Source organism: Lentzea flaviverrucosa, from assembly GCF_003350445.1.
GTDB classification, from domain to species: Bacteria; Actinomycetota; Actinomycetes; order Mycobacteriales; family Pseudonocardiaceae; genus Lentzea; species Lentzea californiensis.
Window position 1 is genome coordinate 228,105 of record NZ_QQAU01000009.1, and the last position, 56,645, is coordinate 284,749.

Sequence of the window (56,645 nt, forward strand, 5' to 3'; positions counted from 1 at the left end):
CGAGGAGCAGAAGGCCATCGCCCGAGTGATCGGCGACGTGTGGCTGTCGAACCTGGTCGCCTGGGTCACCCGCCGCGCCACCGCGACGGACGTCGCGAACCGCCTCGAACTCACGGTCCGCCTGCTGCTGAAGTGAGTCGTCCCGCGGGATGACCCTGGGGTCACACCGCCGAACGATGCCGGCGCACGCGGCCACCACTACCGTCTGTCCTATGAAGACGCTCGTGGTCGTCCTCGCCGTGCTCGCCTTGGTGGGCGGCGGAACCGTGCTGCTGGTGCACCACCACGGCGGCTGGACGACGCTGACCGGCAAGGCCTGGGCCATCACCTACGAGGTCTCGGCGCAGCCCGCCGAGACGCTCGTGGAGGTGACGTACTCGGAGTCGGCCACGCGCTACCGCAAGGAGACACCGCGGCTCGTCACCACCGAGAAGCCGCTGCCGTGGACGTTCGAGGTCGTGATCAACGCCGGCGAGAGGGCCCAGGTCTCCGCCACGCCCAAGGCCCGCCAGGTGCTGACGTGCCGCATCCTGCTGGACGGGGTGGAGGAGCTCACGTCGGCGACCGGGCAGCCTGGTGAGACGGTCAGCTGCGACTCCGTGACCGGTACCTGATCACCGGCGGCACCACGATGATCGTGACGACCGCTATGACGACGTAGGTCCACGGCTCTTCGATCCCGAGCACGCCCATGGTGACACCCACCACGAGCCCGAGCACGATCAGACCGACCACGATCAGCGCCTGTTCTCCGCCTCGCGACACGAGAACCGCCCCTTTCCCCCGCGCCGGCACCCCCAGGCACCGGCGATCCCCCTCCGGATCGGCCGGTCGCGGTCCACCTCAAACCCGGGCTCAGTTGCGCGCGGTCGTCGTGGACAGGACGAGGTTGCCCGGGCACGGCGACGTCAGGTGCGGCCAACCGTCGAAGTACTCGTTCCACTGCTCCCGGGAGGCCCGGAGACCGACGGCGCCGTCGCACACGAGCTGGGCCGCACGCTGCGGATCGAAGTTCCACTGCCTCAGCAGGGTGCTCTCGCCCACGGTGAGCAACGTCAGGTCGCGGAACTCCATCTTCACGACCTTGCCGCCGGTGTACTCGGCGGTCTTGTCGAACAGGTCCCACACGACGATGCGCCCGTCGTCGCCCGTGCTGGCCCACCTGCGCTGCCCGCCGCCGGCGATGGCCGTGACGGGACCGGTGTGCGCGGCGACGACCTTCCGTTCTGTGCCGTCGCTGAGGCTCCAGACCCTCACCTCGCCGGTGGCCCCGCCCGTCAGGAGAAGACCGGGAGTGCCGGAAAGCTTCCCGAAGCTGGTCGGTGCCCCACCGGGATGCGTGATGTCCAGCCGCGGCACCGAGAGATTCGCCCTGTCCCAGACGTGGATCACCGCGCCTTCGACCGTGACCAGCAGGTCCGAAGTGGACAGAGTGCCGCGACCACCCGGCAACGTGCCCAGAAGCCGCGGCGCACGGGGATCCGTCAGGCTCCACAACGAGGTCGACGTGTCACCCGAGGTCAGCAGTGTCGTCCTGTCCTCGCCGAACTCGGTGCTGGAGAAACGTCCCGGCAGCGTCGCGAGCTCCCCGCCGGACGACCACAGCCGCACGACCTGCTCGCGGTCGACGGTCGCGTAGAACCTGCGATCCAGGTCCGCGCTCGCCTGGGCGCCGCCGCGCAGCGGTTCCGACAGGCCTGGCACCCGCGTGGTGTCCGCCGCCTGGTTCGTGAACACGGCGGACACGACGCCCGAAGTCATGTCCTGCCGGAGAAAAGCCGGGCCTGGGAGCACGGCGACCGTCTCGCCCTCCTCGCCGACGACACCTCCGGTCGCCATCGCCGTCGCCTGGACCAACGCGTCCCGCGTCGTCGGCGACCTGTCCAGCTGGTACCCGGCGAGTGCTACGTGCGCGGCCAGCTCAGGACTGGTTCCGGTGAGCTGCATGGCCTCCATCGCGGCCGCGTTCGCCCGCGACACGGTCCCCGCGCGTTCGTCGGAGTAGCTCCTGAAGGTGAGCATGCCCAGCAACACCACGATCAACAGCGCCAAAGCTCCTTGGAGCAGCAGGAACGTGCGCGACCGCCGAGCTGAGCGCTGCGTGCGCGCGTATTCCTCCGCGTCAGCGTCGACGCTCTCGTCGAGGAACGTCTGCTCGGTGGTGTTGAGCGGCGGCTTCGTCTCCCACGACCAGTCCGCCAGCACTTCGAGTCGTGCTCCGCGCAGCAGCGAACCTCGATCGCGCCCGTGCCGTTCCCACGTCGCCGCCGCGTCCGTCAGTTCGCGATGCAGCCGTTGGCCGTCACGGTCGTGCGCCAGCCAGTCGCGCAGCCGGGGCCACGAGCGGATCAACGCCTCGTGCGTGATCTCGACGCCTTCACGGGTGCGGGTCAGCAGCCGGGCCGCGGTCAGGCTTTCCAGGACGCTGGTCGTGGCGGCGGCGTCGTCGATCTCGGCCATGGTGACGCGGCGTTTGGTGTCCTCGGTGCCGTCGCCGAGGGCGGACAGCCGCAGGAACAACGCCCTGGCGATCTCCTGCTCCTCCTCGTCGAACCGGTCGAACACCGCGTCGGCGCTCTGCGCGAGAGCGCCCTGAAGGCCGCCGGCGTTCTGGAAGGCGGCCGTGGTCAGCGCGTTGCCCTGACGACGGCGCCACGTCTCCAGCAGCGCGTGGGACAGCAGCGGCAGCATGCCCGCGTGGCCGTGCACCTCGCTGATGAGCGTGGCGACCAGGGCGTTGTCGACCGTGCACTGCGCGGCGCGGGCGGGCTGGACGATGCAGCGCCGCAGTTCGTCCGGTGTCATCGGGCCGACCGTGACCATCGCGTCCTGCATGGCCTCGACCAGTCCGGCGTGGACGCCGCAGCGGGCGTAGAAGTCGGCTCGCACGCCGATCAGCACACGGGCGCTCGTCCGGGCGGCCAGGAGCACGGTGAGGAACCGTTCCCGCTCCTCCTGGTCCTGGCACAGGGTGAAGACCTCCTCGAACTGGTCGACGACCAGCACCGGTTCACCGTCGAGCTGCCGCACGAGCAACGCCACGTCGTCCGGGCGGGCGACGAGATCACCGTGGACGGACGGCGCGCTCAGGCCCGCGGCGCGGGCCAGCTGCACGGCCAGCTCTTCGAGGGGGTGCGCTCCCGGCGTGAAGAGCAGGACGAGGCCGGGCAGCCGGGGAACCAGGCCTGCGCGCAACACCGACGACTTGCCCGATCCGGACGGGCCGAACACAGCGAGGAACCGGTTCCTCGCCAACCGGAGTTCCAGGTCTGCCACCAGCTTCTCGCGTCCGAAGAAGCGATCCGCGTCCGCGACCCCGTAGGCCGGCAGACCGCGGTACGGCGGTTCTCCGCTCTCCTCGCAGAGCTCGGGAGTGGCTTTCCGCTCCTCGGCCGCCAGCGAGTGCCAGCGCTGCTCCCATTCACCCTCGTCACCGCCGCAGGCCTGCACGAACGCGCGCGTGACCGCGAGGCTGGGCAGCCTCTTCCCGCCGGCCGCGTCCGACAGGGCCGATGCCGAGTAGTGCGTCAGCCGGGCCAGTTCCCGATAGGTCGGGGCGTTCGCCTTGTCTCTGAGCAACCGCAAGTCGACCGCGAAGTCGACGAGAGCGGACCCATCACGTTCCAGCGGACTTTCCCGGCGCGGCACCGCACTCCTTCAAGAGGTGAACGGCGCCGATTGTCCGGAAATACTTGTCAGGTGTCCAGGACAGCGGCGGGCCCCGGGCAGGTGCGCCCGGGGCCCGCCGGTCGTCAGACGTTGTCGGTGTGCGTGACCCCCGCGTTGCGGTAGTCCTGCACCGCGGTCTTCACCTGGGCCGGGCTCAGCACCTGGTCCTTGGCGAAGTACACGTAGTCGACCTCCTGCTGGTAGGCCCGCTCGGCACTGCTGCCCTGCAGGCCGCCCGAGATGAACCACAGGTTGAAGTTGATCGACATCGGCGTCTCCGGGTAGTACTTGTCGCCGTGGTCGGCGACCAGGTTGCCGTCGATGTAGTACTTCACCCGGCCGTTCGCGACCTGGAAGACGAGGTCGTGCCAGCCGTTGTAGCTCTGCCGCTGTTCGTTGTGGATGTTGTCGGCGACCCACGGTTCGTTCTGGTAGGTCTCCCAGGTGGTCTCGTACATGACGTTGGCCGGCTCACCCCAGCCGCCGTTGGGCAGGTACTCGAAGTCGATCTCGCCGTAGTTCGGCGCCATCGGCGCGTCGAGCGGGGTGATGGTGAAGAACGTCTGCACGACGTGGTCGCCGTCCGGGCCGAAGACCGGCGCGTCGCTGAACTTCACGCGCGACGCGTAGGTGCCCTCGAAGAACTTGCGCTGGTGGTACAGCTCGGTCTGCTTCGCGGCGGAGCCGTTGTTCCACGAGTCGAGGCGCATGACCTTCTGGCCTTCGACGGTCGGGAACGTGATGCGCGAGGCGTCCCATTCGGCACCGGGGACACCGGGGCCGCCACCGCCCGAGCGGACGGTCCAGCCGCGCTGGCCGATCCGCGAGTCGCTCGAGTTGTTGTAGGCGAAGTCGTCGAACAGCTTGGGGCCGTTGGGGTTCGGCGCCGTCGTCGTGGTCGTCGTGGTGGTGGGCGGGCTGCCGCCGGGCGGGGTGCCCCACAGCAGCGTGCCGCCGCGGTGGACCGTGATGTTGTTCCACGCCGAGTAGGAGCTCTGGTTGCGGAACGAGTAGTCGTCGGTCTGCGTGATGGGGCCCCAGTTGGTGCGGTAGAAGCGGAGTTGCAGGTCACCGGAGTCGGCGCCGGCGTTGAGCGTGCCCGCACCGGAGGTGAAACCGACCTCCAGGTAGCGGTCGGCCGGGCCGCCGGTCAGGGTGCCGAACTGGCCGGTCACGTTGCCGCAGCCGCGCACGGCCCACGAGCAGGCGAACCGGTAGCCGACGTCGGGGGTGTCGCTCTTGAAGTAGTAGCGGATCTTCAGGTCGGACAGCGGCACGCTCGTGCTGCCCGAGTTGACCAGCTTGAACCACGGTTCGGCCTGGTCGGTCGTCGCACCGGACGCGCTGGTCCGGTACTGGGCGGTGATCGCGTCGGCGGCGAACGCGTTCGGTGCGACGGCCAGCGCGGCCACCGCCAGCGCCGCGCAGGACGCGGCTAGGAGTGCTCGCAACGTTCTCTCCTCATTTCGGCAGGGACGGACAGGGCGGCGAGCCTGGACGAGTGGAGGCGCATCCGGGTGGTGAAGCCCTCCCACTCGGGGCGCTGGGACCAGAGGGTGTCGGCCAGCGCGGCAAGACGGGGAAATGCCAGGTATTCCAGGTGGTCACGGGAACGGACGTGCTCGGTCCACAGCTGGCACTGGGCGCCGAGCACGCCGTCGGGCAGCGGCACGTGGTAGACGTCGCGGTCCGTCACGACGAACCCGGGCTGGCCGGGTGGTTCGTGCGGGCCGTCCGACTGCGGGTAGTCGAGGTAGGTGGAGGTGTGCGGGGCCATCACGACGGGCTGGCCCTGGTCCAGTGCCTTGGCGGCCTGGGTCTCGTCCTTCCACGGCATGAGGACGGAGCGGGGGTCGCCGGTCGGTTCCCACGCGGCCGGGACGCGGCCCCGGTCGAGCAGGTACCTGCTCGCCTGGCGGAGGAACTGGCCGTGCACGTCCTCCGGCAGCAGGCATTCGTCGCCGCCGACGTGGACGTGCTCACCGGGGAACACCTCCAGCACCTCGGCCAGCACCTCGCGGACGAAGCCGATCGCGTGCATGCCGAAGGCCGCGTCGCTGATGCCCCAGCGGGTCCAGACGGACAGCGGTTCCGGTGCGATGCCGAGATCGGGATAGGCGGCCAGTGCCGCGCGGGCGTGGCCGGGCATCTCGATCTCCGGCATGATCCGGATGCCGCGTTCGGCGGCGTGTGCGACCAGCCCTTCGAGCTCGGTGCGGGTGTAGGTGCCGCCGTGCGGGACGCCGTCGCCGTTGGTCTCGGTGCGCCAGCCGCCGACCGAGGTCAGCAGCGGGTGCGCGGGTACCGGCATCCGCCAGCCCTGGTCGTCGGTGAGGTGCAGGTGCAGGACGTTGAGCTTGTGGAACGCCATCAGGTCGATGAACCTGCGCACCACGTGCACCGGCTGGAAGTGCCTGGCCACGTCGAGCATGAACCCGCGCCACGGCAACCTGGGCAGGTCGCGGATGTCGACGCCGGGCAGCGTCCACTCCACATCGGACACCCTGCTCGGTCGCAGTGCCTGTGCCGGCAGGAGTTGCCGGATGGACTGCACGCCGTGCGCCAGGCCGTTCGGCGTGCCCGCGCGCAGCAGGACGCCGTGCTCGGTGACCGTGAGCGCGTAGCCCTCCGCGCCGAGTCCGACGAGCTTGGCGTCCAGGGCGAGGAAGATCTGGCCCTGGTCGGCGATCGGCAACGGGAGTCCGGTGGCGGGTCTGAGCAGTGCGCGCAGGAGTCTCGCGGCGGGTTCGGCGCCGGGTGTGACGCGCACGCTCGTGGCGTCGTCGAGCGTGAACCCCTTGCCGCGGCGCACGATCCTGGTCGGGAGTGGAACGATCACCCCTTCACCGCCCCTCCGACGATGCCGGTGGTGACCCGGCCCTGCAACACGATGAAGATCAGCAGCACGGGCAGCATGAACAGCGTCGACGCGGCCATGGTGGCCCCCCAGTCGGTGCCGAAGGTGTTGTTGAACGAGGACAGCCAGACCGGCAGCGTGCGGTCGTCCTGGTCCTTGATGATCAGCACGTTGGCGAAGGCGAACTCGTTCCACGCGGTGATGAACCCGAACAGCGAGGTCGCCAGCAGACCGGGTGCGAGCAGCGGGAACACGACCTTGCGGAACGCCTGGCCGCGCGTGCAGCCGTCGACCTGCGCCGCCTCCTCCAGGTCGGCCGGGATGGCGGCGAGGAACCCGCGCAGCGTCACGATGGTGAACGGCAGCGTCATCATGAAGTAGACGAGCGTGAGGATCCAGAGCGTGTCGAGCATGCCGGTGTCCCTGGCGATCACGTAGATCGGGATGAGCAGCGCCTCCCACGGCGTCATCTGCGCGACGAACACCATCAGCACGAACGCCCTGCGGCCCTTCCACTGCAGCCGCGCGATCGCGAACGCCGCCAGCAGGGCGACCAGCAGCGCCAGGAGCACCGCCCCGCCCGCCACCAGGAGGCTGTTGCGCCAGAACGAGAAGAACCCCTTCGCGGCGATCGCCGTGCCGAAGTGGTCGAACGTGATCGGGAGGGGCAGGAACGTCGGTGTCGCGCTCTGGATGTCCTTGGTGGGCTTGAACGCGGTGAGCACCATCCAGTAGACGGGGAACACCGACAGCACGAACACGACGAGCGCCGCCGTGGTGCGCGAGATCCGGCCGATCATGCTTCCCGCTCCTGCCGGTAGAGCTGGCGGAAGTACGCCAGCAGTGCGAGGACGAGCAGCACCACCATGAGCATCGACACGGCCGCGCCGAGGTCGTAGCGCTGCAACGACTGCGCGACCTGGAAGGCGTAGACCGGCAGCGTCGTGGTGGCCTGGCCGGGACCGCCCTGGCTGATCACCCAGATCTGCACGAAAGCCTTGACGACCCAGATCACCTCCAGGCACGTGATCAGTCCGAACATGGCGCGCAGCATGGGGAAGGTGATGGTCGAGAACACCCGCCACGCGCCGGCGCCGTCCATGCGCGCGGCCTCGTACAGCTCCTGCGGCACGGTGATCATCGCCGCGTACAGCGACAGCGCGGCGAACGGGACGGACTGCCAGACGATCAGCGTCACGAGGATGCCGAACGTCGCCTCGCCGTCCGCGAACCACGTGTAGTCGCGGTACTCCTCGAAGCCGAGTGCGACCAGCGCCCAGTTCACGACGCCGAGGCGGGACTGGAAGAGCCACTGGAACACCGTGGTCGCCGCGATGATCGGCGTCGCCCAGGTGAGCACGAGCCCGCCCATCACGAGGAACCTGAGCCCCTTGCCGAGGCGGACGAGCAGCAGCGCGACCAGCGTGGACAGCACCATGATCAGCACGACGTTGATCGCGGTGAACCAGAGCGTCCGCCTGACCACGGCCCAGAACTCGGGGTCCGACAGCACCTTCACGTAGTTCGCGAGACCGACGAACTTCGCGTCGCCGCGCACGAGCTGCGGCAGTCCGAACTCCTGCAGCGAGATGATCACGTTGCGGACCAGCGGGTACAGCAGCAGGTACGCGGTGGTGAGCAGGGTGGGCGCGATCAGGAGGTACGGCAGGACGGGTCGTTTGCGGCGCTTCGGCGGGGCCGATGCAGTCTCCTGCACCGGCCTCTCGGCGAGGAGCGTCATTTGCCGGAGTTGAGGGCTTGGGTGATCACTTCGTCGGCCTTCGCCGCGGCCGTCCGGGGATCGGCGCCGGTGAGGACCGCGGTCTGGAACTCCTTGATCGGGTTGCGGGCCTCGACCGCGGCCCAGTTCGGCGAGTTCGGCGTGGCGAACCCGTTGGCCGCACCGGCCGCCATCGCCGCGGTGCCGGGATCACCGCCCACCGAGGACGCGAGCGACTTGCGGTTCGGCACGTAGTTCATCGCCTTCGCGAGCTCCACCTGCCACTTCTCGCCGGCGAGCGCCTTGACGACCTCGTACGCGCCGTCCTGGCGAGAGGACGCCAGCGGGACGATGAGGTCGGAGCCACCGGTGAACACCGCACCGGGCTTGTCCGCCGCCTTGCCGGGGATCGGGAAGAAACCGATCTTGCCCTCCAGCGCCGGGTTGGCCTTCGTGACGAGCTTCGCCGCGCCGGGCACCGCGATGAACTGCGCGACCTTTCCGCCCGCCACGACGTTCGTCTGCTGGGGCTTGGCCTCGTCGGAGTCCTTCGGGCCGTCGCCGAGCGCCTGGAGCTGCTTGTAGAAGTCCATGCCCGCCAACGCCTCCGGCGTGTTGAGCGAGCCCTTCCACCGGTCGCCGTCCTGCCGCGCCAGGTCACCGCCCTCGTCCCAGACGAACCCGGACAGCGTGTACCAGTTCTGGCCGGGCAGGTAGATGCCCTGCTGATCGCCCTGGTCGAGCTTGGCGGTGGCGGCGAGCCACTCCTCGCGCGTCTTCGGGGGCGTGACCTGGGCCGCCTCGAACAGGTCCTTGCGGTAGATCACGACCCGGTTGGCCGCGTAGAACGGGATCCCGAACTGCTTGCCGTCCACCGAACCGGGCTCGCTCAGACCCGGGATCCAGTCGTCGCCCTGCAGCTCGGCCTTCTTGGCGGACAGGTCGGTGACACCCTTGCTGGCCACGTACTGGGCGACCTGGGTGTTGCCGACCTCGATCACGTCGGGCGGATCAGTGCTGGCCAGGGCGCTGGTCACCTTCTGCGTGATGCCGTTCCACTCCTGGATCTGGATCTTCAGGTCGAGGTTGGCGTGATCGCGTTCGAACTCGCTCTCGAACTTCGACACGAACTCCTCGGTGGCCGTGTCCTTCATGAGCCACACGGTGATCTCCTGCTTCTCACCGCCGCCCGCGGACGAACCGCAGGCGGACAACGTGAGCGCCAGGACGAGTAAGGCAGCGGAGCGCGACACGACTCACCTCTCGCTGGGATGTGACCAATTGGTCAGGTCCGATGGGAGCGGTTAGAAAGTGGCATAGACCACTTCTCAGGTCAATCCCCTGGTTGGATCCGTGAGAGCGCTCTCGATCTTCAACAGTCTGGTTACTTACCAGTGGTATGCCATACTGGCCGCCGACCGAGCGGAGGGGCATGGCCGAAGCGATCCTCAAGCGCGAGCAGGTCCGCGACTACCTGCTCGAGCTCATCGAGACCCACCCCGCGGGTGCCCCGATCCCCGCCGAACGCGTGCTGTGCCAGCGGCTCTCGGTCTCGCGCCCCACCGTCCGCTCGGCCGTCGAGGAACTGGTCAACACCGGCCTGCTCGTCCGCCAGCACGGCCGCGGCACCTTCGTGGCACGCGCCAAGATCACCCAGGAGATGGTCTCCGACACGGGATCCATGTCCCTGCCCCAGGCCGGCGGCACGTGGTCGTCCCGCGTGCTCGAACACGCCCGAATCCCGGCCGGCGCCAGGGTAGGCCGCCGCCTGCACCTCTCCCCCGCCGCCGACATCCACTACATCGCCCGCCTGCGCCTGGTCGACGGCGAGCCGATGGCGTTGGAGCACCTGCACGTGCCCGCACTGGTCGCGCCCGCGTTGACGTTGCACGACATGGAGTCCGGCGACTTCTACGACCGGCTGCGCGAGCACGGCGTCCACGTTTCCGAGGCCGTGCAGTCGATCGAGCCCACGGTGGTGAACGACTCCGAGGCCTCGCTGCTCGGAGTTCCCGTGCTGGCACCGGCCTTGCTGTTCGAGCGGCTGACCACGGACGCCGAGGGCCGGCAGGTCGAGTACGTGCACTCGATCTACCGCGGGGACCGGTACCGGATCGTCTCGCGGCTGACGCTCGGGGCCTCGCCGCGCAACAGCGTGGACGTGCAGGCGCGGGTCAGCGGCAACCCGTTCTGATCACATGAACCGGGTGCTCTGGCTGTCGACGAAGTTCTGCGCCTTCTCCAGGGCGTGCGACGCGTAGGTGCCGCTGGCGCGCGCGTCCAGCAGGGCGTTCTGCTGCGCGTCCGCCATCATCCGCTGCAGCTCGAAGCGTTGGTGCATGGACATGTCCGGGTCCTGCTCGGTAAGCTTCTTCTCGATGCCCTCGCTCATCGCGACGATCCGCTCGAGGGTCTGCTCCAGCAGGTGCTCGTCGAACGGCTCCCCGTTCTCGCGGCACAGCGTCGAGCTCTCCAGCAGTGTGCGGCTCGCCGTCACCAGTTCGCCCGCCAGCCTGGCGTACTCGCGGCGTTCGTGGTCCTCGTCGTTGCCGCGGATGCCCAGCCACCTGATGACCAGGGGCAACGTGCCGCCCTGCACGACGAGCGTGAGGATCGCGACGGTGAAGGCGATCAGGATCAGCTCGGAGCGGTACGGCAGGTCCTCGGGCAGCGTCTGCGCCGCCGCCACCGTGACGACGCCGCGCATGCCCGACCAGGCGAGCACCGCGCCGCCGCGCCAGCTGAGGCCTTCGCTCGCGTAGAACGCCACGTCGGCCTGTTTGCGTTGCAGCATGCGGATTCCGCGGTCGTACCGCTTCTCCTCGCCGGGCGTGGGCCCTCGCGCGGTGAAGCGGTCCACGAAGGACTCCAGCTTGCCGGTGAACGCGTCCGCGCGGCGTTGCTGGCGGCGCAGCAGGGCGATGACCGGGATGGTGAACGCCACGCGCAGCACGACCAGCGCCACCGTGGCCAGCGCGCCGAGCACGAGCGCCCGCGCCACCTCGTCGTCCGCCACGGCACCGATGACCGACGTGAGCTCGAAGCCCATCAGCAGGAAGACGCCGTTCTCCAGCAGCAGCTGGATGGTGCGCCAGTTGGTGCGTTCGGAGATGCGGTCGTGCGCGGTGAACCTGCGCGCGCTCTGGTGGCCGGTGATCAGCCCGGCCACGACGACGGCGATCACGCCGGACGCGTGCACCTCCTCGGCCGGGATGAACGCCAGGAACGGCACCACGTAGGAGATCGCGGTCGTGAGCACGGGCTGGCCCTGGATCCGCGCCCGCGCCCACACCGTCACGACGCCGACGGCGGCACCGATCGCGACACCCACCGACACGGCGTAGGCGAAGTCGCCCAGTGCGCTGCCGAACGACACGCTGGCGGTGATCGCGACGATGGCCGTGCGCAGCAGCACGAGCGCGGTCGCGTCGTTGACCAGCCCTTCGCCTTCGAGGATCGTGACGAGGCGGGGCGGCAGGCCGAGCTTCTTGCCGATCGACGTGGCGGCGACCGCGTCCGGCGGACTGATCACGGCGCCGAGCGCGAGCGCGGCGGCGAACCCGATCTCCGGCAGCAGCCACCAGATCAGCAGACCGGTGCCGAACGCCGATACGACCACGAGCAGGACCGACAGCGCGCCGATGGTCGCGAAGTTGCGCCTGAAGTCGACCACCGGCACGTTCACCGCCGCCGAGTACAGGATCGGCGGCAGCACGACCACCAGGATCCACTCCGGTTCGACGAACAGGTGCGGTGCGCCCGGCAGCTGGCTGCAGCCCATGCCGACGAGCACGAGCAGCACGGGCGCGGCCACGCCCAGTTTGGGCGCCACGTACGACACCACGACGATGATCAGCACGGCCGCGACGGCGAGCAAGGCCCATTCCTGCATGACGTGCAGTTTGTCTGATCGGAACGGACCTCGCCCGCGCAGCCACGCCGGTCAGGAGGCGGGGAGCACGTGGCGCCCCTCACGATCGGTGCTCAGGCACAGCGAGCAGATCTCACCGCCGAGAGCGCTGGCCGTCATGTCCGGCCGCTCGTACGACTCCCCGCACACCACGCAGTCGTACCGCGTCGCGCTCGGGTTGCCGTCCTCGTCGAGCATCGGCTCCGCGATGCCGTCGTCGGTGCGGCGCAGGTAGAACCGGCCGCGAGTGAGGACCGCGAGCAACGGCGTCAGCACGATCGGGATGCCGACCGCGACCAGCGGCGAGTACGGCTGGACCGCCGCGCCGAACAGTCCGAAGTAGACCGAGATGGACAGGATCGACGAGGCGAGGAACGACCCGACGCCCACCGGGTTCACCGCGAACAGCATGCCGCGGCGGAACTCCGGCTGCTTGGGCGACAGCTTCAGCAGGTACTTGTTGATCGCGATGTCCGCGGCGACCGTGACGACCCACGCCATCGCGCAGTTCGAGTAGAAGCTCAGCAGGTTGTTCAGGAAGCTGAACATGTCCGCTTCCATCAGCACCAGCGCGATCGCGAGGTTGACCAGCACGAACACCAGCCGCCCCGGGTAGTGCCTGGTGACGCGGGTGAAGGAGTTCGTCCACGCCAGCGACCCCGAGTAGGCGTTCGTGACGTTGATCTTCACCTGGCTCAGCACCACGAGCACCAGCGCCAGCGGCACCACCAGCCACGGCGGCATGAACTGCTTGAACACCCCGGTGAACTGTTCGATCGGCTCCACCGCGGCGACCTTGCCGACCGCGTCGAGCACGTAGATCGCCATGAACGCGCCGATCGCCTGCTTGAGCGCGCCGAACACCACCCAGCCGGGGCCGGCCATGATCATCGACGTCCACCACGCCCTGCGGTTCTCGGCGGTGCGCGGCGGCATGAACCGCAGGTAGTCGATCTGCTCGCCGATCTGCCCCATCAACGACAGGCAGACGCCCGCGCCGAGCATGACCGACGCGGTGTTCACGCCGGTGTCGCCGTACGCGAGCCAGCGGCCCACCGAGTCCGGGTCCGCGATCACCAGGTAGAGCAGCGGCGCCACCATCAGCAGCAGCCACAAGGGGTTCGTCCAGCTCTGCAGCTTCGCGAGCACCCTCATCCCGTAGATCACCAGCGGGATGATCACCAGTGTCGACGTGAGGTACCCCAGCCACAACGGCAGGCCCAGCGCGTACCGCAGGCCCTGCGCCATGATCGAGCCTTCGAGCGCGAAGAAGATGAACGTGAAGCTCGCGAAGATCACGCTGGTGATCACCGAGCCGTAGTAGCCGAAGCCGGAACCACGGGTGATCAGGTCGAGGTCGATGTTGTACCGCGCCGCGTAGTAGGCCAGCGGGAACCCGGTCACGAAGATGACGATCGCCGCGAAGCCGATGGCCAGCAACGCGTTGCCCGTACCGTGCGCGAGGCCGATGCCCGCGCCGATCGAGAAGTCCGCCATGTAGGCGATGCCGCCCAGCGCGGACGCCCCGACGACGGCGGGCGTCCAGCGGCGGTACGTCCTGGGCGCGAACCGAAGGGTGTAGTCCTCGAGCGTCTCTTTGGACGCCGCAGGAGCCGGAACGCGCTCCACAACCTCTTCAAGGGTCATGAACCTCGACGCTAGGAAACCAGCGTTTCCGGCGATCGCACCATCTGTGTCGGGACGATGACGCTATGTTCACCGATCATGGATGATCTCGTGACGTTCATGAAGCAACGCAAGCTCGACGACGAGGAAGCCGCGCAGACGTGGGCCGTGAGGTCCGCGACCATCTCCGAATGGGCGCACAAGGTCGTGCTCCTGCTGACGAACCACCAGATCCCCGCCGAGCACACGCTGCACGACACGGTCGCCGGCCAGAAGGTGCGGATCGCGTCCGGGTGGCTCGTGCTGGCCGCCAGGACCCCGAGCGCGACCCACCCCGGCGTGTTCAAGGAGGCCGGGATCTTCCTGACCCCGGCCGCGGAGCTGTGGCAGTACGACAACGAGTGGCCGACGGCCGCCCGCCTCACCGCGACCATCCCCGCGTTCAGGACGCCGGACGGCGCGGTCATGCGGGCCCGCTGCGAGTGGATGCTCGACAACGTCATCGAGGCGTTCGCGGACACGCTGGAACGGCACGGCATCGACGTGTTCGAACTGGAAGGCCTGTAGGCCGTGGCGCTCGAGGAAGCCGGTGAGCCGTGCGCGACCGACCTGAGATCGTCTGCATCTGCGGCTCCACCCGGTTCGGGGCCGAGATGCGTGCGGCGAACCGTGAGCTGACCTTGGCAGGTGTCATCGTGATCGCGCCGGGCGAGGCAGACGGGTCGATCACCGGCGAGCAGAGGGCCGCGCTGGGCGCCCTCCACCTGCGCAAGATCGACCTGGCCGACCGGGTCCTGGTCGTCAACCCCGGCGGGTACGTCGGCGAGTCCACGAGCAGGGAGATCGCCTACGCCCGCGCCACCGGCAAGCCGGTCTCGTTCACCGATCCCGGCTGACCACCTAGATCTTCCAGATCCGGACGGACTTGTCGTCACCACCGGCCGCGATCCGCTTGCCGTCGGACGAGAACGCCACCGTCTGGATCTGGCCTCCCGCACCGATGACCGTGGCGCGGACCTTCTTGGACGCCACGTCCCACAGCTGGACGAAGTTGCCCTGCCCCCAGGTCGCGACCGTCCTGCCGTTGGGGTGGAACAGCGCGCTCGAGATGGTGAGACCGTCGTCGGCGCGCGGGAACACCGCCGTGCTCTGGCCGGACGCCACGTCCCAGAGCTGCATGCTGTTCCTGCCGTCGCCGTCGACGACCGCGAGGCTCTTGCCGTCGGGCGAGAACGAGCCACCGTCGCCGGTCGAGTCGTTGATGGTCTTCACCGTCTTGCCCGTGGCGGGGTCGACGATCTTGATCTCCTGGTACTTGGTGCCCGCGTACGCCAGCAGCTTGCCGTCCGGGCTGAACGACAGGTCGCTGCTGCCCCGCGCCTCGGTCAGGCCGATCTTGACCTTGCGCGTCGCCACGTCCCAGACCAGCAGGCGGCCGGTGTGGGTGACGCCGACGAGCGTCTTGCCGTCCGGGTGGAAGCGCAGGGTCTTCATGATGGAACGGCTGTCGTCCAGGCCGCCGATCATCGAGCGGTCGGCGATGTTCCACAGGTACGTGGTGAAGTCGCCGGTGCGGTTGCCGCCCGCCGCGAGCACCTTGCCGTCCGGGCTGATCGCGACCGCGCACGCCGACGCGCCGCCGGGGCCGTCCGGGTTCTGGACCGTGCCGATGAGCTTGTTCGTCGTGGTGTCCCAGATGCGGACGAGGGCCCCTCCGTCGCCCAGGCCGTCCTCGGCGCTGGCGAGGATCCTGCCGTCCGGGCTCCACGCGACCGACGACACCGATGCCTTGTGGTCGACCAGCTGGACGTGCTCGGTGAACTCCTCCGGCCGTCCCGGCTCGGTCACCGGCGAGGTCGTCGACCGCTCGGAGCCGCCCTCCTTGTTCGAGGCCGCCTTGTTGTCCCCGGTGGAGGGCAGCTGCGCCCCCTCACCGTCGTTGTTCCTGGTACCGAGCCACCACGCGGTGCCACCACCGACCGCCACGACCGCGCCGACACCGGCCAGCAGCGCCGTGCGCCTGCTGACGCCGGACTTCGCCTTGACGGGCAGTACGACGGGCACGCCGGCGAGCATCGCGAGTGCCTGCTCGACGGTGGCGCGGTCGGCGGGGTTCTTGCGCAGCAGCCCACCGAGCAGCGACGTGAGGTGCCCGGCGCGCTGCGGGGGTGGCGGTTCCTGGGTGAGCAGCATCGACAGGGTCGTCATGAAGTCCTGGCCCTGGTACGGCGGCCGGCCCTCGACTGCGGCGTAGAGGGTCGCGCCGAGCGACCACATGTCCGTCGCCGGGCTGATCGGTGCGCCGGTGCCCTGCTCTGGCGCCATGTACGCGGGCGTGCCGACGATGGAGCCGTCCGTGGTCAGCGGGACGTCGCCGGTGAGCCTGGCGATGCCGAAGTCGGTGATCACGACCCGGTCGCCGGACAGCAACACGTTGGCGGGCTTCAGATCGCGGTGCACGATCCCCGCCTGGTGCGCCACCCGCAGCGCGCTCAGCATCGACGTGGCGATGTAGGCGACCTGGTCCGGGGGCAGCGCGCCCCGCGACCGGATGGCGTCGGACAACGACCCGCCGCGGACGAACTCCATCACGATCATCGGCGTGCCGTTGTACTCGACCACGTCGTGCACGGTGACGATGCCGGGGTGGTTGAGCTGACCGGCGAGCTGCGCCTCGCGCATGGCGCGCTGGCACAGCAACGCCCGCTGCTGCGCGTCGAGCCCGGCGGGAAGCAGCAGTTCCTTGATGGCCACCTCACGGCCGATGACCTCGTCACGGCCGAGCCACACCCGGCCCATGCCGCCGGTGCCGATCACCTGAACGAGCCGGTAGCGCTGCGCCACCAGACTTCCCGTCGCATCTGTCACGGCGCGCAGCCTAGATGGGAGGACGCGCTCCCACGACGGTGACCGGCAAGTTCGCAATCGAGTGAACCTGTTGGCATCAAAGAAACATCGTGCACAGTCAATCGGTCGACGATGGACCTGTCCCTAGTGGACCTTCGCGACCTCGATCCCCACTGTGCCGAACATCCGCAGCTTCCGCATCCTGGTCGGCTCGGCGGTGAACCCGGCCGCCGCGATCCGCTTCGGCACGGCGTCGCCGACGTTGTCGCGCAGGTGGTCCTTCGCCGGCCCGTGGTCGTGGAACACGGCGTCGGCGAGCACCAGCACCCCGCCCGGCCGCAGCACGCGGCGGACCTCGGCGAGCATCTCGTCCTTCGACGGGGTGTCGAGGTGGTGCAGCATCAGGCTGGAGAACACGGCGTCGAACGAGGCGTCCGGGAACGCCAGCTCCTGCGCGAACCCCTTGTCCAGCTTCGCCCGCAGGCCCGCACGGCGCAGTTTGCGTTCCGCCCGCGCCAGCATCTTCAGGTCGGGGTCGACGCCGAACAGTTCGACGTCCCGATGACGTTTTCCGGTGGCCCGCAACAGGTTTCCGGTGCCGCAGCCGACGTCCAGCACGCGCTGCCCGCTGCGCAGCCCGGCAGACGTGACCATCTCGTCGTGCACGCCGGCGAGCCCGGACACCAGGTGCACCACTTCGTAGAGGGGCAGGAGGTAGTGCTTGCCCATTCCTGGCAGGTAGTCCCGCTCCTGGGACGATACTTCGGTCATGCTGTGATTCTGACTGCTGTCAGGGCAGTATTTCTGTGCCGATCCACGGTTTGAATGGGACGATTTGACGGTGCGAACCCAGCGGACACCCCTCCAGGGCGACGAGCCCGCGCAGTACGCCTGGCGGCCGGCTCCCGGCGAGCTGCCGGTGGCGGTCGTCCCGCTCGGGCACGGCCCGGAGTTCGACGGCACGCACGAGGCCCACTCGCACGACTTCCCGGGTATCGCCTACTTCTCCGCCGCGGGTGGCGTGGTCCGCCACGGCCGGCAGGTCAGGCAGGTCGAGGCCGGCGACCTGTTCGTCATCGCGCCCGGCGACGTGATGGGCCAGGCCCACAGCGACGACCTCCTCGGCGCCCGCGGCTCGGGCGTGTTCTTCACCGCCGACGCGCTCGGCGCCGAGACTCCCGGCGCACACCTGGCCTGGCGCACGCACCCGCTGTTGTTCCCGTTCGTCCACGGCCGCGCGACCGGCGCGTTGCGGCTCAAGGTGCCCGAGGACCACCGCGCGGAGTGGACGGCTCGCATCGAGGCGCTGCACGACGAACTGCGGCAACGCCGCGACGGCTACCGCGAGGCCGTGTCCGCGCACCTGACGCTGCTGCTGGTCGCGGTGTCGAGGCTCGCCGCGGACGTCGTCGGCGACCTGCGCGAGAACGCCGAACCGCTGCTGGCCGAGGTGTTCGACGTGATCGAACGGCGCTACCCGCAACCGCTGTCGCTGCGCGAGGTCGCCGCCGCGGTCAGCATCTCCCCCGGCCACCTGACCTCGACGGTGCGCAGGCGGACCGGCCGCACCGTGCAGGAGTGGATCACCGAGCGCCGGATGGTCCAGGCGCGACGGCTGCTGGCCGTCACGGAACTGCCGGTCGGCGACATCGGGCGGCAGGTGGGCTTCTCGGACGCGGGCTACTTCGCGCGCACGTTCGGCAAGCTGCACGGGATGAGTCCCACGCGCTGGCGGCGGTTCAACCACCTGAACGCCCGCTGAACTCCTGTGAACGGCCTGTCGATCACGGGCCGTTTCGTCGTATTCGTCGCTCTGGGTCGTGGCACTGTCGTGACCATGACCGGCGGGACGCCCACGATGAACGACCAAGACCTCGGCACGAGGTTCCACGACCTGATGGAGGTCGTGGTGAGGCGGCTGCCGTTCGGCCTGTCGGGCGTCGTGGCGCCGAGCCTGCTCGGGTTTGCCCTGATCAACGGGTTCACGTTCGGCGTCGACCTGCTGCTGCTCACCGCGTTCCGCAGCGGCCTCGGCCTGCCGGTGCCGCTCGCGTTCACGATCGCCTACGTGCTCGCGTTCGGTCTGAGCTTCGTGCTCAACCGGGCGCTGAACTTCCGCTCGCACGCGCCGGTCGGGCCGCAGGCAGGCCTGTACGCGGTCGCGATCGCGATCAACTACCTGGCGTTCATCCTCGGCGTCGGCAGCGCGCTGACCGAGTTCGGCCTGCAGTACCACCTGTCCCGGATCGTCGCCGGCGCGTGCGAGGCCGCGTTCATGTACAGCGTGATGCGCTGGGTCATCTTCCGCGACGGCAGGGACTGACCCCTACTGCAGGTAGCCCTCGACCTCGCCGACCGAGCGGGCGGGGACGTCCTCGGCGTTCTCGCCCTGCGACCGGGCCGAACGGCGCCGCCGCAGCAGGTCCCAGCACTGGTCGAGGGCTTCTTCGAGGGAGCGCAGCCGGGCGTGCTCCTCGTCCGTGGAGATCTCCCCGGCGGCGAGCTGCTGCCGGAGCTCGTGCTCCTCCTCGACCAGCTCGTTGATGCGGCCCAGCACGTTCTCGTCGCTCATCGGCGCCTGTCCCGTCTCGAAGCAGCTGATCTCCCGACTCTACGACGATCTGGCGGCGTGCGCCCCCGGCCTACGGCAGCGCCGCCAGCGACAGGCTGTTGCCGTCCGGATCCAGCACCTCGACGTGCCGCACGCCGTTGGAGTAGGTCTCGACGGGCTCGTGCCGGACCCCGTGAGCGGCTAGCCGTTCCAGCGCCCCGTCGAACTCGCTCAGCACGACCCCGAACGTGACCATCGAGCCGCCCACGCGGGACGACCGGACGTCCCGGGCGTCGAGCACGACGTACGCGCTCTCCCCCACCTGCCAGAGGTGCTCCTCGCCGATGACCTCGTCCGCCTCGCGGCCGAAGAACACCCCGTACCACTCCAGCGACCTCGCCAGGTCGCTCACACACATCACGCTGTGCAGATCCACGCGGTCCACCCTCCTCGATCGTCTTGCAGGGGTGGACCAGCGACGCGCTCCGAACTCATCGCAGTTACAGCAGGAAGGTCGATTCGTCCGATTGGTGCAAGCGACTGGTTCAACCAATTGTTTACACTTGTGAACAGGGCCGCCGACCCGTCACGCGCACCACCTCCCTCGCGGAAGTGGTCGCCACCTCCGCCTGCCAGGAGGCGTTGTGAAGACACGTACCCGGCTAGCCCTAGCGAGCCTCTCCGCCACCACCGCGGTCGTCGTCGCGTTCATCGTCCCCACGACGCCGGCGATCGCCCACGGCACGATGTCCGATCCGGCCAGCCGGGTCTACACGTGCAAGAACGAGGGTCCGGAGACCCCGAAGTCCGACGCGTGCAAGGCGGCCGTGGCCGCCGGGGGCACGCAGGCGTACTACGACTGGAACGAGGTCTCGCTGCTCGAGGCCGGCGGACGCCACCGCCAGCTCATCCCGGACGGCAAGCTCTGCAGCGCGGGCCGCGACAAGTACCGCGGTCTCGACCTGCAACGCGCCGACTGGCCCGCCAAGCGGGTCTCACCGGGACCGCTGACCGTGACGTACCACGCGTCCGCACCCCACTCGAACAGCAACTTCGAGTTCTACATCACCAGGGACGGCTGGAACCCGACGCAGCCGCTGCGCTGGTCGGACCTCGTGCACATCCAGACGTTCAACGGCCAGAACCCCAGCACGTTCACGAACTGGACGCTGAACATCCCGAACCGCTCGGGCCGTCACGTCCTCTACTCGATCTGGCAGCGCGTGGTCGGCAGCAACGAGGCGTTCTACACGTGCTCGGACGTCGACTTCGGCGGCGGCACCACGAACCCGCCGACGACCACCACGACGACGACCCAGCCGCCGACGACCACGACCACGACCCAGCCTCCGGCGGGCGGGACGTGGGCCGCGGGCACGACCTACTCGGTCGGCAACCGCGTCACCTACAACGGTGTGAACTACGAGTGCCAGCTCGCGCACACCGCCATCTCCGGCTGGGAACCGCCGGCCACGCCCGCCCTGTGGCGACGCCTCTGATGCGGTTCTTCTTGCTGGCGCTCGCCTTCGTGGTGTCCGGTTGCGCGGCCACGCAGCCGGACACCGTGTTGCGCGGCGATCCGCTGGACGTGATGTTCCTGCAGATGATGCTGCCCCATCACCAGCAGGGAGTGGAGATGGTCGCCCTCGCGCGGGACCGGGCGCAGAACGAGGAACTGCGCATGCTGGCGGCCGCGATCGCGCAGACCCAGGCGACCGAGGCCGACACGATGAAGGGCTGGCTGACGTCGTGGGGTGAACCGCTGACGGCACCGCCGGACTCGCACACGGGTCACGGCGGCATGCGGCAGTCCGATCCCGAGGAGGTGGCGAGGCTGACCGCGTTGCGCGGCGCCGAGTTCGACCAGCGCCTGCTCAACGTCATGATCGCCCACCAGGACGACGCCGTGCAGATGGCGCGGTGGGAGACCGGCAGCGGTGCCGACCCCGAGGTGAGGGACCTCGCGGACCGGATCGACAAGTCCCGCACCGCGCAGATCGGCATGATGAAGAAGTTCCTCGACCGGGTCTAGCGGGGTACCCCGTGGCGGACCGAAGGAGGCCGACATGCAACCCGTCCCGTTCCTCCCGTGGGTGTGGCGCGATCCGTCGTGGGCCGGTGAGCCGGACCACGACCAGGACCAGGACCTCGCGGATCGTCCCGACACCGGCCTGATCGGCTACGACGTCGAGGCCACCGACGGTGGTATCGGCAAGATCGACGAGGACAACGCCAAGGTGCCGCACGACTGCCTGATGGTCGACACCGGCCCGTGGATCTTCGGCCGCAAGGTCGTGCTCCCGGTCGGCACCGTGCGGCACGTGGACCACGCGGAACGCAAGGTCCACGTCGACCGCACGAAGGAGCAGATCAAGAACGCTCCGGAGTACGACCCGGACGACCACGACACCTACCGCAAGAGCACCGACGACTACTACGCCGAGAGCTACCGGCTCATGCCACCGATGCTCTAGGTCCTTCGTGGACTGTGACAGGCCGGCGGGTTCCCGCCGGCCTGTCACAGTCCAGGCGTGGATACGCGGGCGATATGGACGTCGTCCTAGTCTCGGAGCGGTGGACAGGGCACCGGGGTTGAGCGTCCGTCTCAAGCTCACCATCAGCTACGCGAGCTTTCTCATGATCACCGGCATCCTGCTGATGGCCGCGGTGCTGGTCTACTACTCGTACTTCCTGCCCGACGGCTGGCTCCACACCCCCACCGGCGACTTCTGGATCCACCGAGACCGGCTGCTGGCCTCCTTCGCCCCGTTCATCGCCGGGGTGCTGTGCTTCCTGCTGGTGTTCGGGCTCCTCGGCGGCTGGTTACTGGCGGGCCGCGTGCTCGCCCCGCTCGACCGCATCACGCAGGCCACGCGCATCGCCGCCGCCGGGTCGCTCTCCCACCGCATCGAGCTGCCGGGCCGCGAGGACGAGTTCCACGAGCTCGCCGACGCGTTCGACGCCATGCTCGCGCGGCTCGAGACGCACGTCGCCGCGCAGCAACGGTTCGCGGCCAACGCCTCGCACGAGCTGCGCACGCCGCTGGCCATCACGCAGACGCTGCTCGACGTGGCGCGCAAGGACCGCGACGCCGACGAGCTCGTCGACCGGCTGCACTTCGTCAACGCGCGGGCGATCGACCTGACCGAGGCGTTGCTCCTGCTCAGCCGCGCCGGCCAGCGGACGTTCACGCGCGACCGCGTCGACCTGTCGCTGCTGGCCGAGGAGGCCGTCGAGACGTTGCTGCCCCTGGCGGAAAAGCACGGCGTCGCCGTCGAGACGTCCGGCGACATCGCCTTCGCCGCCGGTTCTCCGGCGTTGTTGCTGCAGATCGCGACGAACCTCGTGCACAACGCGATCGTGCACAACGACCGCGGCACCGTGTGGGTCAGCACGGCCGTCGGACCCGCGTTCGTCACGCTCACCGTGGAGAACACCGGCGAACGGCTGACGCAGCGGCTGGTGTCGACGCTGACCGAGCCGTTCCAGCGCGGCACCGAACGCGTCCGCAGCGATCAGGCGGGAGTCGGCCTCGGCCTGGCGATCGTCCAGAGCATCACGCACGCGCACGACGGCACCCTCACGCTCACGCCTCGGGCCGAAGGCGGCCTGCGCGTCACGGTGCGACTGCCCGCCGCACCGTGACACGACCGGTCAGCCGATCGGGAAGTCGAAGTAGGTGTCCGGGTAGGGCTCGTCGACCAGCGTGTAGTGCCACCACTCGCTGTCGTAGCGGCGGAACCCGCAGGCTTCCATGATCGAGCAGAGGTGCTGCCGGTTCGTCGTTTCGACCTCACCGACCTCGGCACCGTGGTGCGAGATCGGGTCCATCAGGTCGTGACCGCCGCCCATCGAGGCGAGTTCGCCGGTGCCCAGGTGGTAGAGCGTGAGGTCGACGGTGCTGCCGCGGCTGTGGCCCGACTTCCTGGCCACGTAACCCAGTTCGAACATCTCGGCCCTGGTGATGCGGGGGTGGTAACGCGCCTTGGTCGCGCCGTCCTCGGGTTGCTCGGCCCAGCGCAGGAAGCAGTCGACGGCGCGTTGCGGGCGGTAGCCGTCCCAGAGCAGCAGGCCGTAACCGAGTGACTCGGCCTTCTCGTGCGCCATCGTCAGGGCCGTGACCAACGCCTTCGTGCCGGCGATCCGGTTGACCAGGTAGCCGTCGACGGGTTTGCCGGTGAAGTTGTCCCACGTGGCGTACTTGGCGTCCCAGCGGATTCCGGGCACGTCCACGAACGCGAACTCGGCGTTCACTGGAGCTTTCCCGTCAGCGCGAGCGACACCAGCCGGTCGATCACGTCGCCGAGTGACAGCCCCGCGGCCGCCATCATCCTCGGGTAACGGCTGTAGGAGGTGAGGCCGGGCATGGTGTTGACCTCGTTGAGGACCACTTTCCCGTCCGGTGTCAGGAACATGTCCACCCGCGCGAGGCCCGAGCAGCCCAGCGCGCGGTAGACGACCTTCGCCGTCTCCTGGACGAGAGCACGCGACTCCGCCGGGATGTCCGCGGGCACGATGAACGCCGAGTTCTCCGAACCGGTTTCGGGACTGCTCTCCTGGTGGATGCGGAAGAAGCCGTGGGTGAGCGCGACCCGGTCCAGTTCGCCGACCACCAGGTCGTCCCCCGTGCCCAGGATCGAACAGCCGATCTCGCTGCCCACCACCGCTTCCTCGACCACGACCTTGGAGTCGTACTGCCGGGCGACCTCCAGCGCGACCTGCAGTTCGTCCTCAGTGGACACCTTGGTGACGCCGAACGACGATCCCGACCGGGCCGGTTTGACGAAGACCGGATAGGCCGGCGAGTCCGGTGCGCCGGTCCAGAACGCCGGCGTCGCGACCCCCGCGCTTCGCGCGACGACGTAGGTGAGCGACTTGTCCATGCACAGCGCGGAACTCTGGACGTCGCACCCGACGTAGGGGACGCCCGACACCTCCAGCAGGCCCTGCACCGTGCCGTCCTCCCCCAGCCGGCCGTGCAGCACGGGGAACACGACGTCCAGACCCAGCACCTCGAACCGCCCGTCGCCCAGGACGAGGAGGCCCTCGGAGCAGAGCACGACCGGGCGGCCGTCCTCGGCGTCCGGGCCCGCGCAGAGCTTCCAGTCACCGCTGCGCGTGATCTTGATCCAGAACGGGTCGTACTTCGCGGGGTCGAGGCTCCGCGCGACCTCCCCCGCGGACTTCACCGAGACGGGATGTTCCTCGAACGTCCCGCCGAAGATGATTCCGATCCTCACCTTGGTCACCGCATTCCCCCATTTGCAAAGCTGAGACAGTTGATGAGACTGTTTTCGACGGTGTCGCTCAGGGCGTGGTCCGTGTAATAGGCGGTGTGCGGAGTGATCAGCACGTTCGGCATTCTCCGCAGCCGCAGCAGCGCCTCGCTGTCGATGTCGCGGGCGCGGCAGTCGGTGTAGAAGATTCCTTCCTCGCCTTCGAGGACGTCCAAAGCCGCTCCGCTGAGACTTCCGCCTTCCAATGCCTCGACCAAGGCCTTGGTGTCGATGAGCGGGCCGCGTCCGGTGTTGACGACGATCGCGCCGTGTTTCATCAGCGCGATTCGGTCGCGGTCGAGGAGGTGGTGTGTTCCCGGGTTCAGCGGCGTGTGCAGCGTGACGACGTCGCTCACCCGCAGCAGTTCGTCCAGCGGCACGTAGTCGGCCGAGTTGCGGGGCCGGCTGTCGTGGGCCAGCACGCCGCAGCCGAAGCCGCGCAGCCGGTCCATCACCGCCACGCCGATGCGCCCGGTGCCGATCACGCCGATCGTCAGGTCGCGCAGCTCCCTGCCGCGCACCGCGTTCAGCCGGTAGTCGTTCAGGTCAGCGCGCCTGAGGACGGACCTCACGTCGCGCACGGCCATCAGCATCAGCATCACCGTGAAGTCGGCGACGCTGTCGGGCGAGTAGGCGATGTTCCCGACGGTGATGCCCAGGCTCTCGGCGCACTCGACGTCGATGTGGTCGAAGCCGACGCTTCTGGTGGAGATGTACCGGACACCCGCGCGGTCGAGCGCACGAAGGGTGGAATCGGTGATGCGGGACTTGTGGCCGACGCTGACGCACTGGTTTCCGCGGGCCAGTTCGGCGTTGGCCTCGGACACCGCCGACTCGGTGATGGTCGGCGTCACTCCGCAGCGGGGTGCCATTTCCCGGAACAGGACGGCCTCGTCCGGCCCGCACCCGTAAATCGTGATGCCTGTTGCCATGTCTCCAGTCAAGGAGACACGGCGTTGCCGGTCCGTATGCGGTTTTTGATATGTCCGCGATACGGGTTTTTATCCGGCCCTGGTCACCAACAGGTCGATCACGGCGGGCAGTTCGGTGCGCAACTGCGCGACGGCGTCGGCATTGCCCGTGAAATGGTGCAGCAACGCCCGCTGGAAGATGCCGTCGAGCGTCACGTAGGTGGTGCCCGGCGACGCGGAGGGCATGCCTCCGAGCAGTTCGGCGTAGCGGCTGACGACCCGCCACACCATGTCCTCGCGGTGGCCGTCGATCTCCAGCACGTCGGCGCGGAACGACTCGTCGAACAGGCTCTGGGTGCGCAGGTCGTACCAGAGGCGGTGCAGCGGCGCGTCCTGGCCGAGGGTGTCGAAGAACATCGCCACGAACTCGGCGCGCAACTGCTCCGCCGTCGCCGACGTGGCCACGACCTCGTCGTAGCGCGTCACGCAGACGACCTCGTACTGGCGGACCGCCTCGGTGATCAGGTCGCGCTTGTCCGCGAAGTAGTAGTGCAGGACCCCGTGGGAGAACTCGGAGTTCTGCGCGATCTCTCTCAGGCTCGTGCGGGCGTAGCCGAGGTCGGCGAGTGTGTGCAGCGTCGCCACGGCGAGCTCGGTCCGCCGGGCGTCGAACTTGTCGACCTGCCGGCGGGCGATCCGGTCCTGCTTGCGCGAAGCGACTTCTGTCACGCCTCGGATCCTAACGCTCACCGGGACAAACCTTGACCATTCGTCCAAAAAATCTTGGACAGTCGTCAAAGAAAAACTTGACGACTGTCAAGGAAAAGCTAGTGTGTGAGCCATCTCACCGAGGAGGCGACTCAATGACGAGTTATCAGCTGAGCGGGCGGAAAGCGCTGGTCACAGGCGGTGCCCGAGGGCTGGGCGCGGGCATGGCGCAGGCTCTCGCGGCAGCCGGGGCGTCGGTTCTGATCGGCGACGTCCTGGAGGACGAGGGCAAGCAGACCGCCCAGGCGTTGCGTGACTCGGGGGCGACGGCGGAGTTCGTGCCGCTCGACGTCACCGACGACGCGAGCTGGGCCTCAGCGGTGAGCACGGCCGTCGACGTGCTCGGCGGCCTCGACATCCTCGTGAACAACGCGGGCATCGAGATCACCAGCCTGATCACCGAGCTCGAGAGCGCCGACGTCCGCAAGATGCTGGACGTGAACGTGCTGGGCACCGCGCTCGGCATGAAGCACGGCCTGCGCGCCATGCGTCCCGGCGGCGCCGCGGGCAACGGCGGCTCGATCATCAGCATCGCGTCCGTCGCGGCGACCATCGCCTTCCCCGGCATCAGCGTCTACTCGGCCACCAAGTCCGCGATCGACCGCCTGACCAGGGTCGCGGCCGCGGAGTCCGGCAAGCTCGGCTACGGCGTGCGGGTCAACTGCATCTACCCCGGCCTCACGCCCACCGCGATGGGCAACCAGCTGGCCGTCGACTGCGCCCAGCTGGGCCTCTTCCCCTCGGTCGAGGCCGCCGTCGGCGCGGTCGTGGAGCTCACCCCGCTCGGCCGGCTCGGACAGGTCGACGACATGGCCGACGCCGTGGTGTTCCTCGCGTCCGACGCCTCGAAGTTCATCACCGGGGCGGGTCTCCCGGTCGACGGCGGAATGGGGATGTGACGCGATGCCTACTGACAAGCCTGTAGTCGTCTACGGAGCCTCCGGCTACACCGGTCGCCTGATCTGCGAGTACCTGCGCGAGTACGGGATCCCGTTCCTCGCCGCCGGCCGCGATGGCAAGAGGGTCAAGGAAGCCGTCGACGCCGTGCCCGGCATCGACACGGTCTCCTACGACATCGCGGAGGTCGAGCACACCGAGGAGGCGCTGACCGAGGCCTTCACCGGCACCAAGGTCGTGCTCAACACCGTCGGCCCGTTCTCCCGCTACGGCCACGAGGCGGTGCGGGCGAGCCTGAACGTCGGCGCGCACTACACCGACACCAACGGCGAGCAGGACTGGATGATCGACGCCGACGCGCAGTACGGCGCCGAGTTCGCGAAGCAGGGCCTGCTGATCTCCCCCGGCATCGCGCAGATGTACACGGTCGGCGAGATCGCCGCGCAGATCTGCCTGGAGCAGCCCGGACTGGACACTTTGGACATCGGGGTGTTCTGGAAGGGTTACCCGACGGTCGCCTCCACCAACACCATCCTCACGAACGCCGCGTTCTCGAAGGCGTACTTCCTGGAGCAGAACGAGTACGTGGAATGGCCGGCGGACGCGGGTCTCTACGAGCTCGTCGTGCCCGGCCAGCACGAGCTGGGCCTCGCGCTGCCGTGGGGCGGCACGGCGCATCCCGTGTGGTTCAAAAGGGATCCTCGTGTCGCGTCGGTGCGTGCGCTCGGCGGTGTGTTCAACCGGCCGTTGATGCTCGGTGTGCCGCAGATCGTCGCGGCGGCGCTGGAGCAGATGGAGGGCAAGTCGGACGCGGAGAAGTACGAGATCGTCGACGCGTTCTCCGCGCAGGTGCGCAGTGAGATGCCGCCGCGTGAGAACCCGCGGATCAACATCTCGCTCGACTCCGTGCACGCCTCGGGTCCGCTGGGACGCGCGCACTGCGTGATCCACGGCAACTGCAACTACAAGCAGACGGCGCTGCTGAACGTGCACGCCGCCGTGCACCTGTTGCAGGACGCGCCTCGCCGGACCGGGTTCGCGTCGGGCTGCCAGGCGTTCGGGCACCGGGAGCTGCTGGGCGCGCTGCGGTCGTTCGGTCTGGTGCTCGACCCGATCCTCGAAGTGCACCGCTGATGCGGCTCTGCGACTACCTGGACAAGGGGGCGTCGCTCGGAGGCGACGCCCCGTGTCTGACCATCAACGGCTCCTCGCAGAGCTACTCCGAGGTCCAGCGACGTTCCCGGGCCATCGCGGGGGCGTTGCAGGGCAGCGGAATCGGGCCGGGCGACCGGGTCGCGGTGCTGTCGGCGAACGACCCGCTGGCGCTCACCTGCGTGTTCGGCATCTCGCGGGCCGGCGCGGTGTGGTGCCCGGTCAACCCCCGCAACGAGGCGGCGGAGAACCGGGAGCTGCTCGACCTGTTCGGGTGCCGCTGCCTGTTCTTCCAGGCGCGGTTCGCGCCGCTGGTCGACCGCATCCGGGGCGACCTGCCCGCGCTGACCACGCTGGTGTGCCTGGACGGTGAGGTGGAGGGCGCGGTCACGTTCACCGACTGGCTCTCGCGGTACGAACGCGAGCCTGAACCGATGGCGGTGGCGGACGACGACCTCTGCGTGCTGGCCGGCACGGGTGGCACGACCGGGCGGCCCAAGGGCGTGCGGCTGACCGGGCACAACCTGGAGACCGCGACCGCGCTGACCCTGATGAGCTACCCGTTCGGCGACCGGCCGCGCTACCTGGCGCTCGCCCCGCTCACGCACTCGGCGGGCGTGCTCACGTTCCCGATCATGTCGCTGGGCGGCGAGACGGTGATCATGCCGGCGCCGGACCTCGGCGAGTTCCTGCGGCTGATCGAGCACCACCGGATCACGCACGCGTTCCTGCCGCCGACGGTGATCTACGGCCTGCTCGACCATCCCGCGCTCGACTCGACGGAACTCGGTTCGCTGCAGTGCCTCTGGTACGGCGCCGCGCCGATGTCGCCGGTGCGGCTGACCGAGGCGCTGCAGCGGATCGGTCCTGTGATGGGGCAGCTGTTCGGGCAGACCGAGGCGCCGAACATGATCGCCACGCTGGCTCCGGCGGACCACTTCCTGCCCGACGGATCGATCGCGGTCGACCGGTTGTCGTCGGCGGGCAGGCCGACCCCGCTGACGCAGGTGGCGATCATGGCCGCGGACGGTGCGTTGCTGCCCGCCGGTGAACGCGGCGAGATCGTCGTGCGCGGCCCGCTGGTGATGGCCGGGTACCACGAGAACCCGGCGGCCACGGCCGAGGTGAGCGCGCACGGCTGGCACCACACCGGTGACATCGGGTACCTCGACGCCGACAACTACCTGTTCATCGTCGACCGCGCCAAGGACATGATCATCACCGGCGGGTTCAACGTCTACTCGGCCGAGGTCGAGCAGGCGCTGAGGGCCCATCCGGCGGTCCAGGACAGCGCCGTGGTCGGGCTGCCCGACGAGAAGTGGGGCGAGCGGGTGACGGCGGTCGTGCAGTTGCGTGCCGCCGGCCAGGCCGACCCGGCCGCGCTGATCGCGTTCGTGAAGGAGCAACTGGGCGGCGTGAAGGCGCCCAAGCAGGTCGAGATCTGGCCCGACCTGCCGCGGTCCAAGGTGGGCAAGGTGCTCAAGGCGGAGATCAGGCAGCGGCTCGCCGCCGGGACCTGATGTCACCGCACGGCTGACCGGCGGGCCTCGAGTTCGGCGAGGTGTTGCTCGAACGTGCCCGGGGCCTCGGTGAACGGCCCCTTCGGCAACAGGGCGCCGCCGGTCATCGCCTTGCCCGCGCGGCCGGGCAGCCGCACCGGGATCAGGACCTTGCGGTCGCCCCGCGCGCGGGCGATCCGCTTCGCCATGTCCTCCATGCGCCACTCCCGCGGCCCGGCGATCGGCTGCGCGTACCCGCCGGCGGGCCGTCCCGCCAGCTCCACCAGCCTCGCGGCCACGTCGGCGGTGGACACCGGGCGGCAGAGCATCTTCGGCACCACGACGAACGGGCCGCGCGCCTGGTCGAGCAACGGTTCGGCGAACTCGTGGAACTGGGTGGCGCGCAGGACCGTCCACGGCAGCGGGCCGCCGCTGACCAGTTCCTCCTGCCGGCGCTTGCCCTTGTAGTAGCCCGTGGCGACCTCGTCCACGCCCACAATGGACAGTGCGACGACGTGGTCCACACCGGCCCGCACACCCGCGTCGAGCAGGTTGCTCGTCACGGCGCCGAAGAACTCGACCGCGGCCTTCTCGCGCAGCACCATCTTGTTGCTGACGTCGATGATCGCGTCGCAGCCCTTCAGCCGCTCGACGAGCCCGTGCCCGGTGGTCAGGTCCACTCCGGACGAACGGGTCAGCACCACGGCCTCGTGCCCCGCCCGTTCCAGCTGCCGCACCACGAGCCTGCCGACCGCACCCGTTCCGCCTGCCACTGCCACCCGCATCGCCGCACTCCTCTCGTGACTCCGTCATCAGGTAGACGAGGTGGAGCGCCGATCTGTGACAGCCCCGGCCGGGATCACGAGGATGACGGACATCACCACGAGCAGTCCCAGCAGGACGACGTTCAGCGCCCGGTCGAGTGGCGCGTACATGTGCAGCATCGTCAGGTGGTAGACGAAGTGCAGCGTGTTGAACACCAGCAGCGCGGCGCCCGCCAGCGGCACGACGGCCTGTTTCCTGGCGTGGGCCAGCGCCATCAGGCTCAGCGCGGTGAACGCGAGGTAGGCCGCGCCGACGTCCTTGGCGAAGTGCTCGTTGTAGGGGCCGAGCTGCGGCAGCCAGCGCAGGCCGAACCCCGGGAACGTGTCGAACCAGGTCTTCGGGGCGAAGTAGGCGAAGATCCCGACGTAGGCGGACGTGACCGCGATGAAGGCCAGGCTGATCCGGTCGAGCAGGAGTTTCACGAGAGGTCCTTTGTTCGCGTTGCGGGGCTTCAGCAGGTGGACGAGGTGGCGCTTCGATTCGTGACAGCCCGCCCAAGATCACCGGGTAGCGTGCAGGCCGTGGAACCAGTCGCGCTGCCGTTGGGCCGTCCTCGGGAGGAGCGGGCCGATGCCGCGCGCAACCGAGCTCACCTGATCGAGGTCGCCCGGGAGATGGTCGCGGAACTGGGCGCGGACAAGGTCACGATGGACGGCCTCGCCGAACGCGCCGGGCTCGGCAAGGGCACGGTGTTCCGGCGCTTCCGCACCCGTGCGGGCATCTTCCACACCCTGCTGGACGAGGAGGAGAAGCTCTTCCAGGAACGGGTGATGACCGGTCCGCCGCCGCTCGGGCCGGGCGCACCGGCGGCCGAACGGCTGGTCGCGTTCGGGCGGGCCCGGCTCGAGTTCCTCGTCGAGCACACCGTTCTCGCGCGCGCGTCCCTGGACCCCGGCCAGCCCGTGCCCGCCGGCGACAGCCCCTCGCTGTTCCACGTCCACATGCTGCTCAGCGAGGCGTGTCCGGACGACGCCGCCAGCGGCACCCTCGCGTTGCAGCTCGTGGCGGCGCTGGAAGGGCCGATCCTGCTCTACCTGCGGACCCAGGACGAGAACGCGCCCGACCCGGACGCCGTGGTGAACGACCTGATCACCAGCTGGCAGGTCCTGGTCGAGCGCGTCTGTCGCTAGGGTCTGCATCGAAGTCTGGTTCGATGAGAGCTGCGCTTGAGGTGGTTCCTGGTGGTGCGGCCGGATGGCCCGCATACCGGTGTTGTACGTGGGTCGTCCGGCCGTGCCGCCAGGGGCCGCCTCGGGCCCGGCTGTCGCGGATCAGACTTCGATGCAGACCCTAGGGCGTGTCCCGTAAGTCCGTTCGATGAGAGTCACGGTCGAGAGACCCGGAGGCGGTGCCGCCGCGACGCCCTCATACCGGGCGTATTCGGGTGTTGCGGCGGTGCCGCCTCCGGGGCCCTCGACCGCGACTACCGCGGATGAGACTTACGGGACACGCCCTAGGTGTGATGTCCAGGGAGGTTGGTCAGCCGGGTGATGGGTGGCTGGCCTCCGAGGGCGGAGTGGGCTCGGTGATGATTGTAGAAATGCAGCCAGCCGGGTAGTGCTGTCCGGCGCTCGGTTTCTGAGGTGTAGTGGCGGGCGCCAGCCCTGCTCGACGATCAGACGTGCCAGTCGTAGCCGGGTGCGTGGCGTCAACGTCGCGTTAGGATGGGACACGAAGGCCTCCAGGCCGTGAAGCGGTTCCTCAGCAGTTCCACTTCACACCCGGAGGCCTTCACCTGTCTTCACAACAGACCATCACATCCGGAACAACGTCCCTGGACATCACACCTAGGCCCTGGTACGCAAGGTGAAGCGGTCGATCGTCAGCCCGCCCGCGTCGAGCCGCAACCCCAGAGCGGGTGCCCATCCCGCGACCACCGACGGGTCCACCGCGGACCCGATCGGTGCGGAGCGCAGCAACGCCCACCGGCCGGCGTGCTCCTGCCAGCTGGTCAGCTGACCGTTCTCGACCACGACGGCGAGCCGGTCGCCCGGAGCCCAGGTCAGGGTCGCGCAGCAGCCGCCGGTGGCCTCGTCGCCGCGGCGGACGCCCGCCACGGTCACGTCGACGCCCGAGGCCTTGCCCGCGTTGTTGAACCAGGCCAGGGCGAAGTCGCGGTTCCCGGCGGTCTGGCCGAGGAACAGACTGTCCTCGGGCGCCGAGCCCGCGAACGACCGGGGTTCGACGACGACCGCCGTGCCTCGGGCGGCACCGGTGACCGGTGCGGCGAGTACCGCACCGGCACGCGTCCCGGCGCTCGCGGTCAGCACGCCGTCCGCGACCCGCAACGCCGGTGGCGGTTCACCGAACGGACCGTCCACGCGGTACGAGACGAGACGGTCCGTCTCGAACGTGTCGTCCCAGACGACGGTGGAGTAGGCGGCGGGGTCGAAGACGGTCTGCGCGGAGCTCAGTGTCGAGGTGACGCCGCTGTCACCGGAAGCCGTTGCCAGCAAACGGATCGGCGCCCGTTCACCCAACCCCAGGCTGGCGGGTGCCGTCACGCGCCAGCGGGTGACGAGACTCCGGCCCGTCCCCAGTTGGGCGGCGTAGGCCGACGACAGGGGCACCGCACTCCACCCCGGCGGCACGGAGAGCGTCGCCCGGACACCGCGCAACGGTTGCCGTGCCTGCAAAGTCGTGGTCGTCTCGACCGCTCCGGCACGCACCGCCAGGTCGTCCGGCGCCGAGGCGAGCAGCCCTCGCACCGGTGACCGCCACGACGAGAACGACGTGATGCCGACAGCTCCGCCGTCCGCACGGCGCGGCAGGACCCGCACCCGGCTGGTGGTCACCGCCGGTTCCACCAGGACGCGGTTCAGCTGACGTGCCACCGGTTGCGCGGGAGTTCTCCGCTGGCCCGGTACGTCACGCCACTGGCCGTCCCAGTACTGCAGGTCGAAGGTCGTCGGCACGCGCACTCCCCCGCCGTCGTCGTAGAACACGACGCGCAGGTCGGAGATCGGTGCCGGCGCGCCGAGGTCGACCTCCAGCCAGTCCGCGGAGTTCGGGCTGCCGTACGATGTCCAGCGCGTGCCGGGCACGTCGAGGTGGAAGTCCTGGCCGTCGATCGCCTTGGTGGGCGGGTCTGCGCTGTAGCTGTGGGACGCGCGGGCGGTGGGGAACCCGGTGCGGCTGACGTTCGCGAAGTCGTCGACGAGTTCCGGGACGTCCGCCGAGGTCCGTGCCGGGATCGTCAGGCGCACCGGTGCCAGGCCGGCCTGGGTGTGCGTGAGCCTGCCGTCGAGCCAGACCCGCAGGCCCGCGCCCTTGCCGTAGCGGCTGCCGTCCCTGTCCCACAGCACCGTCAGGTTGTGCCCGTGGTACGGCACGTTCTCGGCGGCGAAGTGGCTCCAGGAGTCCGGCACCAGCGGCGCGATCGACACCGCGTTCCCGAGCTGCGGCCGGATGCCGAGCAGGCCGGACAGCACGTTGTCGTTGAACGTCGAGTGGTTGTAGTCCTCGCTGTGGCCCTTGCCGTCGTACAGCCACCGGTTCTCGTCGGGGTGGTGTGCCTCGGCGACGTAGGGTTCGCCGTTCTTGCGCTGTGTCAACGCATAGCCGCGCAGCACCGCCAGGTAGTCGTCGCGGTCGACGTAGGACTGGGCCGGGTAGTCGATCAGCAGGTTCGCCAGCGCGGTCAGGGTCTGGCTGGTCGCGAACGGCCAGCTGGGGCCGTTCCAGCGGCAGCAGCCGTTCAGCGCGTCCCTCATGAACCACGGGCTGCGGCGCTCGGCGGTGGTCGGGCCGTACGCGGCGGCGAACCCCTGCGGGTCGGTCAGCTGCGCCCAGGCCGCGCTGTTGGCGGCCGGTGGCATGTGGAAGTACCACGGCACGAAGCCGATCGCCTCGCGGTCGGCGAGCTTGGCGCGGCCGGGGTTGTCGTCGCGCATGACGTGCTTGTAGAACTTGCCCGCGTCGTCCCAGAGCCACCGCTCCTGGTTCGCCCGCAACGCGTCCGCTGCCTGGTCGAACGGGCGCGCGCCGGCGGCGTCTCCCCGTGCCTTGAACAGCTGCGCGATCGCCCGCGCGTCGCCGTACTGGTAGGCGTTGAGGGTCGGCCGGAAGCCGTCGCCGCCGTGGTACGGATCAGGGCTCTGGTACGAGCTGGCCGTGTACTCCATCGCGTCCCACACCGGCGTCTGCCAGTAGAGCCCCAGGCCCTGGTCGAGCTGCGGCGACCAGCGCTGCCACTGCCGCACGAGCTCGGGCAGCCGGTCGGTGGCGAAGCGGGATCGGCCGTCGACGGCGGCACGGGCCGCCACGGCGTCGGCGGCCCAGAACGAGTACTGGTGGGCCCAGTCGGTGGTGTTCTCGTTGAGGAAGTCGGTCGCGGGCTTCGGCCCGGCGCCGGAGCCGCGCAGCCAGTAGTCGACGTAGTCGTCCAGGTAGCGGTGGTCGCGCAGCCAGCGGCCCTCGTAGACGTGGTGGCCCGCCGCGGCGACGATGCCGCCGTTCGGGGCGGAGTAGCCGACCGGGCCGAGGAACTCGGAGACGATCCAGCCGTCCTTCGGGCCGGTGTACTTGAGCGCCTCGCGGTAGGTCCGCCAGCGGTAGTAGTAGGTGTCGCGGATCTCCCGGTCGGGGAGGTCGACGAACGGGATGTTGGCCTCGTACCAGGCCGGCTCCGGGACGTTGCCCAGCAGCCCGGCGTGGTCGAGGAAGTTCGTGCCCGTACCCACTGAGGGGTACGGGTCAGGTGCCGCCGCGCGGTCCTGCCGTGCCACCGCCGGCCCTGCCGTCGAGATCGCCAACGCCGCCACCACGAGCATCGTCATTGACACGCGCATGGACCCATTGAAGTGGGAGCGCTCTCAACGCGCAAGACTCAACGCAGTCCGACATACCTCCACAGGATCTCGAACATCGGCGATCGTCGCCGCCGCCCGGGCCGCCGCAGCGGCGAAGCCCTGGTCACCCAGCACCCGCGTCACGGCGTCGTCCAGGCCCTCGACCGTGGACGGCCGTACCACCAGCCCGCTCCCCTGCCGCGCGACCCGACAGGCCATCTCCCACTGGTCGCCGCCACCGGGCACCACCACGACGGGAACGGCGGCCCGCAACGCCTTGACCAGCATCCCGTGCCCACCACCGCACACCAGCACCGCGGCTTGGCGCAGCAGCGCGTCCTGATCACCGGGACCCGACCGCGCCCACGGCGGCAGGTCGGCCGGCGCGGGCGCGAACGTCGACACCACTGCCCGCACGTCCTTGCCCCGCAACGCTTCCAGCGTCATCTCCGCCATGCCCCGCGTCCCGGTCCACGCCGTCGACGGGGCGATCATCACCAGCGGAGCGTCACCCGGCGGCGGGGTCAGCGCCTCCTTGCTCGCCTCCCACAGCAGCGGCCCCACGACGTGCGCGTCGCGCGGCCAGTCCGGACGCGGCACCTCCAGCGCGGGCAACGTCGCGATCAACCGCGCCGCCGGGCCCGTCCCCTGGGCGTCGAGCCCGATCCGTTGCCGCACAACGGCACGCTGGCGTTCCCCCTGCCTGAGCGACCTCGCCGTCAGCGCCCGCAGCACCGAGTCGCGCAGCTTTCCGCGCACGCCGGTCCCGGCGGCCAGCCCGCTGCCCATCGGCGGCAACCACTTCGACGGTTCGTAGAGCGGATGCGGCGACAACTGCACCCACGGCACGCCGGCCAGTTCGGCGGCCATGCTCGCGCCCAGCGCGAGAACGTCGCACACCACCAGATCCGGTTCCAGCGCGGCGAGTTGAGGGGCGAGGGCCAGCGCCAGCGTCGCGGCCTGGTCGTGCAGCGCCCGCCCGAGATCCGGCGCGTCCTTCAGGTCGTCCAGCGCCAGGCCTGGCACTCGCGAGGCCGTGATCCCCTCGGCGGAGGCGCGCTCGATCCAGCGCTCACCGGTCAGCAGGACCGGGGTGTCGCCGGCCTCGGTGAACCGCAGGCACAACGCGATGGCCGGCACCACATGACCGGGATCTCCCCCGGAGACAACCACGACTCGCACCGGGGCAGATCTAGCCCTCTTCGCGCGGCCTGTCCAGTTCGTGTTGGCTGGACGGCATGGACGAGCCCCGCTGGCAGAGGTACTGGGACCGCAAGTCGGCGACCTACGACGCGGAGATCGGCGTCCTGGACCGCCGGGTCTTCGGCGACTCCCGCCGCTGGGCCTGCTCCCAGGCCACCGGGGAGGTGCTGGAGGTCGCCGTCGGCACCGGCCTCAACCTGCCGCACTACCCCGCCGGCGTCGCGCTGACCGGCCTGGACCTGAGTGAGCAGATGCTCGGCCTCGCCCGGTCCCGTGCCGCGGACCTCGGCCTGGAGGTCGTGCTGCGGCAGGGCACCGCGCACGCCCTGCCGTTCGGCGACGCCTCGTTCGACACGGTCGTGTGCACGCTGGGCCTGTGCGCCATCCCCGACCACGAGACCGCAGTGACCGAGATGGTCCGGGTACTGCGGCCGGGCGGACGGTTGGTCCTCCTCGACCACGTCGCCAGCTCGTCCCGTCTCGCGCGGGGCGTGCAGTGGCTCGTGGAGCGGATCACGGTCCCGATGGCGGGCGAGCACTTCCTGCGCCGCCCGCTGCACCTGGTCGAGGCCCGTGGCCTGGTCGTCGAGCAGAGGCAGCGCTTCAAGCTCGGGGTCGTGGAACGACTCGTCGCCCGCAAACCGGTCAGCAGCAGTGGTGACCCCGCCACGCCTCTCGACCTTCCTTGACCGCCACCACGGCGATCACCAGCGCCGCCAGCGGATCGGCCCACCACCAGCCGAACAGGCTGTTCACCACGAGTCCCACCAGCAGCACCGCGGACAGGTAGGTGCACAGCAACGTCTGCTTCGAGTCCGCCACCGCGCTCGCGGATCCGAGCTCACGCCCGGCCCTGCGCTGCGCGTAGGACAGCCACGGCATGACCAGCAGCGACACCGACGCGAGCACGATGCCGACCGTCGAGTGCCCGGCCCGTTCCCCCTGCACCAGCGACAGCACCGACTCGACGCTCACGTACGCCGCCAGGGCGAAGAACGACACGGCGATCACCTTGAGCGCCGTCCGTTCGCGCTTCTCGGGGTCGCGCCCGGCGAACTGCCAGGCGACCGCGGTCGCCGACGCCACCTCGATCACCGAGTCCAGCCCGAACCCGATCAGCGCCGTCGACCCCGCCACCGTGCCGGCCGCGAGCGCGATGACCGCCTCGACCACGTTGTAGGTGATCGTGGCGGCCACGAACATCCGGACCCGCCGCCGCAGCACGAGCCTGCGCTCGTCGACGACGGGCGCGCAGCAGGCGTCACTCATCGACGCAGTCCGGTCCGGGCTCGACGGCCAGCACGACGTCCACCAGCTCGCTGATCGCGCGCTTCAGGTGCGGGTCCGCCAACTCGTAGCGCACCTGGCGACCCTGGTAGGTCGCGACGACCAGGCCGCAGCCGCGCAGGCACGAGAGGTGGTTGGAGACGTTCGACCTGCTCAGGCCCAGTGTCTCGGCGAGCTGCGCGGGATAACCGTGCCCGTCTAGCAGCGCGATCAGGATGCGGCAGCGCGTCGGGTCGGCCAACGCGCGCCCTAGCCGCGCGAGGGCCGTCTCCCGCGTCTCACAGGTCAGCATGAATCCAACTGTACAGCCGGAGCTGAACAGTTCAGCGCACGCGGTCCGTTGCGCAGCCGACGAGGAGCACGACCAGGACGGCTGCGAGCGCGTGGTCACCGCTGAGCGCGAACACGCCCGCGAGTGTGAGCCAGAGCACAAGCCTCATGGGTCGAGGTTAGGGACCGTACGACGGAGTCCGCATCTCATTTGGGCAAGGCTTGATGGTCCCTTAAGCAAAACTGGAAACGTGACGACACGCGAGTTCTGGGACCGGCACGCCGCGACGTTCGACGACGAACCCGACCACGGGCTGCGCGATCCGCGGGTGCGCGACGCCTGGGCGAGGCTCCTCCTGCCGCTCGTCCCCCCGGCCTCCTCCGTCGTTGATCTCGGGTGCGGTACCGGCAGCCTTTCCGTCCTGCTCGCCGAAGCCGGTCACGACGTGCACGGCCTGGACCTTTCCGAGGAGATGGTGAAGGCCGCGCGGGCCAAAGCCGCAGCCCTGGGCGTGGCCGCCGAGTTCAGCGTCGGCGACGCGGCTCACCCGCCGCACCCCAAGGCCTCGTTCGGGGTCGTGCTGGCGCGGCACGTGCTGTGGGCGTTGCCGGATCCTGCCGCGGCGCTGCGGGAGTGGGTGTCGTTGCTGGCGCCGGGCGGCGTTCTCCTGCTGGTGGAGGGCCGGTGGTCGACCGGTGCCGGACTGACCTCCGCGCAGACCCGCGAGCTGGTGCTCGGGGTGCGCGCGGAGGCCGTGGTCGACTCTCTGACGAGCGAGGACCTGTGGGGGCGTTCGATCGAGGACGAGCGCTACCTCGTCGTGAGCCGGCGGTAGGGCAGGTCGGCGGAGTGCGGCGCAAGGCCGAATTGCTCCGGAAAGTTCTTGCAACGCTTTGCCCGGTGTGTCTTCGGATGCTACGACCTTCAGTGAACCCCTGCAGCAAGGAGACAACGTGGTTTCCTCGGCTTCGCGCACCCTTCTCGCGGTGTTGCTGATCGTCGGACTGTCCACACCGGTGCAAAGTCTTGCGGCGCCACCGGGCGCCAAGGACGTCACCGCCACCCTGTTCCAATGGCCGTTCGCCCGCGTGGCGGCGGAGTGCACGAACGTCCTCGGGCCCAAGGGCTACGGCTACGTCGAGGTCTCGCCCGCGACCGAGCACGTCCAGGGTCCGCAGTGGTGGACCAGCTACCAGCCCGTGAGCTACCTGATCGCCGGGCGCCTCGGTGACGAGAACGCCTTCCGGAACATGGTCGCCACCTGCCACAACGCGGGCGTGAAGGTCATCGCCGACGCGGTGATCAACCACATGAGCGCCGGATCGGGCACGGGTACCGGCGGCACCGGCTACTCGAAGTACAACTACCCCGGCGTGTACAGCGACTGGGACTTCCACCCGTGCCGCTCGCACATCAACAACTACCAGGACCGCTACAACGTCCAGAACTGCGAGCTCGTCGGTCTGTCCGATCTGGACACCGGCAGCGAGTACGTGCGCGGGGCGATCGCCGGGTACCTGAACCGGTTGATCGCGATGGGCGTCGACGGCTTCCGCGTCGACGCGGCCAAGCACATGCCCGCGGGCGACCTCGCCGCGATCAAGGGCAAGCTGAGCAACCCCAACGTGTTCTGGGTGCACGAGGTGATCTACGGCGCGGGCGAGGCCGTGCAGCCCGGCGAGTACACGGGCTCGGGTGACGTGGACGAGTTCCGCTACGCCTACGACCTCAAGCGGATCTTCCAGAACGAGAACCTGGCTTACCTGAAGACGTTCGGGCAACCATGGGGCTTCCTGCCCAGTGGTCAGGCACGGCCGTTCGTCGACAACTGGGACACCGAGCGCAACGGTTCCACGTTGACGTACAAGGACGGTTCGACCTACACGCTGGCGAACGTGTTCATGCTGGCGTGGAACTACGGTGCGCCGCAGGTGTACTCGGGCTACGAGTTCAGCGACAAGGACGCCGGTCCGCCCGGCGGTTCCGTCTGCTACAGCGGCGGCTGGAAGTGCCAGCACGCCTGGACGCAGGTCGCGAACATGGTGGCGTTCCGCAACACCGTGGCGGGCACCGACGTGAACAACTGGCAGGACAACGGGTTCGACCTGATCGCGTTCGGTCGCGGCAGCAAGGGATTCGTCGCGATCAACCGCGAGACGTTCGCGGTGACCCGCACGTTCCAGACCGCGCTGCCCGCGGGGAGCTACTGCAACGTCCAGGAGAACGGCTGCGTCCGCGTGACCGTCGACTCCTCCGGCAGGTTCACGACGACACTCGGCGCCGGAACGGCCCTGGCACTGCACGTCAACGCACGCTGAAAGAACCACCGGCTGTCCACCGCGTGACGCGGTGGACAGCCGGGAGTTCCCATCAGGCGGTGTGCAGCCTCAAGCCGTAGACGTTGAGGATCTCGTTGATCGGCTGGAACCACGTGCGACCGCCGCTGGTGCAGTCGCCGTAGCCGCCGGACGTGACGCCCTGGGCCTGGTCACCGGTGATGAACGAACCACCGGAGTCGCCACCCTGGGCGCAGACGCTCGTGCCCGCCATCTGGTGCACGTCGCCCTGCGCGTAGCGGATCGTCTCGTTGCGGCTCTGGATCACGCCGCAGTGCCACTGGGTCGTGGAACCCGAGCGGCAGACCGAGGTGCCGACCGGCGCCTCCCACGAGCCGCGCACCAGCGCGTCGGGAACGCGGCCCCAGCCGAGCACGACCGGCACGGTCCACCAGCCGCCGCCGGTGCGCACCCACGCGTAGTCGTTGCCGGGGAAGGAGGATCCGGCGAAGTTGCCCTGGAAGGAGCGGTCCCAGCCGTAGACGGCCGCGCCGTTCCCGCCGCAGTGGCCCGCGGTCACGTAGCCGCCGTGCACCGAGAAGCCGATGGAGCAGCGGACGTTGCCGGTGTAGTACGGGTCGCCGCCGACCGTGCCGGCCGCGAACGGCTGCGGCTGCTGCACACCGTCGGTGCGCACGGTGATGGAACCGAGTTGACGTGCCTTGTCCAGGAACGAGGCCACCTCAGCGGACTGCTTGCCCGCCTCGACGTTCACCACGACGGTGCCGGTGCGCGGGTCGGGGTGCCAGCTCGCGACGGCGGACGGCACCGACCCGGACGCGGACAGGGCGTCGAGGCGGTTCTTCTGCGCCGTCATAGATCCGGCCGAACGACCGACGACCACGGCTTCGGCACCGGTGGCCTCGACCTTGCGCGCGGCGGTCTTGTCCGTGACGGCCACGACCAGGCGGTTCTTCGCCTCGTCGAACCAGCTGCCGGCGAGTGCGGCACCGGCCTCGCTTTCGGCGCGCGGCGCGATGGCCGACGCGCGCTGTTCCTTCTCCAGACGCAACCGCGCCTGGGCCTCGGTCAGCCCGAACGCCGAGCTCATCGCGGTGAGCAGGCCGGGTGACATCTCCTTCTCCGACGCCTGGGCGGGCGCGGTGAAGGTGGCTCCGACCAGCACGAGTGCCAGCGCGGGCACGATTCTGGGCAGGGTTGAGCGCATGCTCTTCTCCTTGTCCGTGCAGGGATCGCTGCCCGCCCCGTTGCGGGAAGCGGCGAACATGAGAGCGCTCCCACCGTGGCGCAGACAGCCCTCGGTGGTCAACAGCTGACACCGGAACTGTCCTGCCCGAATCGTGCCCGGATGGGCGAGAACGGGCATCACCGCATGACGACGACCTGACGGACGGCCTCACCGGAGGCGAGCTTCGCGAACCCTTCGTTGATCTCGTCGAGCCCCAGCCGCCCGGACAGCAGGCCGTCGACGGGCAGCCGTCCCGCGCGGTAGAGGTCGACGAACCGCGGCACGTCGCGCCGGGGCACGCACGAGCCGAGGTAGCTGCCCTTGAGCGTGCGTTCCTCGGCGACCAGGTTCAGCGCGGGTAGCGACACGGTGCGGTCGGGATGCGGCAGACCGACGGTCACGGTGGTGCCGCCTACGGCCGTGGCGGCGTAGGCCTGTTCGAGCACCGCCGCCACACCGGTCGTGTCGATGACCTTGTCCGCGCCGCCACCGGTCAGGTCCCGGACCTGGGCGACGACGTCCGGACCGCCCGCGGCCTCGTGCGTGGCACCGAGCGTGAGTGCCAGCTTGCGCTTGTGCTCGACCACGTCGACCGCCACGACCTGCGTCGCGCCCGCCGTCACGGCCGCGAGCACCGCCGCCAGGCCGACGCCTCCGAGGCCGAACACCGCGACCTTCTCCCCCGGCCTGACCTCGGCGCTGTAGAACGCGGCGCCCGCACCGGTCAGCACGGCGCAGCCGAACAGCGCGGCGACGTCGAACGGCAGGTCCTTCGGGACTCGGGTGGCCGAACGGCCGGAGATCACGGTGTACTCGGCGAACCCGGACACGCCCAGGTGGTGGTGCGGACGCGTGCCGTCCGGGAGGGTCCAGCGGCGCTGACCGCTGAGCAGCGTGCCGTCGCGGTTCGCCGCGGCTCCGGGCTCGCACAACGCCTGGCGGCCCGACGCGCACCGGCGGCAGGCACCGCACGCGGGCACGAACGACAGCACGACGTGGTCGCCCGCCTCGAACTCGGCGTTCGGGCCGGCCTCCACGACCTCGCCCGCGGCCTCGTGGCCGAGCACCATGGGCAACGGCCGGATGCGCGAGCCGTCGATCACGGACAGGTCGGAGTGGCACAGACCGGTGGCGTGCACGCGCACCAGCAGCTCACCGGGACCGGGCGGGTCGAGCTCGAGCTCGACGATCTCTAGCGGCCCGCCGACCCCGGTCAGCACCGCGCCTCGCGTCTTCACGCCACCACCAGACCTTCCATCGCCGTGCGCAGGTTCGCGGGGATCTCCACCGGTTTGCGGCTCTCGCGGTCCACGAACACGTGCACGAAATGACCCTCGGCCACGACGTCCTCGCGTCCCTCGAAGAAGAACCCGACCTCGTAGCGCACGCTCGACCGGCCGAGGTGCCCCACGCGCAGCCCGGCGTCGAGCGCCTCCGGGAACGACACCGAGGCGCGGTAGTTGCAGTGCGACTCCACGCAGAGCCCGATGTGCTGCCCGGCCTGGATGTCGAGCCCGGCGCCGATCAGCCACGTGTTGATCACGGTGTCCATGAACGCGTAGTGGACGACGTTGTTCACGTGGCCGTAGACGTCGTTGTCCGCCCACCGGGTCGGAATCCGCTGCCAGTGCCGGTACTGCTCGCGCACGCATCCTCCATCGTCAATCGAGTCTCCTGGTGAGCTCGACCCTCGACCGCACGCCGAGCCGCGCGAAGATGTTGCGCAGGTGGTGCTCGACGGTGCGGTGGCTCAGGAACAACCGCGCGGCGACCTCGCGGTTGGTGGCGCCCTCGGCGACCAGCCTGGCGATCTGCGCCTGCTGCGGCGTCAGGCCGGGGTGATCTTTGGGCTCGCTCGTGGAGTCGCCGGCCGCGCGCAGTTCGGCGCTGGCCCGCTCGACCCAGTGGTCGGCCTGGTAGGACTGGAAGATGCGCACGGCGTCGCGCAGGTGTTCGCGCGCCGCCTTGGGCTTGCGCCCGCGCCGCAGCCGGTTTCCGTACAGCAGTTCGGTCTTCGCGAGTTCGAGGGCGGTGCCGCTGGCGCGGTGCAGCCGGATCGCCTCCTCGAAGTGCTCGTCGGCGGTGCCGCTCTCCAGCAGGCCGCGGCAGCGGTGCGAGAGCGCGAGGCGGGCCGTGCTCCCCGTCGTGCCGGCCCACTTCTCGAACGGTTGCAGCGCTCTGTCCGCCGTGGACGGATTGCCGCACGCCACGGCGGCCTCGACCACGTGCGGCGCGGCCATCACCTTGATGCCGGCGTGTCCGGGCTGCAGCCGGAACCGGTCCAGCGCGTCGGCGGGCCGGTCGCGCGCCAGGTCGACGCAGGCGAACGCCCAGGCGCCGAACGTGCCGGGCCTGGTCAGGCCGCGCTGGGTGATCTGCTCGGTGGCCGTGTCGATGCGGTGCAGCGCCGTGTCCGAGTCGCCGCGCAGGGCCGCCAGCAGCGCGAGGATCGTCAGGTGGTCGACGACGGCGTTGTGCTGCCCGATCGCCGTCGCCGCGTGCACGCCCTCGGTCGCCGCGGTCAGCGCCGCCGCGTGCTGGTCCAGCAGCAACGCCGACAACGCCCGGTACACCAGCGCCCACGGCACCAGCGCGGTGAAGCCGCTCTCCCGGGCGGCCGTGACCGCGCTGGTCGCCATCTCGTGCGACCTCGTGGCGTCCCCGAGCACGTAGGCGGCCTGGCTCGCCCAGATCCGCGCCTGCGGTCCGGGGACCTCTCCGGCCAGGTCCACGACGGTGCGCAACGCGGGCAGCGCCTCGTCGTGCCTGCCGTCGAACGTCGCCAGCATCCCGGTGAGGTGGTCGAGCGTGATCCGGGTGGCCGGCGGCTCGTCGCCGCGGCGGATCTCCTTCGCGAACTCGGCGACGGCGGTGTAGCGGCGGTGGTCCCCGGCGATGCTGGCCGCCTCGCCCGCGAACCCCAGCGCGGCGACGGCGAGCTCCCGCCGGGTGCCGACCAGGCCAATCGCTGCGCGGATGAGGCGGTCCGCCGCCACGTCCGGGAGGCTCTCGCCGAGATCGATACCGCCGACGACCAGGTCCATCAACGCCCTGAGCTCCGGCGTGTGGGTCATCTTCGTCGCGGTGCGCAGGACGGCCCGCGACCGGTGCGGGGCACCGTGCGCCCAGTGGTCGGCGGCCGCCTTGAGCAGGTGGTGCGCCTTCAGTTCGGGATCGGCCGTGAGGCGGGCCGCGCGGTCGTGGTCGCGGGCGGCCGTCGCGAAGTCACCGCACCGCCGCGCGTGTTCGGCGTAGGTGGTGAGGGCGTCGGCGAGCCCGGCGTCGTGCGTCGTGACCGCCTGGTGCCACGTGCGGCGGGCACCCGGCGGCAGGGTCTCCGCCAGCACGGCGTGGGCCCGGCGTCTCAGCGGCAGCGGCACGTCGGCCCGCAGTGCGGACCGGACCAGCCTGCGCGAGTCGAACAGCGGCCCGGCCTCGGTCACCGCGTCCAGGTCGAGCGTCTCGGCGTCGACCTCCTCGTCGACCGCCACCATCGCGACGACCTGCTGCGCTTCGGGGGACAGCGCGGCGAAGCGGGCCCGCCACCTCAGCCGCAGCGAGCTGTTCTCCGGCAGCACCTCCGGCGCCGGCGCGATGCCGCCGAGTTGCGCGGACGTGAGCGATCCGGCCAGCTCGACCAGCGCCAGCGGGTTCCCGCAGGCCAGCTCCACCAGGTCCGCGGCGAGCGTGGAGGGCAGGCCGGGCACGAGGTCGTGCAGCACGCGGATGCTCGTCACGGCGTCCAGTGGGTCGAGGGTGATGCTCGGCAGCCCGCGTGGCTCGCCCTCGGTAGCGATGAGCAGCGCGCCCCTCGTACTTCCTACGTCACGCGCAAGCCGCAGAAGGTCGTCATCGACCTCGGGGACGTCCACGCACAACAACGCGTCGTAGGTGTCTTCCACCGCGTTGAGCAGCGCAGTCTTGCCTGCACCAGCCTCACCGCGCAGCACAAGCACTCCGCCGCACCCAACGCGCGCACGCTCCACCAACGCGTCCACTGCGACGCGTTGCCGCTCTCGGCCACGCAGCATCGGACCAGTCTTACGGCGGTTGCCGCTCCTCCGGAAGGGGTAAGCGGCAAATTCACCTACCACCGTTAGTTTTGCCGCCGAAGTTGTTCACCGAGACCGGTGGTTGCACCGATGCGCACGTGGAGTCCGTGGTTGCAGGGTCGAGACGTTCCTCCCCTGTTCCCCTGCCGAATGAGGTGTACAGCGCTGTGCAACTCCGCACCCTGATTCCCGTCGCGCTCTCCATGGTGCTGCTCGGCGGCACCGTGGCCCAGGCCGCCGACAACCCGTACGAACGCGGCCCCGCCCCCACCAACTCGAGCATCGAGGCCAGCCGGGGCTCGTTCGCCGTGTCGGAGACCTCCGTGTCGTCGCTGGTGAGCGGCTTCGGCGGCGGCACGATCTACTACCCGACCAGCACCTCCGCCGGCACGTTCGGCGCGGTGGTCATCTCCCCCGGCTACACCGGCACGCAGTCGAGCATCTCGTGGCTCGGCCCGCGCCTCGCGTCCCAGGGCTTCGTGATCTTCACGATCGACACCAACTCGATCTACGACCAGCCCGACAGCCGGGCCTCGCAGCTGCTGGCGGCGCTCGACTACCTGACGCAGCAGAGCACCGTCCGCACCCGGATCGACTCGTCCCGCCTGGGCGTCATGGGGCACTCGATGGGCGGCGGCGGCACCCTGCGCGCCGCGAGCCAGCGTCCGTCACTGCAGGCGGCGATCCCGCTGACGGGCTGGCACACCACGAAGAACTGGTCGTCCGTCCGCGTCCCGACCCTGGTCGTCGGCGCCGAGGACGACTCCATCGCCCCGGTCTCGTCCCACTCGGAGCCGTTCTACACGAGCCTGCCGTCCACCCTGGACAAGGCGTACCTGGAACTCAACAACGCCTCGCACTTCGCCCCGAACTCGTCCAACACGACGATCGCGAAGTACAGCATCTCGTGGCTCAAGCGGTTCATCGACAACGACACCCGCTACGAGCAGTTCCTCTGCCCGGCGCCGGGACGCAGCACGCTCATCGAGGAGTACCGGGACACGTGCCCGCACTCCTGATCGTCTGAGCACGGGTCGCGGCGCTGACCGAGCGCGGGGCGCCGCGACCCGCCCCAGGTCGATCGAACACGTTCAGCCGAACAGCTTCTCGGTCGCCTCCCACAGCTCACGCTGAACGACGACGCCGCGCCCCGGCTCAGGACACCCCAGGGGCGCGGCGTCCTTGACGGAGAAATAGCCGCCGGTGACGCCGGCGAAGGCCGGATCGATCGCGAGCCGCGTGATGATCGAGGCGCCACGGCGGGGGTCGCCGATGCGCAACGCGTGCAGCGCCTTCTCCAGCACCCCAGCGAAGGGCAGTTCGCGTCCGAGACCGGTGGTGTTGAAGCCGGGGTCGCAGCAGTTGGCCGTGACACCGGTGCCCGCCAGCCGCCGCGCGAGCTCCTGGCTGAACATGACGTCCATCAGCTTGGTCCGGCCGTAGTGGGCGGGGGACGTCAGAACGGATGCCGGGTCGAGGGTGCGAGCCTGCCGCGACGCTTCGGACGCCACGGTGACGACCCGAGCCGGCGCCGAGGCGATCAGCTTGCCCCGCAGGGCGTTCGTGAGCACCCAGGGCGCCAGGTAGTTCACCGCGGTCATCTCGGGCACGCCGTCCGGGGTGACGCGCGGGCTGAACGCGTGGATGCCGGCGTTGTTGACCAGCACGTCGACGCGGTCGTAGTGCGCGTCGATCGCGCCGGCCGCGCGGCGGACGTCGTCGAGGGACGACAGGTCGGCGACGAAGGCGGTGACGGTGACACCCGGCCCGATCTCGGCGCGCAGGTCGTCGACCTTGGCGGCACTGCGGGCGACGACCCCCAGGTCCAGGCCGCGGCGGGCCAGGTCGAGCGCGACGAGCCTGCCCAGGCCGTGCGTCGCACCGGTGATGACAGCGGTGGTCATGGGCTCTCCTATATCGTGAGGTACCTCAATGATGCACGAAGCTGAGGTACCTCACGAAGGAGGCCCATGAACGCCGGCGAGGTCGGGCTGCGCTACCTGATGACGTCCGCCAAGGTGCGCAGGGCGGTCGACGAGCACATGGCCGGCAGCGGGGTCTCGCTGGCGCGCACGAAGATCCTGCAGGTGCTCGTCGGACTGGGCCCGGTCAAGCAGACGCGGCTGGCCACCGAACTGGGTATGGCCGCGCGGTCGATCACCCAGGCCGTCGAGGCGATGGAACGGGACGGGCTGGTCCGGCGGTCGTCCGACGCCGCCGACAAACGGGCCAAGGTCGTCACCGCGACCGACGAGGGGGTCCGTGCGCTCACGGCCGGCGAGGAGTCCGGCGCGGAGGTCCTGCGCACGATCTTCGAGCGCCTGAGCCCCGAGCAGGTGAAGGCGCTGGACGAGATCCTCGACGTCCTGGCCTGAGGGGTGCCCCGGCCGGGACTTCCGCGGTCATGCGTCGGTGACCCCGACCAGCGCCTCCTCGACCACGTCGGACAACGAACGCAGGTAGGTGGCGCTCACGTGGTTGTCGTCGAAGTTGACCAGCAGGTCGCCGATGACGGGCGGGCACTGGTCCTCGGTGCAGAGGTGGTCGCTGAAGTCGAGGAACGACACGTTGGCCGGCACGTCGAGGTGGGCGTAGGGCGGCACGGGCGCGAGCAGGTCGGCACGGGGCGCGCCGCAGCGGGGCACCGGACCGTGCACCTGCACGCAGTCGAGCACCGAGAAGCCGTAGCGGGGGTTGTCGCGCACCGCGACCACCGGGATCCGCTCGGCGTCGAGCCGGCGCCAGCGTTCGACGAACCCCGGCGGTGTCACCTCGGTCAGTCCCACCTGGACGTCGCGGGTGGCGAGGGTGAAGACGAAGTCGGGGCGCAGCTTGACGATCTCGTTCGCCGCGCTGTCGTTCCACCGCACGCACCCCTGGTCGCCGGGGTTCTTCTCAGACCGCGTGGAGAAAGGGCAGGCGCCTTTGAGCATGGCGATCAGCTGCCAGTTCCGGCGTTCCGCTATCGGGGCGAAGGCGGCCAGGTACTGCTGGACGTGCGAGTCGCCGACGAGCACGACGCGCTTGGCCGGTGTGCCCTCGACCGGGCCGTAGCAGACGTCGAGTTCCTGTCCGGGCACCGGTTTCTCGCAGTGCTGGCCGTCGAGTGCGGCGAAGTCCGTGGCCGGGAGGTGCGCGGCCACCACCTCGCGTGGCCCGACCGGTTGCAGGACCGCGGCTGCCACCAGGAGCGGGCCGAGCAGCGCCGCGGTGAGCGTGCGTGCCCTCCACCGGGACCTGCGCACGGGTTCCTCGACCAGGAGGTGCGTGGCGGCCGCGAGCACGAGTGACGCGCCGATGATCGCCACTCCGCCGAGCAGGCCGACCTCGCCGCGGCCGCGCAGCACGAGCCAGCCCACCAGCACGGGCCAATGCCACAGGTAGAGGGCGTAGCTGAGGTCACCCAGGTGGCGCAGTGGCTCACTGGCCAGCAGGCGGTCCGCGCCGAACCGGCTGCCGGTCGTCCCGGCGACGATCACCGCGGCGGCGCACGCGGTCGGCCACAGCGCCAGGTAACCGGGGAACGCGGCGCCCACGTCGAGCACGATCCCGCAGACGAGGAGTCCCAGCAGGCCCGCCCAGCCCAGCACCGTCCTAAGAGGACCGCCGAGGTCCACACGCGACACGACCAACGCGAGCAGGCCGCCGAAGGCGAACTCCCAGATCCGCGTCGCCGTGTGGAAGTAGGCCAGCGGCTGGTCGACGGCGGTGAGCCACACCGAGCAACCGAGCGACGCGACGAAAACTCCGAGCAGCACGCGGAAGAGCGAGCGGCGCAGAAGCGTGACCGCCAGGACCAGCAGTGGCCAGAGGACGTAGAACTGGCCCTGGATCGACAACGACCAGAAGTGCTGCACGATGCTCGCCTGGTCGTGCTGGGAGTAGTAGTCCGTGGAATCCGAGGCCAGCTGCCAGTTCTCGACGAACAACGCCGAGGCGACCACCTCGCGCACCGTCTGCGGCCAGCGGTTCTCCGGCAGCAGCACCGCCGCGGCCGTCAGCGTCACGCCGAGCACGACGAACGCGGCGGGCAGCAGCCGCTTGGCCGTCCTGCTCCACAACGCCCGCAGGTCGAGCTTCCCCCGCGCGCTCGCCCGCACGAGCTGGCCCGTCACCAGGAACCCGGAGATCAGGAAGAAGACGTCGACGCCACCGGAAACACGTCCCAGCCACACGTGGTAGACGACCACGAGCAGTGCGGCCACCGCGCGCAGGCCCTGCAGTTCCGGACGATGGGCCCGCTGCGGCGACGACGAACTGTGATCACTTCCCGGCACGCCTGCGAGGGTGACGCCCGGCCGCGCTCCGGTACATCCGTGGCAACACCCAACTTCACCCGGAACCAGCCCTCCCGACGGCCGGTAGTTGAGTGACAGGACGGATCGTCAGAAGGCCGCCGAACAGGAATCGTTGGTGGCACACCACCTCCGACCGCTGCTGGGAGGCGCCGTGGTCCACACCGACCGACCTGCCCGCACCCGACGACCGCTGAACTGGGTCCTGCTCGGGGTCGCACTGGCCCTGCTGATCGCCGGAATCGCCGCGCCGCACGCACTCCTGGTCGCCGCCGGGCTGATCGTGGCGGGCCTGATCGGCCTGGGTCACCGGCGCTGACCACACGTCCTCACCACACCTGGCCGAAAAGGGAGGCGACCATGTCCACAGCGGGAAAACTGGCCGGACGCACCGAACGGGCTGATGCCATGCAGGCACGCGACATCGCCATCAACGTTCCGACCGTGACGGTCGACGACCCGGTCACCAAGGCGGTGCGGGTGATGGCGGTCAACCGGCTGCCGGGACTGATCGTGGTGGACGACCGCGCCCGTCCGTGGACCGTGTTGCCCGGCACCCAGGTGCTGCGGCTCGCGGTGCCGCAGTCCTATCAGGACGATCCGGCGCTCGCCCGCGTCGTCGACGAGGGCCACGCCGACCTGTTCTGGATGGAGCTGAGCGACCGCACCGTCGGCGACGTGGCGCCCCACCACCGCGCGAAACCCGCGACCGTCCGCGCCGACGCGACCCTGCTCGAGGTCGCCGCGCTGATGGCGCGCCAGCACAGCCCGCTCGTCGCCGTGGTCGACGACGCCGGAGTGCTCGTCGGAGCCATCACCCTCGACCGTCTCATCACCTCGCTCGCGGTCTACACCGCCGAGGACTGAGCCCCCGGACCATCTGTCCCCGTCACCGCCGGTGTGCTGAACTCGCGTCGGCGGTGACAGCCATCGGGTTGGGAGATCCGTGAGCGCCGCACTCGCCCTGACGATCTTCCTGATCGCGTTCTTCTTCATCGCCACCGAGAAGGCGAACAAGGTCAAGGTCGTGCTCGTCGCCGCCGGGCTGATGGCCGTGTTCGGCCTGGTCCCAGGCTCGGAGGTGTTCTTCTCCGAACACGCGGGCATCGACTGGAACGTCATCTTCCTGCTGTTCGGCATGATGATCATCGTCGGCATCGTCAAGCAGACCGGCGTGTTCGACTACCTCGCCATCTGGGCCGCCAAGAAGGCCCGCGGCCGCCCGTACCGGCTCATGGTGATGCTGATGATCATCACGGCCGTCGCGTCGCCGTTCCTGGACAACGTCACCACGATCATGCTCGTCGCGCCGGTCACCATCGTGGTGTGCAACCGGCTGCGGATCGCCGCCCAGCCGTACCTGATCGCGGAGGTGCTCGCGTCCAACATCGGGGGCGCCGCCACGTTGATCGGTGATCCGCCGAACATCATCATCGGCAGCCGGGCCGGTCTGAGCTTCACCGACTTCCTCGTGCACATGGCTCCGATCGTCACGGTCGTGTTCGTGGTGTTCGTGCTGCTCACGAAAGTCCTGTTCCGCAAGTCGTTCCAGTACAACGCCGAGCACGTCGAGGCCGTGATGGCGCTGCAGGAACGGCGGGCCATCACCGACCCGGCGATGCTGCGCCGCTGCCTGATCGTGTTCACCGGCGTGGTGATCGGGTTCGGCCTGCACGCCGTGCTGCACCTCGATCCCGCGGTCGTCGCACTGGTCGGCGCCGGCGTGATGCTGCTCGTGACCCGGGCCGACGTGAACGACGTGCTGGCCGAGGTGGAGTGGCCGACGCTCACGTTCTTCATGGGTCTGTTCGTGATGGTCGCGGGCCTCGTCCACACCGGGGTCATCGAGACCGTGGGCACGTGGGCGGTCTCGGCCTTCGGCGACGACTACTTCGCCGCCGCCACCGCGTTGCTGTTCGGATCCAGCGTGCTCGGCGCGTTCTTCGACAACATCCCGTACGTCGCCACCATGACACCGGTGGTCGAGGGCATGGTCGCCGAGATCCCCGACGCCGCGACCGGTCAGTCGCTCTGGTGGGCGTTCGCCCTGGGCGCGGACTTCGGCGGCAACGGCACCGCGGTCGCCGCCAGCGCCAACGTCGTCGCGCTCGGCATCGCCGCCCGCGCCGGGCACCGGATCAGCTTCTGGCAGTTCACCCGCTACGGCATCGTCGTGACGCTGGTCAGCACCGCGATGGCGTGGGGTTACGTGTGGTTGCGGTACTTCTGACCCCGCAGCACCGGTGACACCCACGCCGCGACGACGCCGGCCAGCAGCACGGCGAGGCCGGCGCCCAGCCCGGCCCGCGGATCACCCGTCGCGACCGACAGGACACCGGCCAGCGCCGCACCGAGGGGCTGGCCGAGACCCCAGGCGACCATCCGCGCCGTGGTGTTCACCCGCGACTGCAGGTCGTCAGGACACACCTGCTGGCGGTAGGTGATGCCGTTGATCACCGCGATCGCGCCGGTGACACCCCAGCAGGTCGCCGTCCCGCAGAGGACGAGCCAGTGGCCGCTGACCAGGACGAGGACTCCGCAGAGCAGCGACAGCGGCAACGCCGCCAGCGCCACCTTCGCGTTGCCCCAGCGCGCCGTCAGCTTCGGGAAGACGCGGGACGCGACGACCGCGCCCACGCCCCAGCAGGTGAACAGCACGGCGAGCCGGGCGTCCCCCTTCGGCGCCACGCCCAGCACCTGGTCGGCGAACGGCACGAGCACGGCCATCCACGCGCCGCTGGCCACCGAATGCGTGGCGCCGACGAGCGTGAGCAGCCGGATGATCGGCTCGTGCCAGAGGAACCGCAGCCCCTCTCTCACGTCACCGACGAGTTCCCTTCCCCCGCGCACCGGCCGTGGATTGGCCATGCTGCTGGCTATCGCACGCAACAACAACGCCGAGCCCACCGCCGTCAGCGCGTTCACGGCCAGCAATGCGGCCGGGGCGACGATCGTCACGAGCAGACCGGTCACGCCGGGCACCACGAGTTCCACGACGGTCGTGCGCCCGTAGAGGGTCGAGAACGCGGCGGTCAGCTTCTCCTTGCCCACCAACGCCGGCAACGCACCGAAGTTCGCCGCGTCGAAGAACACGAACGCCGTCTGCGTCGCGAACGCCACCACCACGACGTGCGGCGCCGTCAGCCCGCCGGCCAGCCACGCCAGCGGCACGCTCAGCAGCACGGCGGCGACCGTGAAGTCCATCGCCACCATCATCAGCCGGCGGTCCAGCCGGTCCGCGAGCGCACCGGCCGGCAACCCGAACACCAGGTACGGCAACGCCTCCGCCGCCGTGACGGCCGCCGTCCAGCCCGCCGAACCGGTCAGCTGGTAGACGAGGACGGGCAGCGCCACCGCGGACACCACGGCACCGACGACCGAGAGCACCCGCGCGTTCAGGTACCGGCCGAAGTCACGCCCGGACGTGACAGCGCCTCCCCTGTCCCCCATCACGACAGACTAGGACGCTCCCGGTAGAGCGGAGATGACCGGACTGGCGCAATCCGGCCCGACTGCCGCGGTTCACCGACAGCAGTGATACGCGCGGTCACGTCCGGATTGATCCGTCAGTGCGAAACTCGCGCGGAGTAGGGCTAATTCTTCGAGAACCACCCGATTACAGCCGAAATGGCATCGCAAAGCCGAGGTAACACATTTCTTCGCATTTCGACTCCTTTCGGTGTGTTCCGGGCGGATGTCCGGAACACCGCACCCCCGAATGGAGGCTGCCATGCGTCCACCACGGCACCGCGCCAGAGCGGCGCTCGCGATCACCACCACGTCTTTCCTGCTCACAGCACTCGCCGTGCCGGCTGTCGCCGCGCCGATCTCCGGTACCGACGTCCTGTACACGCTCGACGCCCACTTCGACAGCGGCACCGCGCAGGACGTCAACCACAACGCCCCGAACAACGACCAGCTCCAACTCGACCGCTCGACGGTGTTCTTCCCCTACGTCAACGTCGCCGCCTCGGCGCGCGGAACAATGGTCCGCATCGACGTCAACACCGGTCAGGTAGTCGGCGAATGGGCATCGGCTCCCCACGGTCGCGGACGCAATCCGTCCCGCACCACCGTCGACAAGTTCGGCAGCACGTGGCTGTCCAACCGCGACGAGGGCGCGGGTGGCCGCGGTTCGGTCACCCGCGTCGCCGTCATCCAGGGCGGCACCCGCGTCGACGCCGGCGGCACGCCCGACCCGGCAGGCGACTACCTGAAAGGGCCTTTCGCCTACAACAAGTGCGTCGACCGGAACCAGGACGGGCTGATCGCCACCAGTCGCGGCCTCGGCGACGTGCGGCCGTGGACCAATGCGGGCGGCGCGGACGACAACGGCGGTGTCACCACCGCGGCCGACGAGTGCGTCATCAACTACTCCCGTGTCACCGGCAGCAACACCCGCACGGTCGCCGTCGACTCCCAGAACCGGTTGTGGACGGGCGGCCAGGACCTCGACCACGAGCTGCTCGATGCCGACGGCCAGTCCACCGGCACGCAGTTCAACGTGGGCTGCGGCGGCTACGGCGGTCTGATCGACAAGGCCGGCACGCTCTGGTCCGCGCGCAACTTCGGGACACTGCGCTACGACCCCGCCACCACAACCCACGCGTGCCTCAACGGCACCCACGGCGACTACGGGCTTGGCATGGACCCGGTCACCGGCGAGATCTGGCACACCAACTTCTCCGGCAACCGGGTCGCGAAGCTGGCTCCGGACGGCACGCTGCTCGGTGCGTTCGCCCACGGCAGCCAGAACGCGCAGGGCGTCGCGGTCGACAGCGACGGCAACGTCTGGGTCGCCCACTCGCTCAGCGGCGCGACCACGGTCGGCCACCTGCGCACCGACGGCACGTACGTCGGCAACGTGCCGCTGCCCGGTGGCACCGGCCCGACCGGTGTCGCGATCGACAGCAACGGCAAGGTGTGGGTCACCAACATCTCCACCAACAACGCCCAGCGCATCGACCCGGACGCCGGGCCGGTCGGCGGCGGGGGCCACACCGTCGGCGCGGTCGACCTGACGGTCGATCTCGGTGCGGGCGCCGGCCCGTACAACTACAGCGACATGACCGGATCGGTGCTCGGTGAGATCACCGCGCCGCAGGGCACCTGGAGCGTCGTGCAGGACGGCGGCACCAACGGCAGGCCGTGGGGCACCGTCACCTGGAACACGGAGGCGCAGGGCAGCGTGCCACAGGGCACGTCGATCGTGGTCGAGGCGAGGACGTCCGACACCGAGGCAGGACTGGCCGGCGAGAGCTTCACCGCTGTCACGAACGGCGTGACGTTCGCGAAGACCGGCCGCTACATCGAGGTGCGGGCCACCCTGACCGCGAACGCGGCCGGTGACAGTCCCGTCCTGTCCGACCTGCGGATCAAGACCTCCGAGCGAACCGGGGTGTTCTCCTGCCAGGCCACCGCGCTCAACCTGGCCGGCATCGTCTCGACGCGGGCGAACCCGCAGGACGTGCCGTGCGTGGACGACCACGAGACGCTGGCGAACGTCCAGCTCAACGCGGGAATCCTGACCGTGCGCGCGACGGCGCTCGACGCCAGGACCGACCAGTCGCCGGACGACCTCACGGGCACGGCACCCGCGACGACCGACCTCGCGACGGCACGGGCACGCATCGAGCAGACCAGGGTGACCAGCGGTCTGCTCACGATCGAGATCGGCGTGATCGAGTCGAACGCGTCGGTCACCTGCGTGGCCGGTCCCGGTGGCCTGGTGCCGCAGTTCGCGGGCTCGTCGACGATCGCGTCGCTGAAGGTCAACGGCCTGTCGGTGGCGGTGGGCAGCGCACCGCTGACGATCCCGCTGGTGATCGGGTCGTTGCGGCTCAACAGCACCACCACCACCGCGACCAGCGTCGTGCAGCAGGCCGTCGTCGTGGACACGCTGCTGACCGACGTCGTGATCGGTGAGGCGAAGGCCAACGTCGAGGCGAAGCCGGGCCACCCCGGCGGTTCGCCCTGCAAGGTCTGACCCGCAGGGGCGGGGGCGGCACAGGCCGCCCCCGCCCCGTCAGCCTTCTTCGCCGTACCGGGCGGCGACCGCGGCGGCCCGATCCCTCAACGCGGCGCGCAACCACGGCGGTTCCAGGGCCTCCGCGCTCGTGGAGAGCTGCCACAACGCCCACTCCGCGTGCCGCGAGTCCTGGAACGCGACCTGCATCCGCAGCCAGCCGTCGTCGGGTTCCTCGGCGAGCACGGCCAGTGCGGTGCCCACCAGTTCCTCCCGCCGCGCCGGATGCACCCGCAGCACCACGGCGACCTGGTCACCACCGGTCCGGAACCGCGTGCTGCGTTCCTGCCAGGCCCGATCGAGGTCGACCCGGTCGGGCCGCTGCGCGGGCTCGTCGAGTTCCTCAGCGGCCAGGATCCGCGACAGCCGGTAGGTCCGGTCCTCCCCCGCCTTCCCGGCCAAGAGGTATCCCTGCTCCCGCACGGTGACCAGGCCGATCGGGTCCACCGTGCGCCACTCCGCCGTCTGACCCCTGGCCTCGTAGTGGATCCGCAGCCGGTGTCCCGCGAACACCGCGCGACGGACCTCCGCCGCCACCGCGTCCGGCAGCTCCTCCTCCACGGCACGCCGCGAGAGGAGGTCGATCTCCGGATCGATGAGCAACCGCTCCGCCGCCCCCGCCGCGGTCAGCCGATAGCTCTCGGGCAGCGCGTCGACCACCTTCAACATGGCCGAGGCGAGCGACGAGC

55 protein-coding genes and 1 pseudogene (2 of these 56 cut by a window edge) are annotated in these 56,645 nt (G+C 69.8%); 24 read left to right on the top strand and 32 right to left on the bottom strand.

Translation table 11 applies throughout. The annotated features are described in order from the left end of the window. On the top strand, positions 1–136 hold the end of the coding sequence (gene kstR / locus DFR72_RS27170) for a cholesterol catabolism transcriptional regulator KstR (RefSeq protein WP_245983567.1). The gene continues 440 nt to the left of window position 1, outside the view; only the last 136 of its 576 coding nucleotides appear in the window; the start codon falls outside the window, past its left edge; the stop codon is at positions 134–136. Between the two features lie 76 nt (positions 137–212). Beyond that, the gene (locus DFR72_RS27175) at positions 213–614 is read left to right on the top strand and encodes a hypothetical protein (protein ID WP_090063342.1); all 402 of its coding nucleotides are present in this window, start codon (positions 213–215) and stop codon (positions 612–614) included. On the opposite strand, the gene DFR72_RS27180 is transcribed toward DFR72_RS27175, so the two are convergent. The 7 genes from DFR72_RS27180 to DFR72_RS27210 form a co-directional block, all read right to left on the bottom strand. Next, the gene (locus tag DFR72_RS27180; RefSeq protein ID WP_090063345.1) at positions 586–765 is read right to left on the bottom strand and encodes a hypothetical protein; all 180 of its coding nucleotides are present in this window, start codon (positions 763–765) and stop codon (positions 586–588) included. The genes DFR72_RS27175 and DFR72_RS27180 overlap by 29 nt on opposite strands. Before the next feature lie 90 nt (positions 766–855). Further along, a complete protein-coding gene (locus tag DFR72_RS27185) occupies positions 856–3,648 on the bottom strand; it encodes an nSTAND1 domain-containing NTPase (protein ID WP_090063347.1) in 2,793 nt (930 codons plus the stop codon). A 104-nt stretch (positions 3,649–3,752) separates the two neighbouring features. Next, positions 3,753–5,120: a cellulose binding domain-containing protein gene (locus DFR72_RS27190; RefSeq protein WP_090063348.1), complete on the bottom strand. Its 1,368-nt coding sequence runs from the start codon at positions 5,118–5,120 to the stop codon at positions 3,753–3,755. Further along, complete coding sequence (locus DFR72_RS27195; RefSeq protein ID WP_090063350.1) at positions 5,105–6,508, bottom strand: beta-N-acetylhexosaminidase; 1,404 nt, start codon at positions 6,506–6,508, stop codon at positions 5,105–5,107. The genes DFR72_RS27190 and DFR72_RS27195 overlap by 16 nt, the downstream gene beginning before the upstream one ends. Continuing rightward, positions 6,505–7,326, bottom strand: a complete 822-nt coding sequence (locus tag DFR72_RS27200) for a carbohydrate ABC transporter permease (RefSeq protein WP_090063352.1) — start codon at positions 7,324–7,326, stop codon at positions 6,505–6,507. The genes DFR72_RS27195 and DFR72_RS27200 overlap by 4 nt, the downstream gene beginning before the upstream one ends. Next, the gene (locus DFR72_RS27205; RefSeq protein ID WP_090063354.1) at positions 7,323–8,267 is read right to left on the bottom strand and encodes a carbohydrate ABC transporter permease; all 945 of its coding nucleotides are present in this window, start codon (positions 8,265–8,267) and stop codon (positions 7,323–7,325) included. Before DFR72_RS27205 ends, DFR72_RS27200 begins: the two co-directional genes overlap by 4 nt. Next, positions 8,264–9,499 carry an extracellular solute-binding protein gene (locus DFR72_RS27210; protein WP_211335547.1) on the bottom strand — a complete coding sequence of 412 codons (1,236 nt, stop codon included), beginning with the start codon at positions 9,497–9,499 and terminating at the stop codon, positions 8,264–8,266. The genes DFR72_RS27205 and DFR72_RS27210 overlap by 4 nt, the downstream gene beginning before the upstream one ends. A 179-nt stretch (positions 9,500–9,678) precedes the next feature. Between DFR72_RS27210 and DFR72_RS27215 the strand changes: the two genes are divergently transcribed. Further along, the gene (locus DFR72_RS27215) at positions 9,679–10,440 is read left to right on the top strand and encodes a GntR family transcriptional regulator (protein WP_090063356.1); all 762 of its coding nucleotides are present in this window, start codon (positions 9,679–9,681) and stop codon (positions 10,438–10,440) included. On the opposite strand, the gene DFR72_RS27220 is transcribed toward DFR72_RS27215, so the two are convergent. Both DFR72_RS27220 and DFR72_RS27225 read right to left on the bottom strand, forming a co-directional pair. Further along, positions 10,441–12,138, bottom strand: a complete 1,698-nt coding sequence (locus DFR72_RS27220; RefSeq protein ID WP_090063358.1) for a cation:proton antiporter — start codon at positions 12,136–12,138, stop codon at positions 10,441–10,443. Positions 12,139–12,189: 51 nt separating this feature from the next. After that, the gene (locus DFR72_RS27225; RefSeq protein WP_090063360.1) at positions 12,190–13,803 is read right to left on the bottom strand and encodes a purine-cytosine permease family protein; all 1,614 of its coding nucleotides are present in this window, start codon (positions 13,801–13,803) and stop codon (positions 12,190–12,192) included. A 78-nt stretch (positions 13,804–13,881) separates the two neighbouring features. Between DFR72_RS27225 and DFR72_RS27230 the strand changes: the two genes are divergently transcribed. Then, complete coding sequence (locus DFR72_RS27230; protein ID WP_114773776.1) at positions 13,882–14,349, top strand: hypothetical protein; 468 nt, start codon at positions 13,882–13,884, stop codon at positions 14,347–14,349. 29 nt (positions 14,350–14,378) lie between these two features. After that, a complete protein-coding gene (locus DFR72_RS27235) occupies positions 14,379–14,678 on the top strand; it encodes a S49 family peptidase domain-containing protein (protein WP_090063364.1) in 300 nt (99 codons plus the stop codon). Between the two features lie 4 nt (positions 14,679–14,682). Here DFR72_RS27235 and DFR72_RS27240 read toward each other — a convergent pair whose 3' ends face one another. Continuing rightward, on the bottom strand, positions 14,683–16,650 hold the full coding sequence (locus tag DFR72_RS27240) for a WD40 repeat domain-containing serine/threonine protein kinase (protein ID WP_143086600.1): 1,968 nt from the start codon (positions 16,648–16,650) through the stop codon (positions 14,683–14,685). A gap of 123 nt (positions 16,651–16,773) precedes the next feature. Next, the gene (locus tag DFR72_RS27245) at positions 16,774–17,400 is read right to left on the bottom strand and encodes a class I SAM-dependent methyltransferase (protein WP_090063367.1); all 627 of its coding nucleotides are present in this window, start codon (positions 17,398–17,400) and stop codon (positions 16,774–16,776) included. 70 nt (positions 17,401–17,470) lie between these two features. On the opposite strand from DFR72_RS27245, the gene DFR72_RS27250 reads away from it, so the two are divergent. After that, positions 17,471–18,391 carry an AraC family transcriptional regulator gene (locus DFR72_RS27250; RefSeq protein WP_090063623.1) on the top strand — a complete coding sequence of 307 codons (921 nt, stop codon included), beginning with the start codon at positions 17,471–17,473 and terminating at the stop codon, positions 18,389–18,391. A 75-nt stretch (positions 18,392–18,466) separates the two neighbouring features. Next, positions 18,467–18,952, top strand: coding sequence for a GtrA family protein (locus DFR72_RS27255; protein ID WP_090063624.1), 486 nt, complete (start codon positions 18,467–18,469; stop codon positions 18,950–18,952). Positions 18,953–18,955: 3 nt separating this feature from the next. Here the strand turns inward: DFR72_RS27255 and DFR72_RS27260 are convergent, their stop codons facing one another. Both DFR72_RS27260 and DFR72_RS27265 read right to left on the bottom strand, forming a co-directional pair. Beyond that, positions 18,956–19,201: a DUF2630 family protein gene (locus DFR72_RS27260; RefSeq protein WP_090063369.1), complete on the bottom strand. Its 246-nt coding sequence runs from the start codon at positions 19,199–19,201 to the stop codon at positions 18,956–18,958. A gap of 70 nt (positions 19,202–19,271) precedes the next feature. Further along, positions 19,272–19,598 (bottom strand): VOC family protein, encoded by a 327-nt coding sequence (locus DFR72_RS27265; protein WP_211335555.1) that lies wholly within the window; start codon positions 19,596–19,598, stop codon positions 19,272–19,274. Positions 19,599–19,824: 226 nt separating this feature from the next. On the opposite strand from DFR72_RS27265, the gene DFR72_RS27270 reads away from it, so the two are divergent. From DFR72_RS27270 to DFR72_RS27285, 4 genes are all read left to right on the top strand, one after another. Continuing rightward, positions 19,825–20,679: a lytic polysaccharide monooxygenase auxiliary activity family 9 protein gene (locus DFR72_RS27270; protein WP_245983546.1), complete on the top strand. Its 855-nt coding sequence runs from the start codon at positions 19,825–19,827 to the stop codon at positions 20,677–20,679. Beyond that, the gene (locus DFR72_RS27275) at positions 20,679–21,212 is read left to right on the top strand and encodes a DUF305 domain-containing protein (RefSeq protein WP_090063627.1); all 534 of its coding nucleotides are present in this window, start codon (positions 20,679–20,681) and stop codon (positions 21,210–21,212) included. The genes DFR72_RS27270 and DFR72_RS27275 overlap by 1 nt, the downstream gene beginning before the upstream one ends. A 34-nt stretch (positions 21,213–21,246) precedes the next feature. Continuing rightward, the gene (locus DFR72_RS27280; protein ID WP_090063372.1) at positions 21,247–21,654 is read left to right on the top strand and encodes a hypothetical protein; all 408 of its coding nucleotides are present in this window, start codon (positions 21,247–21,249) and stop codon (positions 21,652–21,654) included. A 100-nt stretch (positions 21,655–21,754) separates the two neighbouring features. Then, on the top strand, positions 21,755–22,825 hold the full coding sequence (locus DFR72_RS27285) for a sensor histidine kinase (RefSeq protein ID WP_211335548.1): 1,071 nt from the start codon (positions 21,755–21,757) through the stop codon (positions 22,823–22,825). 9 nt (positions 22,826–22,834) lie between these two features. On the opposite strand, the gene vanX is transcribed toward DFR72_RS27285, so the two are convergent. The 4 genes from vanX to DFR72_RS27305 all read right to left on the bottom strand — a co-directional run bounded on the left by vanX (position 22,835) and on the right by DFR72_RS27305 (position 26,096). Then, positions 22,835–23,434, bottom strand: coding sequence for a D-Ala-D-Ala dipeptidase VanX (gene vanX / locus DFR72_RS27290; RefSeq protein WP_090063376.1), 600 nt, complete (start codon positions 23,432–23,434; stop codon positions 22,835–22,837). Next, on the bottom strand, positions 23,431–24,429 hold the full coding sequence (locus DFR72_RS27295) for a D-alanine--D-alanine ligase family protein (RefSeq protein WP_090063378.1): 999 nt from the start codon (positions 24,427–24,429) through the stop codon (positions 23,431–23,433). The genes vanX and DFR72_RS27295 overlap by 4 nt, the downstream gene beginning before the upstream one ends. Further along, entirely contained in the window at positions 24,426–25,388 is a 963-nt protein-coding gene (locus DFR72_RS27300) for a D-isomer specific 2-hydroxyacid dehydrogenase family protein (protein ID WP_090063381.1), read from the bottom strand. The genes DFR72_RS27295 and DFR72_RS27300 overlap by 4 nt, the downstream gene beginning before the upstream one ends. 69 nt (positions 25,389–25,457) lie before the next feature. Then, positions 25,458–26,096: a TetR/AcrR family transcriptional regulator gene (locus DFR72_RS27305; RefSeq protein WP_090063383.1), complete on the bottom strand. Its 639-nt coding sequence runs from the start codon at positions 26,094–26,096 to the stop codon at positions 25,458–25,460. 134 nt (positions 26,097–26,230) lie between these two features. Between DFR72_RS27305 and DFR72_RS27310 the strand changes: the two genes are divergently transcribed. The 3 genes from DFR72_RS27310 to DFR72_RS27320 are packed head-to-tail and all read left to right on the top strand — an operon-like array spanning position 26,231 to position 29,704. After that, the gene (locus DFR72_RS27310) at positions 26,231–27,034 is read left to right on the top strand and encodes an SDR family NAD(P)-dependent oxidoreductase (protein ID WP_090063385.1); all 804 of its coding nucleotides are present in this window, start codon (positions 26,231–26,233) and stop codon (positions 27,032–27,034) included. Positions 27,035–27,038: 4 nt separating this feature from the next. Beyond that, positions 27,039–28,166 (top strand): DUF5938 domain-containing protein, encoded by a 1,128-nt coding sequence (locus DFR72_RS27315; RefSeq protein WP_090063387.1) that lies wholly within the window; start codon positions 27,039–27,041, stop codon positions 28,164–28,166. Then, complete coding sequence (locus DFR72_RS27320) at positions 28,166–29,704, top strand: acyl-CoA synthetase (RefSeq protein ID WP_090063389.1); 1,539 nt, start codon at positions 28,166–28,168, stop codon at positions 29,702–29,704. Before DFR72_RS27315 ends, DFR72_RS27320 begins: the two co-directional genes overlap by 1 nt. Positions 29,705–29,706: 2 nt before the next feature. Here the strand turns inward: DFR72_RS27320 and DFR72_RS27325 are convergent, their stop codons facing one another. After that, positions 29,707–30,468 (bottom strand): SDR family oxidoreductase, encoded by a 762-nt coding sequence (locus DFR72_RS27325; RefSeq protein WP_090063391.1) that lies wholly within the window; start codon positions 30,466–30,468, stop codon positions 29,707–29,709. A gap of 27 nt (positions 30,469–30,495) precedes the next feature. Continuing rightward, a complete protein-coding gene (locus DFR72_RS27330) occupies positions 30,496–30,930 on the bottom strand; it encodes a hypothetical protein (protein ID WP_090063393.1) in 435 nt (144 codons plus the stop codon). Positions 30,931–31,029: 99 nt separating this feature from the next. Here DFR72_RS27330 and DFR72_RS27335 point away from each other — a divergent pair, with 99 nt between their 5' ends. Next, positions 31,030–31,638 carry a TetR/AcrR family transcriptional regulator gene (locus DFR72_RS27335; protein WP_090063628.1) on the top strand — a complete coding sequence of 203 codons (609 nt, stop codon included), beginning with the start codon at positions 31,030–31,032 and terminating at the stop codon, positions 31,636–31,638. A 323-nt stretch (positions 31,639–31,961) separates the two neighbouring features. On the opposite strand, the pseudogene DFR72_RS27340 reads toward DFR72_RS27335, so the two are convergent. The 3 genes and pseudogenes from DFR72_RS27340 to DFR72_RS27350 form a co-directional block, all read right to left on the bottom strand. Further along, positions 31,962–32,081: pseudogene (locus tag DFR72_RS27340) on the bottom strand (IS481 family transposase); the annotation flags it as partial. A gap of 214 nt (positions 32,082–32,295) precedes the next feature. Then, positions 32,296–35,298: an MGH1-like glycoside hydrolase domain-containing protein gene (locus tag DFR72_RS27345; RefSeq protein WP_090063394.1), complete on the bottom strand. Its 3,003-nt coding sequence runs from the start codon at positions 35,296–35,298 to the stop codon at positions 32,296–32,298. Positions 35,299–35,322: 24 nt separating this feature from the next. Continuing rightward, a complete protein-coding gene (locus DFR72_RS27350) occupies positions 35,323–36,480 on the bottom strand; it encodes a glycosyltransferase (RefSeq protein WP_090063396.1) in 1,158 nt (385 codons plus the stop codon). 56 nt (positions 36,481–36,536) lie between these two features. Here DFR72_RS27350 and DFR72_RS27355 point away from each other — a divergent pair, with 56 nt between their 5' ends. After that, complete coding sequence (locus DFR72_RS27355; RefSeq protein ID WP_090063398.1) at positions 36,537–37,190, top strand: class I SAM-dependent methyltransferase; 654 nt, start codon at positions 36,537–36,539, stop codon at positions 37,188–37,190. Here the strand turns inward: DFR72_RS27355 and DFR72_RS27360 are convergent. After that, positions 37,147–37,770 carry a cation efflux transmembrane domain-containing protein gene (locus tag DFR72_RS27360; RefSeq protein ID WP_090063400.1) on the bottom strand — a complete coding sequence of 208 codons (624 nt, stop codon included), beginning with the start codon at positions 37,768–37,770 and terminating at the stop codon, positions 37,147–37,149. The two genes, DFR72_RS27355 and DFR72_RS27360, sit on opposite strands and share 44 nt — an antisense overlap. Next, the gene (gene cmtR, locus DFR72_RS27365) at positions 37,763–38,080 is read right to left on the bottom strand and encodes a Cd(II)/Pb(II)-sensing metalloregulatory transcriptional regulator CmtR (protein WP_090063402.1); all 318 of its coding nucleotides are present in this window, start codon (positions 38,078–38,080) and stop codon (positions 37,763–37,765) included. The genes DFR72_RS27360 and cmtR overlap by 8 nt, the downstream gene beginning before the upstream one ends. 229 nt (positions 38,081–38,309) lie before the next feature. On the opposite strand from cmtR, the gene DFR72_RS27370 reads away from it, so the two are divergent. Both DFR72_RS27370 and DFR72_RS27375 read left to right on the top strand, forming a co-directional pair. Continuing rightward, positions 38,310–38,894: a class I SAM-dependent methyltransferase gene (locus tag DFR72_RS27370; protein ID WP_245983548.1), complete on the top strand. Its 585-nt coding sequence runs from the start codon at positions 38,310–38,312 to the stop codon at positions 38,892–38,894. A 118-nt stretch (positions 38,895–39,012) separates the two neighbouring features. Continuing rightward, positions 39,013–40,377 carry an alpha-amylase gene (locus tag DFR72_RS27375; RefSeq protein ID WP_090063406.1) on the top strand — a complete coding sequence of 455 codons (1,365 nt, stop codon included), beginning with the start codon at positions 39,013–39,015 and terminating at the stop codon, positions 40,375–40,377. Positions 40,378–40,429: 52 nt separating this feature from the next. On the opposite strand, the gene DFR72_RS27380 is transcribed toward DFR72_RS27375, so the two are convergent. The 4 genes from DFR72_RS27380 to DFR72_RS27395 form a co-directional block, all read right to left on the bottom strand. Then, entirely contained in the window at positions 40,430–41,563 is a 1,134-nt protein-coding gene (locus DFR72_RS27380) for a S1 family peptidase (RefSeq protein ID WP_090063629.1), read from the bottom strand. Positions 41,564–41,721: 158 nt separating this feature from the next. Continuing rightward, the gene (locus tag DFR72_RS27385; RefSeq protein WP_090063408.1) at positions 41,722–42,822 is read right to left on the bottom strand and encodes a zinc-binding dehydrogenase; all 1,101 of its coding nucleotides are present in this window, start codon (positions 42,820–42,822) and stop codon (positions 41,722–41,724) included. Continuing rightward, a complete protein-coding gene (locus DFR72_RS27390; protein WP_090063410.1) occupies positions 42,819–43,232 on the bottom strand; it encodes an acyl-CoA thioesterase in 414 nt (137 codons plus the stop codon). Before DFR72_RS27390 ends, DFR72_RS27385 begins: the two co-directional genes overlap by 4 nt. A gap of 13 nt (positions 43,233–43,245) precedes the next feature. Beyond that, positions 43,246–45,615: a helix-turn-helix transcriptional regulator gene (locus DFR72_RS27395; protein ID WP_143086601.1), complete on the bottom strand. Its 2,370-nt coding sequence runs from the start codon at positions 45,613–45,615 to the stop codon at positions 43,246–43,248. Positions 45,616–45,803: 188 nt separating this feature from the next. Here DFR72_RS27395 and bdeA point away from each other — a divergent pair, with 188 nt between their 5' ends. After that, complete coding sequence (bdeA, locus tag DFR72_RS27400; RefSeq protein ID WP_439896400.1) at positions 45,804–46,655, top strand: bis(hydroxyethyl) terephthalate hydrolase; 852 nt, start codon at positions 45,804–45,806, stop codon at positions 46,653–46,655. A 72-nt stretch (positions 46,656–46,727) separates the two neighbouring features. Here the strand turns inward: bdeA and DFR72_RS27405 are convergent, their stop codons facing one another. Next, on the bottom strand, positions 46,728–47,540 hold the full coding sequence (locus DFR72_RS27405) for an SDR family NAD(P)-dependent oxidoreductase (RefSeq protein WP_090063414.1): 813 nt from the start codon (positions 47,538–47,540) through the stop codon (positions 46,728–46,730). A gap of 66 nt (positions 47,541–47,606) precedes the next feature. Here DFR72_RS27405 and DFR72_RS27410 point away from each other — a divergent pair, with 66 nt between their 5' ends. Then, positions 47,607–48,011, top strand: a complete 405-nt coding sequence (locus DFR72_RS27410) for a MarR family winged helix-turn-helix transcriptional regulator (RefSeq protein ID WP_090063416.1) — start codon at positions 47,607–47,609, stop codon at positions 48,009–48,011. 27 nt (positions 48,012–48,038) lie between these two features. Here DFR72_RS27410 and DFR72_RS27415 read toward each other — a convergent pair whose 3' ends face one another. Beyond that, positions 48,039–49,913 carry an acyltransferase family protein gene (locus tag DFR72_RS27415; RefSeq protein WP_090063418.1) on the bottom strand — a complete coding sequence of 625 codons (1,875 nt, stop codon included), beginning with the start codon at positions 49,911–49,913 and terminating at the stop codon, positions 48,039–48,041. Between the two features lie 136 nt (positions 49,914–50,049). On the opposite strand from DFR72_RS27415, the gene DFR72_RS27420 reads away from it, so the two are divergent. The 3 genes from DFR72_RS27420 (at position 50,050) to DFR72_RS27430 (ending at position 52,161) form a co-directional block, all read left to right on the top strand. Continuing rightward, complete coding sequence (locus DFR72_RS27420; protein WP_090063420.1) at positions 50,050–50,250, top strand: hypothetical protein; 201 nt, start codon at positions 50,050–50,052, stop codon at positions 50,248–50,250. A 41-nt stretch (positions 50,251–50,291) separates the two neighbouring features. Next, entirely contained in the window at positions 50,292–50,798 is a 507-nt protein-coding gene (locus tag DFR72_RS27425) for a CBS domain-containing protein (protein ID WP_211335549.1), read from the top strand. Positions 50,799–50,877: 79 nt separating this feature from the next. Beyond that, a complete protein-coding gene (locus DFR72_RS27430) occupies positions 50,878–52,161 on the top strand; it encodes an ArsB/NhaD family transporter (protein ID WP_090063422.1) in 1,284 nt (427 codons plus the stop codon). Here DFR72_RS27430 and DFR72_RS27435 read toward each other — a convergent pair. Next, complete coding sequence (locus DFR72_RS27435; protein WP_090063423.1) at positions 52,137–53,381, bottom strand: MFS transporter; 1,245 nt, start codon at positions 53,379–53,381, stop codon at positions 52,137–52,139. The two genes, DFR72_RS27430 and DFR72_RS27435, sit on opposite strands and share 25 nt — an antisense overlap. A 280-nt stretch (positions 53,382–53,661) precedes the next feature. On the opposite strand from DFR72_RS27435, the gene DFR72_RS27440 reads away from it, so the two are divergent. Next, complete coding sequence (locus DFR72_RS27440; protein WP_211335550.1) at positions 53,662–55,917, top strand: hypothetical protein; 2,256 nt, start codon at positions 53,662–53,664, stop codon at positions 55,915–55,917. A 39-nt stretch (positions 55,918–55,956) separates the two neighbouring features. On the opposite strand, the gene DFR72_RS27445 is transcribed toward DFR72_RS27440, so the two are convergent. Next, positions 55,957–56,645 carry the 3' portion of a helix-turn-helix transcriptional regulator gene (locus DFR72_RS27445; RefSeq protein ID WP_090063424.1) on the bottom strand. Its footprint extends 283 nt past the window's final position, so only the last 689 of its 972 coding nucleotides appear in the window; its start codon lies off the right edge, out of view; its stop codon occupies positions 55,957–55,959.

What these genes read in the sequence shown, in the direction of transcription:
- DFR72_RS27175 (WP_090063342.1), top strand. Translation starts at nt 213, where the DNA reads ATGAAGACGCTCGTGGTCGTCCTCGCCGTGCTCGCCTTGGTGGGCGGC.
- DFR72_RS27200 (WP_090063352.1), bottom strand. Translation starts at nt 7,326, where the DNA reads ATGATCGGCCGGATCTCGCGCACCACGGCGGCGCTCGTCGTGTTCGTG.
- DFR72_RS27205 (WP_090063354.1), bottom strand. Translation starts at nt 8,267, where the DNA reads ATGACGCTCCTCGCCGAGAGGCCGGTGCAGGAGACTGCATCGGCCCCG.
- DFR72_RS27215 (WP_090063356.1), top strand. Translation starts at nt 9,679, where the DNA reads ATGGCCGAAGCGATCCTCAAGCGCGAGCAGGTCCGCGACTACCTGCTC.
- DFR72_RS27220 (WP_090063358.1), bottom strand. Translation starts at nt 12,138, where the DNA reads ATGCAGGAATGGGCCTTGCTCGCCGTCGCGGCCGTGCTGATCATCGTC.
- DFR72_RS27225 (WP_090063360.1), bottom strand. Translation starts at nt 13,803, where the DNA reads ATGACCCTTGAAGAGGTTGTGGAGCGCGTTCCGGCTCCTGCGGCGTCC.
- DFR72_RS27230 (WP_114773776.1), top strand. Translation starts at nt 13,882, where the DNA reads ATGGATGATCTCGTGACGTTCATGAAGCAACGCAAGCTCGACGACGAG.
- DFR72_RS27245 (WP_090063367.1), bottom strand. Translation starts at nt 17,400, where the DNA reads ATGACCGAAGTATCGTCCCAGGAGCGGGACTACCTGCCAGGAATGGGC.
- DFR72_RS27255 (WP_090063624.1), top strand. Translation starts at nt 18,467, where the DNA reads ATGACCGGCGGGACGCCCACGATGAACGACCAAGACCTCGGCACGAGG.
- DFR72_RS27260 (WP_090063369.1), bottom strand. Translation starts at nt 19,201, where the DNA reads ATGAGCGACGAGAACGTGCTGGGCCGCATCAACGAGCTGGTCGAGGAG.
- DFR72_RS27265 (WP_211335555.1), bottom strand. Translation starts at nt 19,598, where the DNA reads ATGTGTGTGAGCGACCTGGCGAGGTCGCTGGAGTGGTACGGGGTGTTC.
- DFR72_RS27275 (WP_090063627.1), top strand. Translation starts at nt 20,679, where the DNA reads ATGCGGTTCTTCTTGCTGGCGCTCGCCTTCGTGGTGTCCGGTTGCGCG.
- DFR72_RS27280 (WP_090063372.1), top strand. Translation starts at nt 21,247, where the DNA reads ATGCAACCCGTCCCGTTCCTCCCGTGGGTGTGGCGCGATCCGTCGTGG.
- DFR72_RS27300 (WP_090063381.1), bottom strand. Translation starts at nt 25,388, where the DNA reads ATGGCAACAGGCATCACGATTTACGGGTGCGGGCCGGACGAGGCCGTC.
- DFR72_RS27310 (WP_090063385.1), top strand. Translation starts at nt 26,231, where the DNA reads ATGACGAGTTATCAGCTGAGCGGGCGGAAAGCGCTGGTCACAGGCGGT.
- DFR72_RS27315 (WP_090063387.1), top strand. Translation starts at nt 27,039, where the DNA reads ATGCCTACTGACAAGCCTGTAGTCGTCTACGGAGCCTCCGGCTACACC.
- DFR72_RS27320 (WP_090063389.1), top strand. Translation starts at nt 28,166, where the DNA reads ATGCGGCTCTGCGACTACCTGGACAAGGGGGCGTCGCTCGGAGGCGAC.
- DFR72_RS27325 (WP_090063391.1), bottom strand. Translation starts at nt 30,468, where the DNA reads ATGCGGGTGGCAGTGGCAGGCGGAACGGGTGCGGTCGGCAGGCTCGTG.
- DFR72_RS27345 (WP_090063394.1), bottom strand. Translation starts at nt 35,298, where the DNA reads ATGCGCGTGTCAATGACGATGCTCGTGGTGGCGGCGTTGGCGATCTCG.
- DFR72_RS27355 (WP_090063398.1), top strand. Translation starts at nt 36,537, where the DNA reads ATGGACGAGCCCCGCTGGCAGAGGTACTGGGACCGCAAGTCGGCGACC.
- DFR72_RS27360 (WP_090063400.1), bottom strand. Translation starts at nt 37,770, where the DNA reads ATGAGTGACGCCTGCTGCGCGCCCGTCGTCGACGAGCGCAGGCTCGTG.
- cmtR (WP_090063402.1), bottom strand. Translation starts at nt 38,080, where the DNA reads ATGCTGACCTGTGAGACGCGGGAGACGGCCCTCGCGCGGCTAGGGCGC.
- DFR72_RS27380 (WP_090063629.1), bottom strand. Translation starts at nt 41,563, where the DNA reads ATGCGCTCAACCCTGCCCAGAATCGTGCCCGCGCTGGCACTCGTGCTG.
- DFR72_RS27395 (WP_143086601.1), bottom strand. Translation starts at nt 45,615, where the DNA reads ATGCTGCGTGGCCGAGAGCGGCAACGCGTCGCAGTGGACGCGTTGGTG.
- DFR72_RS27405 (WP_090063414.1), bottom strand. Translation starts at nt 47,540, where the DNA reads ATGACCACCGCTGTCATCACCGGTGCGACGCACGGCCTGGGCAGGCTC.
- DFR72_RS27410 (WP_090063416.1), top strand. Translation starts at nt 47,607, where the DNA reads ATGAACGCCGGCGAGGTCGGGCTGCGCTACCTGATGACGTCCGCCAAG.
- DFR72_RS27425 (WP_211335549.1), top strand. Translation starts at nt 50,292, where the DNA reads ATGTCCACAGCGGGAAAACTGGCCGGACGCACCGAACGGGCTGATGCC.
- DFR72_RS27435 (WP_090063423.1), bottom strand. Translation starts at nt 53,381, where the DNA reads ATGGGGGACAGGGGAGGCGCTGTCACGTCCGGGCGTGACTTCGGCCGG.
- DFR72_RS27440 (WP_211335550.1), top strand. Translation starts at nt 53,662, where the DNA reads ATGCGTCCACCACGGCACCGCGCCAGAGCGGCGCTCGCGATCACCACC.